Here is a 57,671-nt window from a genome sequence, read left to right as displayed (position 1 = left end):
TCAACAAGATCCTGATGATGGCTCTGCTGTCACTATCGGTTATTTGAATGAGAAAGCAGATGAAATCAAAAGTAATGACAAAATTACGCAGGCTGTCGCAGACCTATCGGATATTAACTCACAAATATCCACGTTACACCAACTTCTCGGTATTGCTGAAGATCCTGACACTGTCACTAACCCAGATTTTCTGAAAACAAGCGGAGGGACTGTATACGAAGATATCGATATGGGAGAAAAGACTGTATTGAATCTAGGAACACCCACAAACAAAGATACCAAAAGTGCTATCAATGTAGAGTTTGTACAAGCCAAAATCACCTCTCCACAAATGGCTTTTCTAAAAAACAACGATACAAACCTTTCCAATATCACCGTTTCTGAATATTTTAACTGGCTACAAGATCCTACACAAGCTCCTACCCCAGAGCCAGATCCTGATCCGGAACCTGAACCTGAACCGGATACATCAGATTCTTCAGGATCAGGCTCTGAGAATCCAGCTGATCCCGCACCAACTACTCCAGACAACAGCAACACACCGAACAATCCACCATCCCCTTCAAACGGAGCCTCCTCATTTATTAGAGAGCTAGCTGCCACTACTACTGGTTCAACTGATACCGAAATAACCCCGGCTGCCGAGGGCACTGATCTCCCAAACACTACATTCTCGGAAAAATCTCCTTTATGGGAGGAATTCTTTTCCTTTTCAGACTCTTCACGATCAGAAATAGTAATTCAAAAAACGGGTATTCTTACCTTTTCCATGCAAGGAACCTGGAACCATCCAAACAACACAACTCCAACATCTACAGATCCTATTTCTCTAGAGCTAACCGTAACCCCTCCAAAAACAGACACAACTCCTGAATCTCCACCATCCCCTCCAGAGGCTCCAGCTCCAGAAGCAACGCCATCTCCTACAAATAACAATCCAACTGCATCTATAACGAAAACTTTCTCAAGGAAGTATAACCTATCCGCAACTCCATCACCCACTCCTACTACCCCTACAGAACCTACGACTATTACTAAAACACTTTCCCTCTCTTCGGGACAATCTTGCACACTACAAATACCCGTGCAAGCAACTGGATCTGTATTAAAACTGAAATACGTTAATCCAAATAATAACAGCTCGGGAGGAAGTTCTGGATCTGGAGGAAGCTCGCAACCTGAAACCCCAGCGACTACTCCTGACAGTTCATCCTCCAGCCCAACGAGCAGAATACGGATTCAGTATGCATCAACCACAACTACAGATTCAGAACAACCCACTACTAATCCAGTAGAGGCTCAAACCGATGAAAGCACCCCACCAGAAACAACACCTACAGGTATTACTTTGACATCTTTTTCCTGGTCTTTGGTATTAACTTCAGGAGAAATTACTAAGGCAACATCCACGACTTCGACACCATCACAGCCTTAAAGATCACATCGATTCAGTATAAAATGTTAAGGGAGATTCTCTCCCTTAACTCAAATAGTTAATAACCAGCGCCCATATATGAGATAGCTACATAACTCTTAGAAGCTGTAGCTGAAGTAGGCCTCACCCCTGTATTTTCACCAGGAGTTAATGCCAAAGTTAGCGTATGTTCTGAAAGCGCTTTGTCTCCTGGGACTAAAATGTACGCACTCCCAACTACAGTTTTTCCATCCGAAGAGCCTACTACGGAAAATGCTGGAGAAGGCTCTGCAGGATTTGGATCTGCAGCATCCCCACTCGTAGGCTGAGCTGCCACATCTCCTCCAGCATATGTTGAATCAGATTTCTTTGTGAGAGTTCCTGTACAGGTAACAACTCCATTTGATGATGACGTACTCAACTCATAAGCAAAGGTGATAAGATAAAGACCTCTTCGCAAAAGCGAATAAGTCCCGTTATCCTTTTTGATATAATTGTCTGCATTACTAGACTTAAGAGGATTCTGTACACTTGGTGAACCTGAACCAGAATCCTGGGATTGATACACCAAATAAGGCACCTCTTGTCCCGTCCACTCTGGGAAGGTCGATGCAGTGGTTGTGCTTACACTTGCACCTGCTATACCCCCTGATCCTGAGTCCGTTCCCGAACCAGATCCAGATCCCACGTCTGAACCTGTATCTGAACCTGTTCCTTCCGAAGGAGCATTATTTTGTAAATCTTTCAGTATGGTTGTGAGGTCAGCAACAGAAACTATATTCTGTAACTTATCTGTCGGAGTAGCTGTTCCAATAGTTCCCAATTCTCTTGCTTTCAGATTTGTTATCGTGGGATCTGGAGTTGTTGACAAAGCTCCTTGTTTTTTCTCAAAACGCAAGGTCCCTGTCATAGCGTTCTTAGCACTTAACAATAACCACTTAGCATCTGTAGGCTTCTCTAGAGTCACAGAAGGCGTCTGTCCAGGCTGAGATTCCTTAGGGCTACCGAGATCTTCAAGAAGTTTAGTCATACTACCCTCTCCTGAACCAGAATACTTGGTAATCCTCTCAATCAAATCATCCAACCGAGCTCCATACTCTCCGACAACATCTTGTACAATCCCTACAGAAGCTGCATATTCATTCCCGAGGAACATAGCGGATCCCCAAGAAGAAGGAAGCCCTTTGATGGTATTCCCTGGGCTTGTCCCCATATTAATGTCTCCAACCATCACCCCTCCAGAAGTCGGTAGGAACAATCCCGCGATCGATCGAGATCCATTCTGTAAATATCCTTCAAGCTGAGAGAGTACAATCACATTTTGGTCTTCTTCCCCTTTAGCTACCTGACGAACTTGTTGATTCTTAGCGTCTAGCTTGACATGAGCTGTGGTGACCATCGCATCAACATCGGCAGAAGCGTCTCCTTGATTCTGAGATAGCTTGCATTCAAATAGTATTTTAGTAACAGGATTCGTGGGATCGGCAAGCTGATCAGAAGGTGTCGACGGAACAGACGAAGAAACGCGTTCTTTAATTATTTTTTTGTTCATGTTTTGTCTTTTAATTAATTAAATTCTAATTTTCTTTTAATTAGAAAAAATTAAATTAACAAACAAAACAAACTAGCGGATGCTATGAAATCAAAAAGAAGTAATAAATAGAAAAATAGCTGGAACTTTTTTCAAACGCTCACGAACCTCTTCGATATCAGAAGATTGATTCCATACGGCTATGCTTCGCGTAGAAACGTATTCTTGATCTCCCATTAAATCAATCGCGACACAAAGCTCGCCATGATCCGGAAGCTGATCTAATAACGCATCAAACGTATATGGATTACGGTACGGAGTCTCTATACAGATTTGCGTATGGAATTTCCCTGAGCAACTTCGCAAATAACGAGATCTTTCTTTAGGATTTTGGGGCAAATAACCATGAAATGTGAAATTTTGCCCTGGTAGTCCAGAGAGCATCAACGCTTGCGTAATCGAGCAAGGGCCAGATACAGCATGCACGGGAATCCCCAATGTCCAAGCTCTTCGGACTAACCTAGCCCCAGGATCAGCAATACAAGGCAACCCTGCATCAGAAATGAGGCCCCAAGACTCTTGCTTCTTGAGAATAGGCTCTAAATAAAAGTCACAAGCCTTAACAGAAGTGTCATTCTTGCTCATCACGGCAAGAGGAAACCTATGAGGCTCTTCTACTTTCCATAAACTTAAGAATAACCGCCCACCACGATCACTTTCTACTATTAATCCCTGGATTTTATTCCGAACAATCTCTCCAACCGAAGAAGGAAGGTCCTCAGATCTTTTACTACCTAAAGTATTGGGAAGAAGATACAGCGCCATAGCCACAAGTGTATTCTAAATCATTAGACTGGAGACTATTCTAAAAGATGCTTACGAAAAAATATACAGGGAAAAAATCCCATCAAATAAAAATCTAAAGTCGTGAAACTAGCATTTCTAATGAAAGCATGGGATCTTGGAAGTTATTCTTAATTAAACTTTCCGTATGGAAAAACAGGTTCAAACCATTTAAAAGAGCCGGCTCTCCTGCAGCAATAAATATTTGTGTTTTACGCTCTTTCGACTGCTCTGCCACTGCCCTCAGTCCTAAGAGGTACTGACTACGTAAAAAGCTGAGAATCGCCAGAGGCTCCTCTCCCATATCAGACACCAAAGATCTCATCAGACTGTGTGCAGCGACACGGTCTTTACGAAGAAGAGCATCTCGCAACTTCCACAGAGAGATCGCCTCTTTTTTCTCTACAAATGATTGAATATCCGAAGCTTCTATAGATTCCTTGTCTCCCATCTGACAAATTAACTTTTGAAATTCACTAAGAATTTCAAATAAACCTGTCTGAGGAAACTTACTCACAAAAATCTTTGCAACTCCTAAAGAGCAAGAAAGCTGCGACTCTTTAGAACGTTTTATCAAAACCTGAGCTATGCGAGCATCTCGCTCAGCAAAATACTCTCCAAATAAAGATAAACAAAGAGCATTAGAAAGCTTCGAAGATAAAGAAGAGAACAGCTCTGCTTTATTTGTGAAAAGGAACAACGTAAGATTCGGGTTAGGATGCCGAGTGTAATCTATAATAAACTCTTGTAGAGAAGAGCTCATTTTCTCTGCTTGATAAATGCCTATAGTCTCTTGGGAAGCGAACAAACCAAAATGATCCGTCCAAGATAAGAGCTCTTGTTGCAACAAACGCTGTCCGTCAAAAAAGCTCTTCCTTCCAGAAATATAAAGTTCCGAAAAGATATCTTTGTCCTCAAGAGATGAAGAGCCAATCACAATCACTCTAAATCGTTCACGTTCAATATACTGAACAAAATCTTTAGTAGACGTTATGTGAATACTATTCTGGCTGTTTCCCATAATCCATCGCCAAAACCCAATAATTCTGGGATTATTCTTTTTGTTCCCAGATTTTATCTTCTTAAGGCATTTCGACTCAGCCAATAAATACAAAAAACCGGGAAAAGAGAATTCTTATTCCCGGCTACTTAGAAAATCATCGAAAGCGATACGACTATCTAGCGACTAATTTCATTAATTGTTGACGCCAGCTGTGAGCTGTACGAGAACGGTTAGGATTCGTTTTTCTTTTAGCTGCAGAAGCGCAAACCTTTACACCAGAAGCAGCTACACGTCCACAAGCTGCAGTATGTTTATGTTTTTTCATACAAACTCCAGCTTTTACTGCTACGGAAGATTTTTTTGTTGAAGCTACTCTTTTTGCTACAGGCTTACGAGCTGCTACAGTTTTTTTAGCTACTGTTTTGCGAGCTACAGTCTTCTTAGCTGCAACTTTTCTTACTGGAGCTTTTTTAGCTGTTGCTTTCTTAGCTACAGGCTTACGAGCTGCTACAGTTTTTTTAGCTACTGTTTTGCGAGCTACAGTCTTCTTAGCTGCAACTTTTCTTACTGGAGCTTTTTTAGCTGCCGTCTTCTTAGCTACAGGCTTACGAGCTGCTACAGTTTTTTTAGCTACTGTTTTGCGAGCTACAGTCTTCTTAGCTGCAACTTTTCTTACTGGAGCTTTTTTAGCTGCCGTCTTCTTAGCGGCAGGCTTACGTACTACAGTCTTTCTGGCAGCAGTTTTTCTTGTGCTGCGTTTCTTTTGTACTCCCAACATGTTCATTCCCCTAATTAGACAGGTAACTACTACTTATTTGATCTATCGACAGTGAGAATGAAAAACTTTAATAAAAAATGGTTAGTTTTTAATTTTTATTAAAAACTAACCACACACATTATTTAATATCGCTAAACAATAACTATTTAGATAGGAATTTCTCCATATAATGAATTAAACAACGCACACCAAATCCTGTTGCATATTTGGGGTAAGGCAACTCTTCTTTTTCATGGTAAGCAGTACCTGCAATGTCCAAATGTGCCCATGCTACTGGATTGTCTTCGAGGAAACGTTGTAAAAATAGCGCTGCAGTAATCGATCCTGCACGATTGCTGCCGATATTTTTCATATCTGCAATATCTGAATGAAGTGCCGGGTCATATTTCTCTACCAAAGGCATTCTCCATAGAGCTTCCCCGGTCTCTGATGAAGCTTCTGCCAGATCTCTTGCCAACACGTCGTTATTTGCAAAAAATCCAGCCACAGATTCTCCTAAAGAAACAACCATAGCACCCGTCAAGGTAGCAAAATCAATGATGCGGGTAGGATTACAATATTTCAAAGCATAGGAGATGGCATCGGCTAAAATCAAACGCCCTTCCGCATCAGTGCTGCCAATTTCTACAGAAAGGCCGGTCATTCCAACATATACATCTCCCATCTTATAGGCAGCCGATCCAATCGCATTCTCTGTAGCTGGAATGATCCCGGTCACATTGATCGGAAGCTCTAAGGAAGCTAAAGCAGAAAAAATTCCTAGAACGGTAGCCGCTCCAGCCATGTCTTCCTTCATGGTAATCATTGCCTTCCCAGGTTTCAAATCTAGTCCTCCGGAATCGAATGTTACCCCTTTACCAATGAGTACGGTTCTATCTTTAGATTTAGGGTTACCTTGGTAATCCAGAACAATAAACCGAGGCTCAACAGCAGCGCCCTTGGCAACAGCAGCCAACAATCCCATTTTTTCTTTTAATATCGCCTTCCTATCTAGAATTTTTACATCCAGACTCGCGAACTCCCCTGCTAGACCTTTTGCTACCGCAGCAAGTTTTTCTGGAGTGACTTCATCTGCATTGGTATTCACTAAATCTCTAGTTAAATATACCCCTTCAAATAGGCTCTCTTCTTTTCTAAAGATCTTGTCCCCTACCTTAGAGACAATACCCACTACAGTCACTTTCTCTAGGAAAGGCAAAGACGTATCCACTTTGTGATAGGTTGGGTAATTATAGTTCAGAGATAGCACCCCTGCTGCCAAGTTCGTTAAAAACTCTTCTACGGAGAAGCGCAACTGTGAAATTGTTGGGAGTAAAATATTTACAGTCTTACACTTAGCTTTTCTTAAGACAGTAGTAGCCTGAGCGTAGGCTTCTAAAACGGTTGTTCCGGATACTTCTTCGCTCTTCCCTAGACCAAGAAGAACAATTTTTTGTTCTTTTGTGTGATCATTTCCAAAAAGAAAAGCCGTTTCCCCTTTCTTCCCTGAAAAATTGGATAATGCGTTTTGATAGACAAGCTTGTAGTCCTCATCAACAACCGCAGCTTCTTGAGCTTTAGAATTCTTCATCCAAAAAGGAAGAACAAGAGCATCCGCTTTCGATCGTTTATCCCAACTCGCTTGAGAATAGAGTAATACCACAATAACCTCTTTGTTGAATCGATTGAGTCAATAATTAAACACCAGTAGAACGCGTTTTGCTCATTTCCGTCTCAAGCTGGCGGCCTGACCCATTCTCTGCAGTAGAAAAGGCCAGAACAAGCAAAACAACATGGTTTTCATCTCTACATTATTCCGAGATGAAAAAAAGGACTATAGGAAAGAGTAGTCTTTTTAGCAAATAAGCTCTGTTACTCCATAGACAAGAAGATTCAAGAGCTTCTTAAGATATGGGATTGAATCAAATGAATAGAATAGGCCCCTGTTACCGAAAAGAAATCTCTTCTAAAGGGGCCTGAAAGGAACGGCTTGTGAGTTGCAACTAAAAAGGAACATCCTCACTAGCATACTGTTGGTCTTCTCCAAACCCTGCATAGACTTCCTTATCAAGCGCAGAGTCTGTATCTAAACTTTCTCCATCAAATCCAATAGAGACATTATCATTAGCTCTCTGACGACCTTCATCTGAACCTCTAGCATCAGGACGAGAAGATCCGGAATTAAATTTTAATGTATCTACGCTTACAGAAATAGAAGCTTGTGGAGAACCGTCTCTACCTACATAGCTTTCTAAAGAAAGCTCTCCAGCAACAATGACTGAAGAACCTTTCTTCAAATAAGGAAGCATCTTATCATAACGGTTGTTCCAGATATTGCATCTGCACCACACTGTTTCATCTTTAGATCCTACACGAGATTTTACACCCAAACGTAAAACAACAACCCGTTTACCTCCGGATGTCATTCTTTCTTCAGGATCGGCAGCTAGAAATCCTACCAAATATCCGAACAACATAAAAAACCATCCTATCTATACGAAACTTCCTGTGAATTTCTCTTTTTCAAATAAAAGACGTCCCTTCGGAACCTCTTTATCTTCAGAGAAAACTGTACACTAGGACCGATTTTTTCGTGAATACAAGTATTCTCTATAGAGTATTGCGGAAAATAACCAAAAAAAATATCCTGTGACAATGTCCCCTAGTTGGATCTACGGCTAGATTAAGTTTACCGAAACTAAAGCGTGTTTTAGAAGCGTACGTTCAACACATAATAGACCGAAGGGAATGAGCTTGCGCCTTCTTATTTTCCTACCAGCTAGACGACCTAGTTGATTAGGAAACTCCGAAGAGGGATGTCGCACCAGCCTCGATAGGAAGGCCTTGCCTAACAGCAAATCACCTGATCGCGGCTCTAATCATTTACTAACAAACCTGCTTATGCTAGGTTTAAAAAAAACAGTACGAAGGAGATTCCCTCATGTCCAGGCAGAATGCTGAGGAAAATCTAAAAAATTTTGCTAAAGAGCTTAAACTCCCCGACGTGGCCTTCGATCAGAATAATACGTGCATTTTGTTTGTTGATGGGGAGTTTTCTCTTCACCTGACCTACGAAGAACACTCTGATCGCCTTTATGTTTACGCACCTCTTCTTGACGGACTGCCAGACAATCCGCAAAGAAAGTTAGCTCTATATGAGAAGTTGTTAGAAGGCTCTATGCTCGGAGGCCAAATGGCTGGTGGAGGGGTAGGAGTCGCTACTAAGGAACAGTTGATCTTAATGCACTGCGTGTTAGACATGAAGTATGCAGAGACCAACCTACTCAAAGCTTTTGCACAGCTTTTTATTGAAACCGTTGTGAAATGGCGAACTGTTTGTTCTGATATCAGCGCTGGACGAGAACCCACTGTTGATACCATGCCACAAATGCCTCAAGGGGGTGGCGGAGGAATTCAACCTCCTCCAGCAGGAATCCGTGCATAAAAGTTTTGCTATCATACAACAAAAGGAAGAGGGTCTCTCTTCCTTTTGTGTTTAAGCCCCTCTCTTCTCTTCATTTCTTCGGTTAGATTTTTATTAAACTTACTTGTTCTAGTTTTTATGGAATCTTTGTCTGTTCGTTCCACTATCCCTTTACCTCTAGGAGCCAAAAAGCTCTCCGCTGATCGCTACCGTTTTTCTCTATTTTCTTCACAAGCCCAGCAGGTTACTCTTGTACTATTAGACCCTCTTTCTGAAATTCATGAAATTCCTCTATCTTCTACCGACCACAGGACTGGAGCCATCTGGCATATCGAAATTGCAGGCATTTCTAGTGAATGGTCGTATGCTTATAAACTACGTGGTACAGACTTGAGCTCTCAAAAGTTTGCTACAGATTCTTACATCGCAGACCCTTATTCTAAGAATATCTACTCCCCTCAACTATTTGGATCCCCTAAACAAGAAAAGGATTACGCATTTAGTTACCTGAAACATGAGGATTTTGACTGGGAAGGCGACACTCCTTTGCACCTTCCAAAAGAAAATTACTTCATTTATGAAATGCATGTTCGGTCATTCACCCGAGATCCGTCTTCCCAGGTTTCCCATCCTGGAACTTTCCTTGGTATTATCGAAAAAATAGACCACCTCAAACAACTAGGCGTTCATGCAGTTGAACTCCTTCCTATTTTCGAATTCGATGAAACCGTCCATCCATTTAAAAATCAGGACTTCCCCCACCTATGTAACTATTGGGGGTATTCTTCGGTGAATTTTTTCTGCCCCTCTCGCCGTTATACTTATGGGGCAGACCCTTGCGCTCCGGCCCGAGAGTTCAAGACTCTTGTCAAAGCGTTACACCGTGCGGGAATCGAAGTCATTCTCGATGTCGTTTTCAATCATACAGGCTTTGAAGGCACAAGCTGCCCTCTTCCCTGGATAGATCTAGAATCCTATTATATGGTCAATGATCATGGGGATCTCATGAATTTCTCCGGGTGTGGTAATACAGTCAATACCAACACCCCTACTACTCTGAAATGGATTCTTGATGCTTTGCGGTACTGGGTACAGGAAATGCACGTAGATGGATTTCGTTTTGATTTAGCCTCAGTCTTCTCTAGAGATCCACAAGGAGTCCCTCTCCCTTTAACCCCCATTTTGCAAGCTATATCCTCTGATTCCATTTTATCAGAAACTAAACTGATCGCTGAACCTTGGGACGCTGGAGGTTTGTATCAGCTTGGACACTTCCCCTCTATATCAACCCGATGGAGCGAGTGGAATGGATGCTACCGTGACCATGTAAAAGCCTTCCTGAATGGAGATGCTCATCAAGTAAGTTCCTTTGCTTCACGAATATCTGGATCTCATGACATCTATCCCAATGGGAAACCTACGAACTCGATTAACTATATCTGCTCTCATGATGGCTTCACACTCTACGATACTGTTGCCTATAACGATAAGCACAATGAAGAGAATGGTGAATACAATCGTGATGGGACTTCAGCAAACTACAGCTATAACTTTGGCTGCGAAGGAGAAACGACAGATCCCACCATTTGCGCTCTACGTGAACGCCAAATGAAAAACTTCTTTCTTGCTCTCTTTTTATCTCAAGGAATTCCCATGATACAATCCGGAGATGAATATGGGCACACAGCTTATGGAAATAATAATCACTGGTGCTTAGACACAAAGATCAATTACTTTCTTTGGGATCGATTAGCTGAAAGGAAAGAACTGTTTTCTTTCTTATGCCAAGTCATTGCTCTGCGCAAAGCTTATACCGAATTATTCAATACCTCTTTCTTATCAGAAGATACGATTGTCTGGCTAAATACAAAAGGTTCTCCCAGAGAGTGGGGAGCCGATCATTATCTAGCTTTTGAGTTGAAACACCTGAACTACAGTTTATTCGTAGCGTTTTATAGTGGGAATGAACGTATTGAGATCTCTTTACCTAAACCTAGAAAAGAACATTTGGCCTATGAAAAAATTGTAGATAGCACAACAGGATTCTTTTCTCAGATATTATCTCCCAAACTCTCTCTTGAACCTTATAGCTCTTTGGTAGCCATCAGCAGAAGAAAAACCTCCTTGGAATCTAGATAAAAAAAAGACCCAGCTCATTAGAGATGGGTCTTTTTGCTACCAAGCTTCTTGGGATATGCCTCTAAGCACCTTTACAATCATCTTCCCAAGACTCAATCACTACGAGATCTGCATCTTTATAGAATTTTTCTAAAATCTGCCGAGCATTGTAGCCTTCTATAGCTAAGCGGTCTACATTTGCTCGCAATAGATAGTCTGCATTAAACACTAGCCCTTCCGGATTATCGAGAACCAATCGAGAGGTCCAGTCTACAGCCTCCTCTACACCATAAAACTGCGACGTAACACCAAATCCTCCATAACGATCCTCTTGAGCATTGACATGCCAGAAGCTATGAGAATTTCCAGCAAGAAGACGCTCATAAAGAGCCGTTCTCTCTAAAATCACACAAGCTGACAAAGCTTCCTTATCTAATTCCTTCAAATATTTTACGGAAAGAGTGGACTTTAGATAGTCTTCTACCGCGAGCTCGTTCACTATGAACAAACAGCTGCGATCCGTTCTATGAATATAGATAGCACCCTTGTATTGAATACCATCAACAAACAGCGAGGCTGCTCCATCAAGAGGTTCGATTTTTAGACACTCAACGTTGGGATAATTCTCTCCCCAACGAATGCCTCCATACAAAGCATGCGCCGCACAACGTTGTCCTTGAGAAGAAACCCGTAAAAGCTCACCATCTCCGAATACTGAAAAAGCTCCCTTAGCCTCAATCAAAGCTGTAGTACTTTCACTGAGCAAAAGAACTCGGATTTTTGGTTCGACAAGAATAGATTGCGATAGGGCATCGGATACTTTAACATCTGCATCTCCAACACCGCTTACACCACAAAAAACTCCTAGCAGTACGAGTAGATTTAATTTTTTCACTTTATTCTTCTCCCCACCTGTCCTTAGGGTTCCTGTTAAGATGTTCATATGCCAAAGGGGTTGCAACCCGTCCTCTTGCGGTTCGCTGAACCAAACCCTTCAAAATCAAAAAGGGCTCGTACATATCTTCCAGAGTTCTGACATCCTCCCCTACCGCCATTGCGAGCGTTTTCATTCCAACGGGGCCTCCTTGATAAAAATCAATCATCACGGAGAGAAGCTTAATGTCAATCTCGTTTAACCCTAAGTTATCTATTAATAACATAGCTAAAGCTTTTTCTGCTACGGCGCTATTAATACAATTTCCCTCTCGCATTTGAGCAAAATCACGCACCCATCGAAGTAAATTATTAGCCAAACGTGGTGTCCCTCGAGCCCTTCTAGCAATCTCTAATAGAGTTTCCTGATTGGCTTCTATGGAGAGCAACTGAGAGGAACGAGAAAGAATGGAAACAAGATCTTCATCAGTATAGTAATCTACACGCCCAGTAAAAGCAAAACGCGTACGCAAAGGCTCGCTTAACATTCCAGCGCGAGTGGTCGCACCTACCAAAGTAAATGGAGCTAAATCGAGACGCACTGAGCGAGCTCCGGGACCTGAATCCAAGGTAATATCTACTTTAAAATCTTCCATGGCAGGATAGAGATACTCTTCAGCAGCTTTCCCCATGCGATGGATTTCATCAATGAAAAAAATATCTCCCTCTTGTAGACCGGTCAATAGTCCTATGAGATCGGAAGGCTTTAACAACTGCGGCCCGGAAGCAATTACCAAGCCTTTTCCTATCGTGTTAGCCATAATATGTGCTAGCGAAGTCTTACCCAAACCTGGGGGACCATAAAATAAACAATGTCCGGGGACTTCATTCCGCTGGACAGCAGCTCGAAGAAATAAATCCAATCGTTCTTTCAATTGTTTTTGCCCACAAAACTCTGTTAGTTTCTTTGGCCTTAAAGAAAAATCAAACTTTTTATCCTGATGTAAAACAGAAATTTTATGAGTCATATAAGTATTCGCAATAGTAGTTATTTATTCGCTAATCCAAATCAAGAAATCGTATTTTGACATCCTCCAGCGGCTGAAGTCAAGAGGGATTCCCCTATCTCTAATCCTTCTTTTTCTCTATATAAAAGACTATTTAAAGAAAAAAACCTCTGCACAAAGGCATTAAAAAGTTGCGTCTTTTCATACAATTGCACATGCTGTAGTGTTGAGAGTTTTATCTCTTTTTTTTCTAACTAAAGTCTTTTCCTAGAAATATAGATAACAAACAGTCGAGAGAATTTATGGGGATTAAGGAAGATAACTGGATTCGCAAAATGGCAATCGAAGAAGGTATGATAGAGCCTTTTGCAGACAGTCAAGTGAAACTGCATCCAGAGACTGGAGAAAAACTCATTAGCTACGGCTTGTCAAGTTATGGGTATGATCTACGCATATCGAGAGAATTCAAAGTCTTCACCAATGTGTACAATTCACTTGTCGATCCGAAATGTTTTACAGAAGATGCGCTGATTTCCATCGTGGATGATGTTTGTATTATTCCTCCTAACTCCTTTGCTTTAGCTCGCAGCGTGGAATATTTTCGTATCCCTCGTAATGTCCTTACTGTGTGTATTGGGAAGTCAACCTACGCACGTTGTGGATTGATTGTGAATGTCACTCCTTTTGAACCTGAGTGGGAAGGATACGTAACTATCGAGATTTCCAATACTACTCCACTTCCAGCGAAAGTCTATGCTAATGAAGGGATCGCGCAAGTGCTCTTCTTTGAAGGAGATGCTACTTGTGATGTATCTTATGCAGAACGCCAAGGGAAATATCAAAAACAACAAGGGATTACTATTCCGTTTGTTTAACCCTATGTTTCCTGGATGAGTATGGCAAGTAAGAAACAGACTTCTTGGTTCAGGTATATGGAAGAATGTGTCATTCGTTCTTGGTGGCTTATTCTTTGTCTTCTTGGAGGTGGTTTTGTCTATGACAGAGCCATCTCCCAACTATGTACACAAGAGCTGCGATTACAGCAGCGCATGTTTCATTTAAAATCCCATTTAAAAGAAGCTCTCGAGAAACAGCAAGAGTTGAGCACCCATCTAGCTTCTTGGGATGATCCGAAAGTTATTGAGCTAGCACTTATTCATAAACTAGGTTTGGTGCCTAAAGGTTATGAAAAAATCTGCTTCCAGAACTCTCAAAAAACGAAAAGAAATCATCGAAAATAAAAACCTTGTTCGCAATTGCTTGACTTTTTATTACCTTCTCATGCAGAATGTAGCTTGAACTGTTCCGGAGTAGCTCAGCGGTAGAGCAGTGGACTGTTAATCCATTGGTCGTTGGTTCGAACCCATCCTCCGGAGTCTTTTTTTTCTCTTATAGATCCCAAACATTATCCGTAGTTTCTTCTTATCATCGTTAAGGTGATGGAGTCTTTTTTTGTTTTGAAAATACCTTTTTTTCTGCTAAATGGAGTTCAAGATAGTCCCTGTCTCTCTCTCGTCCTTTTTTATTCATTTTTCCCGTTCACCCTCAATTGGTTTGCAACTCTTGGTGGTAGACCAACTGCACCGCGAAATAGCGTTCTAATTCAGCTAAAATTAAAAAAAATTCTATCGACCACTCTCGTAATACAGGAAAGCCCAAATACTAAAAAAGCTCCAAGGGAGTATACTGTCCGAGGCGACTTTTCTAAACTCCTCAATTTTGGCATCATTGAGGCCTCAGAAATACGAAAAGTCCCTATGAAAAGTGCGTTGCATTGCACTCTTAGAGAGGATTAACCATCTATGTTCCCAATAGAATGTCACACCCTACAGACTTCTTTTAAACAAGTTCTCTCTTTGGTTGCTGAAAAGATAACAACCAAAGCTTTTGTGATTTTTTCTGTGTTATTTTCCTTAATTATAGGATTCATCGCATCGTGTGGATTCCTTTTTGCTGGCCCGCCGGCTTTCATAGCCTCCGGACTTTGCTTTGCTCTGCTTGTTTCCGTGGTTAGTTTTTTTGGGTGTCAGAAGCTCATCCCTTACGGAATTCAACATCTGATGTCGTATGTAAAATCCATCCCCTCTCTCTCATCTTCTCTCATTGATTTTCTAAAAACGGAATCCAAAAGCATTTCAAGCCTATACCCCAATCCTGGCTTAAAAGAATGTTTCAAGGGTGCCTCTCCTAAATATAAAAAGTTTTTCTTTGATCACCCAGAAAAGCTTCTTTCTGCAGCTTTTACAGACTGGACACCACAAATCATCCCTTCGGATTCAGGGCAACCTCGAACCATTATCCTATCGCACTCCAGTTTGCCTTTCTCCCTCACACTATCCACTCTGGATTTTGAAACGCTACATACCCATCTCATCAAGTCCAATGCTCTCACCTGTCGAGTGGGTTATGCACACCAATTACCTTCCGGCAATCCTGTTATGCGCGAAGCCAAAGAAGGAGTTCTACAACAACATTATGATACAGGAAATGAAACCTTCTTCATTTCTATTCAGGAAAGCAAGCAGCTGCAACAAGAAGAGCTCTTTAAAAAACTCTTTAGTCATTATGCACAGATCATAGAACACAACCTATCTAATGAGATTTTATTGCTAGAACCCCTCAAAACTCCTCTGCACACACCAAAAGCACGCACTCTAGAGTTGCTAGCACTATTCTGCGCTTTAGAACAGTTGCGTTATACAAAAGTTGCGGATTGGAGAACTAAGAAACTCGCTCCCATATTCCCGTTGGATTATGAAGATTTCTTTACTCTATTCATGAAAAAGCAACACTACACGCTTCCCGGTAATGTATCGAATATGCGTATCCTATCTCCTGTACGACCTGTTAGCGAGACAGCACTAACCACCATTATTATTTCTGGATTAGAAGAGGAAGATAAATTGGGTCTACTAGGACAAGTGCAACCGTTCTTATTTGATGCTGAGGAAGCACATCCTCAAAGAGGTGAGAGCATTTTAATACAAAACGTGCTCGACGACATTACTCAATAGGCGATGGATTAAGAACTGCTTGTACTCCTCTAGACTCGAAGAATGCGCTGCAATTTGCTCTCTCGCCTGAATAACATTATCTTCTTGCAAGGAGCAAAACTCTGGGAGGTACTCTATATGAGGACCAGAAAGCACGACTAGCCCCTTATCGAGGCGTCTGGAGACAATAGCTGCAGGTTTTCCAAGAAGATTATTATAGCGCGCCTCGATGCATATTTCGGGGAAATGTTCCGCATTTTCGAAACAGCATCCCCCATTAAAAAGAGAGAAACTCTCTCCAGGAAAATCAGCGAAAACTAGTGGAGCGGCTAAAACTCCAGAGGAACTTGTATAAGAAAAGGCGCTTTCATAAACAGGACCATTAGCAGCTCCCGGGAAAAAACCTAAATCTCGCTTAGCAACAAATAAAGATCCTGTAGGCTCTAGAAATTCAAACTGCGCGCAACCAAAATAAGCTCCTGCGCAAATACCTAGGTAACAGCCTCCCTCTCTTACGTAGTTATCGATACGCGCTGTCCCCAGTCCATGCAACACATTATGATAAGGTACATCAGCACCTCCTGGAATTACAAGAAGCTGGGTTGTTTCTTCCCAAAGAGGCTCATGAATCAAGAAACGTCCATTCACGCGACATACCTCCATCTGGAATGGAGCAGCTACCTGCTTCAACCAGCGAACAGTATGGCGCAAATAGTAAGGAGAAACTCCTCTATCCGAATACACTAAGATACGCTTCATCTCTTTGCCTTACAAAAAGCTTTTTCTCATTATACCAAAAAAAACGCTTTATCAACTCTGATTCTATAAGGAACTTCAAACCATTTATGAAAATAGTTTAAAATCTTTACTCAAAACAGCAAATAGCCCTTCTTGGTACTGTTTACGAAAAATCTTTATGGGAATATAATTGCCCTGTAATGGTCCTTTCGGGCTAAAGCTCCCTCAAACGAAGAGGAGAAAAAAGAGAGGCTTTTTTTTACCAACTCTTTTTGTCTTTATCTGACTTTCGTTCTCGTAAGTCCTCTATTTTAGTAATTTCTTAGAGCGCAATTTTTAAGCTGGAGAGCCTTTTAAGCATGATGTCCTCCCCTCATCCAATGTCCTCTTCTCGTAATACACCTTTGGGAGTCTTCTATAGCCTCCTAGCCTGCTTCTACTGGGGAATGGTTTTCGTGATCCCTAGTATGCTAGGGAACTTTGCTGACCTAGATATTGTGCTGACCCGCTACTCCGTTTTCGGAATCTGTTCACTGATCACTATTCTGTATAAACGTTCTAATATCTTCAAAACAGTTCCCTTTTTCCTCTGGAAAAAAGGCATCCTGTGGGCCTTTCTTATTAACATAGCCTATTATTTCGGTATCGCACAAGCTGTACGTTATTCAGGATCTGCAGTGACTGTGATCATTGCTGGGTTAGCCCCTATTGCCATTCTCTTCTATTCCAATATTAAGAAAAAGATGCTCTCTTACTCATTTCTTTTAAGTATGAGTGGCATCATTGTAGTTGGAATCATTCTGTCGAATGTCTCCGAATTCCAATCCGAATCCAGTTCTTCTCTGCCTCTCTACCTCTTAGGATTGGGATGTGTCACAGCAGCGACTAGCATTTGGGCTGGATACATCATCTGTAACCATGACTTTCTCGAGCAACATTCTGAAATCTCCCCCGACACATGGTGCCATATGCTAGGGATCAGCTCTCTCATCATCTGTCTCCCATTAATTATCTTAGGAGATACTTTCGGTATTACCCATGTCACTCGTAATTTTCTATTTCATACCCCTCTTTCCGAAAGATGCCTATTCATCGTTCTTTGCTCTGCTATGGGGATTTTTTCCTCTTCGCGAGCTATCGCAGCTTGGAACAAAGCTTCTCTTCATCTGTCTACAGCTCTTTTAGGGGCTCTTCTTATCTTTGAGCCCATCTTTGGATGGATTCTTTCTTACCTATGTAAACGAGAAATGCCATCTTTCCAAGAAGGTTTAGGGTTCTTTCTGATGTTAGGAGCTAGTCTCTGTCTCCTTCTAGCTCAGAAAAAAGCCAGTGAACAAGAAACTCCTTCAGAAACTCTTATAACCACGGAATCCGACGCAAACTAAATTTTAATACCGATTTTCAAAATCCTCTTTAAAGCGATTCTGTTTGTATTTTAAAGGTTGCTTTTTGCCTACCAAATCGCTTTAAATCCTCTAAAAACATTCTGAGAAAGTTTCATTTTTCCATGGACTTCTTTTGTGGGTTAAATATAAAAAATACCGATCGGAGCCTTATTAGAATCTATAATGCTGTCCAACACCGACTTAAGCCTTTCTAAAAATCGAATACTTCCAAGAGAGTTAAAAAGATATGGGTTGTGAAGAGAAACTTTCCGGTATTTTGGAGCTGATCCTGCCAGAAGATCCCCTGTCCGATCAAACAGGGTACGCCTTCCTACGAGTCCCTTACAAAAATTCACTAGTAACTGTTTGTGGCCATCTCCCGCTCTCTTTGTTCAAAATCGGCTCCTCTGTAGACTTAACAGGTCATTGGAGTGTAGATGCTAGCGGAGCATTAGTGTTTCACTTTACTTCCGCTGCAACCTATAGTCCTGATTCCGGAATCATAGCTTACCTGAATGCTCAAATCAAAGGCGTAGGCCCCAAACTTGCTCAAAAAATTGTCTCAACCTTCAGGGAAGACACGTTAACAGTACTCGATTCCTGTCCTTCTAAATTGGTAGAAGTAGATGGGATTTCTCCTGCCCGCTGCGAAGATTTTTCTAAGCAACTCCAAGAGCAAAGAGACCTACGTCATGCTTTGTTATTTCTACAACGACATGGAATAGCCATTCATTATGGTTTACGGCTGTATAAAAAATACCAAAATCAAACGATCGAGAAGGTCTGTCAAGATCCCTTTCTGCTTGCAAAGGAAATGTACGGTATAGGTTTTAAAACCGCTGATCTTATTGCTACGTGCTTAGGAGTCCCTCTAAATTCCCCTAATCGTATCGTTGCTGGAATTCAATACTCTCTAGATGAACTTCAAGAAGAAGGGCATACCTGCTACCCTCTTAATGATTTTATTGTTCTCGTAGAAAAACTGTTGAATGAAGAAGCTCCAGAGGAGATCATACGGAAAGAGGAAATCCGTACCCAAATCCATTTCTTGTCACGCCAGAAGACAGTCTATGTCAAGGAACTCGAACAAGATACCTATATTTGGTCGCGCCAACTTTTTCTAGCTGAACAACAAATTGCGATTGATATTCGAAGACTCTTGTTTTCTTCTAAACGAATACGATCTATCAATACCCAGGAAGCGATTCTGGAGGTTGAAAATCTTCTGGATTTGAAATTAGAAGAAAAACAAAAAGAAGCTCTTCATGCTAGCTCTTCACAAAAGATTCATATTATATCTGGGGGACCAGGAACAGGAAAAAGTACAATTACACGTGCTATCCTTTCTATCTTTGAAAAGATCTCCTCCCCTAAGAAAATAATCCTAGCAGCACCTACAGGAAAAGCTGCGAAACGTATGACAGAAATCACAGGGAAACGTACTCAAACTATCCACTCTCTTCTCCAGTATGATTTCAAAACCTTGTCATTTCGAAAGAATCACGAAGATCCTATTGATTGTGATCTTGTTATTGTCGATGAATCCGGAATGATCGACACCATTCTCTTACAGCGCTTTCTAGCTGCACTGCCTGATCATGCTATCCTAATTCTAATTGGAGATGTGCACCAGCTTCCCAGCGTAGGCCCTGGTAATGTCCTTAAAGATCTTATTCTTTCCCATCACATCGAGGTAACCTACCTAACGAAAATCTTCCGTCAGTTGCAAAATTCGAATATCATTACAAATGCCCATAAAGTAAACCAAGGAGAATTCCCGGTTCTCAACAGCTCTTCAGGGAAAAAAGACTTTTTATTTTTTCAAAAAGAAGACCCTGAAGAAGCGATTAAACACATCATTCATCTCGTTTCGGATTTTGTTCCTAAAAAATTTGGTATCTTTACCGAAGATATTCAAGTCCTTGCTCCTATGAGAAAAGGGGTATTAGGAATACTCAATCTAAATAGAGAGTTAAAAGCAGCACTTAATCCTAATAAACTGTTTATCCAAGGGAAATTTCACTCCTTCTCTACGGGAGATCGCGTTATGCAAACGCGTAATAACTATAATAAAGAGGTATTCAACGGAGATATCGGTTATGTGACCTCTATTGACCTATCTACAAAGAGTTTGATCGTTTGCGTGGATGGCCGCTATATTAGTTATTCGCAAGCAGAACTCAATGACCTGATACCAGCTTATGCTACTTCCATACACAAATACCAAGGAAGTGAGACCTCCTGTATTATTCTTCCTATTCACACCTCTCATTACGTGATGCTGTATAGAAACTTACTCTATACAGCAATTACACGAGGGAAAAAACTAGTCATTTTAGTAGGAACAAAGAAAGCAGTTGCTATTGCTGTTCGTAATAATAAGGTTCAACACCGATGTACCGGGCTGCAACAAGCTATGCACTCCCTTCTTAACAAACCAACTCCTCTTTTCTCTCCTTACACTATTTGTAGACCGTCTCTAGGATAATCCCCTCGGTATATATTTAAGAAGCTATCTAATATTAGTTGCAGTGATGTATTCCGAGCGGATTGCTTTTTGCACAAAAAAAAAGAGGGGTTCTATAAATGAAACCCCTCTTTCTCTCCGTGAAGATTACCGTGGAGAATCACTCTACCATTGTGAACAATAATTCAGGCTCTTTCAGAGAAAATTTCTCTTCCGAGTAATCAAAAAAGGAATCTGTCCAAAGAGATTGTAATCTATCTGGATCTTGGGAACCTAGATCTAAGGAATGTGGAGCTATCATTTCCAAAATCTTCAATGCTGTTTCAGGCATAATAGGATAGGAAATGAGAGCTAGCAACTTCTGGCAGTAACAAGCACAGAATAGAATAGCGCGTACCCGATTCCAGTTACCCTCTTTAGCCAATTTCCATGGAGCTTCATCATTGAAATAGCCATTCCCTAAAGCAGCTAATTCCATAATCGTGGAACACGCCTTACGCAAACTGTATTGTGCGTAATGTTCGGCTGCATCCTTAGCAAGTTTTTGAGATTTTGAGATAAAATCCAAATCCTTTTGCTCTAATTGAGGAGAAGAAAGCTCTGTGCATCCATTCTTAACAGCAAAAGCTAGAACTCGATTCACAAAATTTCCATACTTCCCTACAAGCTCAGAATTGCATCGCGTCTTGAACTCTTGGAAAGAGAATTCGCTATCCGAAGTCTCTGGAGCAATCGCTGCCAACACATAACGCAGTTTATCCAAGGAATACGTTTCTAAAAACGCATCCATGTCTATAAAATTCCCATCCGATTTACTGAACTGGAAACCTTCTAACAATAAAAATTCTGATGTTACAAGAGCATCCACTTTCTTATAGGGAAGAGATTGTCCTATTTCCATAGCAGGGAAAATAACCGCATGGAAAGAAGTATTATCTTTACCTATAAACTGTGCGTAGGTCACAGTATCGTCCAACCAAAACTTCTTCCAAGCTTCAGGGTCTCCAATCGATGCTGCCCAATCCATAGTTCCACTTATGTAACCAATTGGAGCATCGAACCATACATAGAATACCTTATTTTCCAAATCAGGAACGGGTATTCCCCAAGACAAATCTCGAGTCACTGCTCGAGGACGTAAATGCTCGATGTAATCCGTAACGAAATTACGTATATGAGGACGTAGATAAATACCTTGCACGAAAGCAAGCAAATCTTCTTTCATGCGCTCCAAATGCAAGTAAGCATGTTCCGTATCACGTAAAGATAAAGCTGCCCCCGTTAATTTAGAACGAGGCTCTTTCAGATCTCTAGCTTCGTAATCGGCACCGCACTGCTGACACTCATCTCCTCGAGCTCGATCGAACCCACACTTGGGACAAGTACCTACAACATAACGGTCCGCTAGAAACTTCCCTTCTTCCTCAGAATACAGCTGTTCGGTCACCTGATTCTCTACCAGTCCGCGTTCCTGCAAGTTTCGATAGAAATCTTGCACAATAGCAGGATGATAAGTGTTCGTAGTTCTGGAAAAGAAATCTACAGAAATTCCCAATTTCTTGAAGGTATCTTTATGAAGCTTATGATACATGTCGACATATTCTTGATACCCCATGCCTGCCAACTCTGCATTAAGGGTAATTGCGATTCCGTATTCATCAGAACCACAAATATACAAGACCTCTTTGCCTTGTAGTCTCTGAAAACGCGCATAAACATCTGCAGGCAAATAAGCACCGGTAATATGTCCAAAATGCAAAGGACCATTTGCGTAAGGCAACGCAGAAGTAATAAGAATACGGGAAGATTCCACTATTTCACGTCGCTCCAGTTGTACAGAGAAGGATCTTTTCTTCTGGATGTTCCGAAACCTTGTTCTCTTCGTCTCTCTCCTGTAGCAGACAAATGTCTCTCTCGATCATCTCTTTCAGCGTATTCGGACTGAATGCCATAAAGATCCAGGAAGTTCAGCGCCTCAATCGCGACATTAGAAGAACGAACATCTCCTCTAGCAATTTTGTTCTTAGCTTGCTTAATTACGTAATTAACCAAACTAAAGGGGCTATCAAATAGCTTATTCAGTCTTTCATTAGTTAAACGATCTTTTCTAGCCATGACTCATCCTATGTTCTTCAGCTATAAAAATACTTCTTAAAACTTGATATGCTGTAATCAAATCATCATTAACCACAACATAATCAAATTCGCTAGCGGCAGCAATTTCGACAGCGCTATGCTCTAATCTTTCTTTCTTCTGGAAATCTTTCTCTGAATCCCGAGCATTCAAACGGCGCTCAAGTTCTTCTTGAGAGGGAGCTTGAATAAAAATAGTGACTGCCGGCATTTGCTTCTTCAGAGCCAAAGCTCCTTGTACATCAATCACGGCTATACAGTGCTTACCCTTTTGCAGAACTCTAGAAATCTCCGCCTTACTCGTTCCGTAATAAGTCCCAAATAAAAAGACCCATTCCAAAAAATCTTCCCTATCTAAAGATTGCTTAAAGTCATCTTCAGATACAAACAAATAATCCACGCCATGCACTTCGCCTGGACGAGCCGAACGTGTCGTTGACGACACCGTCTTCTCAAATGCATCAGGAAACTCTCTTTGTAGCATATGGGTGAGTGTTGTCTTCCCTGCTCCAGCAGGAGCGCTAATGATAAAAAGCTTGGGAAAGCATTGAACCCCGTCTTGAGAAAAGGGGGAAATAACCTTTACTGACATACTCCCTCTTGAATACTCTCTTTCACAGGAGAGAAACTTTTTCTATGATATACACAAGGGCCGAAATGTTTTAGAGCTTGTAAATGAGCTGCTGTCCCATACCCCTTATGCTTATCAAAACCGTACTCGGGGTACTCTACATGAAGCTTCCGCATCAACTCGTCACGATATTCCTTCGCTATGATAGAAGCTGCGGCTATCGATACGGAACGAGCATCCCCTTTTATAATCTTAAGAGAAGGAACTTTATGAGGCAAAAACAACCCGTCAACCAATAAAAAATCGGGAGTGCTTTGCAAAGAAGCTATGGCTTGAACCATAGCCTCCTTGGTAGCCTCCAAAATATTGATCTCATCTATTCGCTCAACAGAAACAACGCCGACCCCGCAGTCGACTTCAGGATCTTCAAGCAACAGTTCGTAAAGATACCGTCTTTGTTTAGGAGTTAATTTCTTGCTATCATCAATACCTAAGAAAACTTTCCCTCTAGGTAAGATACAAGCTCCAGCAACAACAGGGCCTGCAAGAGGCCCTCTCCCAGCCTCGTCTACACCGGCAACTCGTGAGTACCCTTGCTCAATAGCTTGATTCTCAAAAATGCTTTTTTCTTCGAAAAGCATCGCCTGCTCAACGGTCGATTTCATATAAAGGCAACCTCTTGACGTTGAGAACAGCAGAAAGGGTTAATGCCGCTCTCTTTTCTTTACTATTTCTTAGCAGCCCGAGAACCGATAAGCTCTTTAACTTTAGCAGCCTTACCAGTTTTTCCTCTCAAATAGAAGAGGCGTGCACGCGATACTTTTCCGCGTTTTACAACTTCAATACTTACGATCTTAGGGCTATTCAGTAGAAAGCTCTTCTCCATCCCTTCACCGTAAGCAACTCTATGAAGAGAAACTGTTTCTCCTGCACCACCGCCTTTACGGGCCATGACTGTTCCTTGGAATACCTGAACCCGCTCCTTCCCTCCTTCTGAAATGTTTGTAGCCACACGAATCGTGTCACCAACACAGAAATCAGCGAGATCAGTTCTGCACTGCTCGTCTTGCAATTCCTTGATTAAGTTCCCCATTGTATTTCACCTAAAAATTCTTTTTCTATTTCTGTACACAAGAGACAACCCAAATATGGCCATCTAAATCAAAAACCTGTCTTAAAGGAAACCCTCCCGTCCCTTGTTCACCAAGCTCCCCTCCGAGCATTTCCCATCGTTTTAAAAAACGAACAAAATCATGATCGGTCTCCAGCTCTATAAATACTGTGGTCGGGCCTCTTGTTTCTTTTGTCTGTTGCAGGTACAAACTCGTCTTCCCTAAAAGGAATAATTTATCTCCGTCCCAACACTCTTTTCCAAACATCCTGGAATAGAACTTCTTAGCTTTTCGAAGATCTTGAACTTCTAAAACTACAGAAAAGGTTTTGGGAGAAACTACCTCTATCCTAGGGAGATCCTCTTGAGTACTTAAACAAGCACTGTTACCATAAAAATACTGCAGATACAGATCTGGTCGACGTTCTCTAGTTCTCTCTAGACTAACCTGTTTTCTCCAATCCGCAATCTTCTGATGGTCTCCACAGAGCAACACTTCAGGGACCGACTCACCCTCAAAAACCCGTGGACGAGTGTACTGAGGACCTTCTAACAATCCATTTTCAAGAGAGTCGTACTCTGCACTTTCTTGGTTCCCTAAAACCCCCGGAATGAAGCGCGCAAGAGCATCTACGAGAACTAAAGCCGCCGCGCACCCATTGGTGAGAACGTAATCACCAATACTTATCTCCTCATCCACTTCGGCAGTCAACGCCCTTTCATCAATTCCCTCATAGTGTCCACATAACAATACCAAATGCGAACACGACGCCAGTTCACGACTTTTCTTTGCGGAAAGAAGTTGTCCCTGCGGAGATAAGTATATGACCTTGGACTTCTTTCTTCTTATGCTTCTAATAGCCTGTACCACAGGCTCTGCCATCAAAAGCATCCCCTCTCCATTATAGGGAGAGTCATCTACCTGCTTCCATTTCCCTAAGCCGAACTCTCGAATATCTCGGGAGCGAACAGATAAAGCTCCCTGTTTAATTGCTCGGCCCAAAATAGTCGCCTGTAAAGGACTAGCAAAATAGTCCGGGAATAAAGAGAGAATATCTATCTCCATTCCTTATGTCCTTATCTACTTAGCAGCTGCTTCAGCCTTTCTTGCAGCAAGACGCTGACGATAAGCTCGTCTTTTTTGTCTAACGACTGCTCTACGAGCAACTTTTTTAGCCATTAGTTCAGCATAAACCCCAGGAGCTCCTTGTTTCACTAAAGCCCCAGCCTTCTCTGTAAGCTCAGCTCCTTGATTCAACCAATAAAAAATCCGTTCGCTTTTCAGCTGATAATTCTGCTCGCTATGAGGATCGTACCATCCCAACAGCTCAATATATTTACCATCTCTAGGAGACTCCACATCAGCTAGTACTAATCTATATACAACATGGTTCTTACATCCTTGTTGTCTTAAACGAATTTTTAACGCCACAGATTCCCTCCAGACATTTTTTTACCCATCTGTTCCATTTTCTCTCGGGTCATTCCCTTAAAAAACTTCTTAGATTGCATCATTTGCTTACGGAACTGATTGACATCACCTAGCGTCAATCCACAGCCCGCAGCGATTCTTTTCATCCGGCTCATACTCAATTCCACTAACTCCTTTCGTTCCTCTGGAGTCATAGACAGAATAATCGCTTCATTTCTTTTCATTTGTTTCTCGGATTCTTCCAAATCCTTATCGCTAGGTTTTGCACCACCAAAACTTGGCATCATATTCATGATCTTACGCAAAGGCCCTAAACGACGAAAAGCAAGTATCTGCTTATGAAAATCCTCATAAGTGAACGTTGCTTTTGTTAACTTTTCTTCTAACTCTTTATTCTCTTCTTCAGAGATACACTCTCGCATCTTGTCCACTAGACTGATCGTATCTCCCATTCCAAGAATACGTTCTGCCATCGACTGTGCGTTAAAAGGACGTAGATCCTTTATCTTCTCTCCACACCCTTCAAATTTAATTGGCTTATTAAGCAAGGACTTCACAGACAACACCGCTCCAGCTCGAGCATCACCGTCTGCCATAGACACAACCACACCTGTTAAGCCTAAGCGCTCGTCAAAAGCTTTTGCAGTAACAACCGCATCTTGTCCCATCGCTAAGTTCATAACGAACAAGGTTTCGTACGGGCTCGTTACACGAGCAATAGCTACTAACTCATCCATCAACGCATCATCCACATGAAGCCGTCCAGCGGTATCTACAAGGACTAAATCATATCCTTGGCTTTTCGCATGCTGAACCGCCTCCGCCGCCATGTCCACAGGATCATTTCCTTCCCTTCGGAAAAAATCTGCTCCTGTTTGTTTTACTAAACCTTCTAACTGTTCTACAGCCGAAAAACGTTTCAAATCACAGGAGGCTACCAGCACTTTCTTTGCCTTCTTTTCTCGAAGAAAATAGTCAGCAAGCTTAGCACAAGTAGTCGTTTTCCCCGCTCCCTGTAACCCGCAGAGTAAAATAACAGCTGGGCATCCCCGTAACGAAACAGCGGTCTGCTCTGAAGCAAGAGAAGATGAAAGCTCTTCATGCAAACACTTGATAAACTGTTGCCCAGGAGAGACATGTTTCCAAACTTCTTCCCCAACAACTTTCTGCTTCACTTTAGCAATAAAATCCTTCACCGCCTGATAATTCACATCGGCATCTAGAAGAGCTAAGCGAACCTCTCTAATGGAGTCGGAAATACTCTCCTCTGTCACCCTCTTTGCGGTAAAAAGTGAGGAGAAAATGTTAGATAATTTTTGCGATAAAGAACTAATCATCTCTCGGAAAAGCCAGAAACCTCCCCAGAGGATACAGCATCATTAGCTTGATTTTCAAGGAAAAAAAACCTATCCAATTGCGCATAATCTTTCAACACGCGTCCTCGGATTCCCTTGGCATGAAAAATTTGCTTTACATCCTCTCCTTGTGTTGAGCCAATCTCTAGCCAGCCAACGCCTCCAGAGACTAAAATTTTATGAATATGAGTAGCTATACGATGATAAAATTCTAACCCAGAAACGCCTCCAACTAAAGCTTTCCAAGGTTCATGACACCGTACCTCAGGATCTGATTCAAAAAACTCTTTATAGGATAGGTAAGGAGGGTTACAAACAAGCACATCTGCAGGAAAAGAGAAAGGATCAAACAAATCCCCTAAAAGAAAGTCTACTGCAAGCGCATTGCTTCTAGCATTGGACTCTGCAATGGCCAAAGCTTCAGGACTGATATCTGATAGCGTAACACGTACATGCGGACAGTGCTTCCTCACTGCCAAACCAATACACCCGCTCCCACAGCAAACATCATAAAATGTTGTCTTTTCCTTGTGCATCTGCAGATAACCAATGATCTGCTCTACAAAAATTTCTGTTTCTTGCCTAGGAATTAGAACTTGAGGGGTTACTTGCAACTCAACCCCTAAGAAATGCACTTTACCGTGGATGTATGCCGTAGGACAACGATCCCCTCGCTTCCGCAGACGCTTCCAATAAAGACTTTGCTCTTCGCTCGATAACTTCGCCTGATGGAGAGCGCTTCTAGAAGAAATCTCTAACAAATCCATCAAGATATCTTCGGCTTCCCTTTGAGGAAACCGAATCCCTCGAGACAACAAATACTCTGAAGCTTCTCTAAGCAGTTTCTTCATGACCGAATAGCTGCCGATGTACGTGGGTTACAAGAGCTGTCGTAATCATATCCAACTCCCCTTCCATTACACGATCTAAGTTATATAAAGTTAAGCCAATTCGGTGATCGGTCACACGGTTTTGAGGAAAATTATAGGTTCGAATTCGCTCCGAACGATCTCCGCTTCCTACCTGAGCAGAACGCATAGCAGAGGCTTCTTGCGCGCGCTTCTGCACTTCTGCATCGCGAATACGAGCTTTTAGCACGCGCATAGCCTTAGCTTTATTTTTATGCTGACTGCGTTCATCTTGGCACGTAACGACAACGCCAGAAGGAATATGAGTAATACGCACAGCAGAATCTGTAACGTTGACGTGCTGGCCTCCGGCTCCAGAAGAACGGAAGGTATCAATACGTAAATCCTTCTCATCAATGAAAACTTCTTCGTCATCTTCTGCTGGTTCTGGAAGAACAGCTACCGTTACCGCAGACGTATGTACCCTACCCTGAGTCTCTGTTTCTGGGACCCTTTGCACACGATGTGTTCCTGCTTCATACTGCAAGAAACGTTTCACAGAAGCCCCAGAAATCCCCATAACATATTCTTTGTAGCCTCCGAGATCTGACTCCGATGTAGAGAGAACTTCGCATTGCCACCCCTTACTTGCTGCATAAAGGTGATACATGCGCACACAGTCCCCTACAAAAAGAGCCGCTTCATCTCCTCCCGTTCCTGCTCGCAACTCCATAATCACACTGAGATCATCATCTGGATCAGGTGGAATAAGCAGGTTTTCTAACTGCTTCGATAGACGTTCTACAGCCTCTTCCCCTACAAGAACTCCTTCTTCTAGCATAGCTACTATTTCTGGATCCTTCTCTGTTGATAAAGCGAGTTTATCGTCCTGAAGAATTTTCTTTGTCGCAACCAATGACTCATGAGCATTTTTAATCTCAGAAAGACGCGCATGCTCCTTGCTCAGCGAACTATATTCTTTAGGATTACTAAAGATATTCGGATCGGATATCTGCTTTTCAACTTCTTCAAGGCGCTTTAAACACTCTAAAACTTTTATTTCCATGAACGACTTCTTCTGCCTTTACTCTAGTATCTCTCTAACAAAGACCAGAGTGTACATTGGCAATCAATTTTTGGGGAACACTAGACTTTACTCTGAAAAGTCAGATTCAAAAAGAGAGACTTATTAAAACAAAAAAAGCGGGGTGTTCGCCCCGCTTTTCTCTAGATAACAGAAAGTTCTGTTCAAACTATTTTTTCTTCTTAGCAGGAGATTTCCTCTTACCCTTGGGAAGAACATCTTCCACAACGGTTTCAGGCTTAGGAGCAGACTGCTTAATGCCACTGTATCGTTTCAAGAACTTATCAACTCGACCCTCAGCATCCACAAGCTTCTTGCTTCCTGTGAAGAATGGATGCGAAGACGAGGAAACGCTGACGTAGCATACAGGGTATTCTTGTCCTTCAAAAACCTCTGTTTTATCTGTCTGATAGGTAGACCCACAAATAAACTTATACCCAGTGGAAGAATCTACAAACAGAACTTGTCTGTACTCAGGATGAGTGTTTTTTTTCATTTGACAACCCCAAAATCACTATCTTAGTATGTGAAAATCTCACATAACAGAAGGGAGAGCATACCCGAACATTTTATGAAAAAGCAAGAAAAAATGCACCCTCAAAACCTTCTTAAAGTTTTTATTTTTTTCTTGGCATTTTTCATATCCTATCCCTCGGCTGAAGCCCATTCTCCTCTCCAATCATCAATCCAAGAAAAAATTCTAACTGCCCGCCCCGGAGACTATGCCGTCTTAAGCCGAGGATCTCAAAAATTTTTCTTTTTAATTCGCCAAAGTTCTTCGGAAGCGACTTGGGTCGAAATGTCTGAATTTGCCTCCCTAACACAGCAAGAAAAAAAATTAGTAGAACAGTCTTCCTGGAAGAATGCCTTCCATCAACTCCAATCTTCAAAAAAAGTGTACTTGTTACGAATTTCCAAAAATCCTCTTATGATTTTTGTTCTCAAAAATGCGCAATGGATGCCTCTCTCAGAAAAAGATCCTTTGCCTTTCTTTGTAAAAATCCTTCGACTCCCTTTATCTCCAGCCCCCTCTCACTTAATTAAATACAAAGGGAAAGAACGCACCCCCTGGTCTCCGCGAACATCTTTGAATGGAGAACTCATAACCCTTCCTTCCAGTGCTTGGATTTCTGTTTGGCCAAAAGATTCTTCTCCTCTATCAGAAAAAAATATTCTCATATATTTTTCTAACAATGAACGTTTAGCGTTTCCTCTATGGACTAGTATTGATACTCCTACAGGGACAGTGATTATTAAGACTATTGAAATGGGGCACCAAGCCGCCTCCTCCTATCCAGCTCTTCCCAATTTCTAGCCATCTTCATACTTTCATCGAAAACGGTTTCAATGTAGTGCCGAAAAAGCTTTTTATGTAAGATGAACCTTGGCTTAAAGACCTCCATATGAATTAAGTAGATCCTGCTCTAAAAAAATCTAAATTTTTTCACAATAGAAAGTAGTGAAGAGAGGTCTCTCCTAACATAAATACTGTTAAATCTAATGACGAGCAGTTACATGAGTCGCTTATATTCCCTGAATAAGAGTCGTCGCATTCTTCATTCTTCCTTTAGATTGCTGAAAAGCACAAAAATGCTCTCTCATCCGGAAACTCAAAAAGAACTACAAGAAGTCTTGAAACAGCTTGAAGAGGCTATTTTGGATCAGAATAGGGAAGATGCTTCCCTTTTTGCTAAGCAAGCTCAAGCCATACAAAAAAGATTCCCTAAATCCAAACTCCGAGCTACTTTTGATCTTATCTATGCTTTGACGTTTGCTGCCATTCTTGCTTTTTTAATCCGCCAGTTCTGGTTTGAGCTATATGAAGTTCCTACAGGATCTATGCGGCCTACTATTCTTGAACAAGATCGTATTCTTGTTTCCAAAACAACATTTGGACTCCGGCTACCTTTTAGTAACAAAAGTATTGGCTATACACCTGAGGCTATCACTCGAGGAGAACTGGTAGTCTTCACTGTTGGAGATCTTCCTATCCCTAACGCCGACACTAAGTATTTTGGAATCATCCCTGGGAAAAAACGCTATATAAAACGGTGCATGGGTAAACCTGGAGATACCGTATATTTTTATGGAGGGAAAATTTATGGGATCGATTGCGATGGAGAGCCCATCTTCCCCCAAAATACAGAGAATCTCTACCACGTCCCCTATATTTCTTTTGACGGAACTCCAGAAATCCTTACCCATTCAGAAGAGCAAACAGATGTGATCTTTAACCAATTTCACACACCTTGTGGAAAGATTTCTCTCCCTCAACAGGCTTCTTATGGACAATTTTTCTATAAGAATGCTTGGCATAATGATACTCCCTATGCTTTAAAAGATCCTCATAATGAGCCTGTTAGCTATGCCGATCTATTCGGAATAAAAAATTTTGCAATAGTTCGCATCCTTACTAAAAAACAAGCTGCTCTTACTCATGTCCTTCCCTCTCCTCTTTCGGACACCTACCTAGAAATTGCCCACACTCCTAATGTTTCCTATCCTCACCCTCACTTACGTCCATTTGAAACACAGCTTATTCCTACTATCGAACCTATGAAAACCTTGCTTCCTTTAAGGAAGGAACATATTCATTTGATTCGTAATAACCTCACAACATCCCGTTTTACAGTTGTAGATGGATATGCTTACAAGTACCAACCTGCTCCCATGAATACCTCAGGCATGGCCAGGATGTTTGCCCTACCTATGCCAAATATTCCTGACGGATGTTATGAATTTTCTAAAGGAGACGTGTTTAAAATTAATATGGGTGGCTTTCGAACGAAACTCAAACAGCCGCATCCTTTAACGCAATTAAGCAATTCTCAGGTCATTGACTTATTTAATTGCGGCATTAGTTTCCACACGATCTATATTCCTAAAAACCCTCAATATGCTCCGTTCCCTAATCGCTATGCATTTTTCAATCAAGGGAACCTGTTCGTTATGGATTCTCCAGTTTTTATTGATAGCGATCCTGCCTTACAGAAATTCATTGTGTCTGAAGAGGAAAAAGAACTTCAATCATCTGAAGACAAACCTTACATCGCGTTTATTGACAGAGGTCCTCCTCCAGAATCTACAGAGGAATTTGTTTCCTTTATTACTAATTTCGGTCTTAAAATTCCGGAAGGCCACGTGCTTGTCTTAGGAGATAATTGTCCTATGAGCGCTGATAGCCGTGATTTTGGTTTTGTTCCCGTTGAAAATCTTTTAGGATCTCCTGTTGGGATCTTCTGGCCTATTAATCGTCTAGGATTGTTATCTTCCAATATAACGCCCTTGAGTTTACCTGGCTACCTCGTAAATGGATTGGCTCTAGGAGCTTTTCTTGACTGCATAGGATTATGGTACTATCGAAAAAACCATAGGCTATTCCCTTAAGAGCAAAAAAAAAAAGAGGTCTTTTAATAAGACCTCTTTTTTTGCTCAATGATAGTGATCTCAACGCTCAACTCGCTCCAGAACGAAGGACACTGCGTGACCGTTAATATCCCACTCTTCCCCTTCTTTATAATCGATCACAGAAACGGAAGTGGTTAATGTCTCTTCACAAATGTACTCTTTGTGTAAAGCGAACGCTTCCTGAACGATAACAGGGGCATGTAAACGTATAGCAATGCGATCAGAAACGTGTAATTTCCCATTTCTTCGCATAGTGTTGATCTTATTAACCAACTCTCTGGCTATACCTTCCATAATTAAAGGCTCTGTTAACTGACAATCCAGTACTGCTACAAAAGAAGCTGAGCTTCTCGCTACAAATCCTTCAGCCGATGCCCAAGAAACTGTAATGTCCTCTTTATCTAAAGAAATGGTCTCTTCTCCTAGAGAAACAACCATCTGCCCTTTGTGCATAAAAGCCCGAATTTGCTCTTGAGGCAATCTTGCTAGAGCTCTTTGAATTTCTGGAAGACGATTACCTACCTTCTTCCCTAAGGTTCGGAAATTAGGCTTAATCAAAGTGGTTACATACTCCGGAGTTTCTGAACAAAAATGTACATCTTTCACATTAAGCTCTTCTCCAATCAAGGATCCAACTTGAGCTAAAGCCTCCATTCTCTCCTTGCTTCCTACAATATACACGTTTTGAAGAGGTTGACGTACTTTCAGTTTATGCTCCTTACGCAAAGAATGCCCTAGAGCTACAATCTCTCGAATATCCTGCATTTTCCTTTCCAAATCAGGAAGAATCTTTTCTAGGACAACGTGAGGAAAATCACATAAGTGCACAGACTCGGGATCCGTTTCTCCTCGTAATTGCTGGTACATATCTTCTGCAATAAAAGGAATGAATGGCGCAATGACTTTAGAAAAGACTACCAACACTTCATAAAGTGTAGAGAATGCTGCCCGTCGATCTGCAGAATCCTCGGCATCCCAAAAACGTCGCCGCGACCTACGAATATACCAGTTAGTTAAATCTTCAATGAAATCCACAAAAGGATTTACAGCAGCATGTAAATCATATTGCGACATACTTTCTCGAGTTTTCCCTACCAAACTGTATAGAGAAGAAAGAATCCAGCAGTCTATTTCAGCAAGTTCTATATTGTCTGTTTCTTTAGGATCAAAACCATACAATTCCGCATAAGTCTTATAGAAAGCCAAAGCATTAGACAACGGCAATAGAACTTGCTTAAGCACAGACTCTACCCCTTTATCGGAAAAGCGAAGATCTTCAGCTTTAACGACCACGCTATTCAACAAATACAGCCGCAAAGCATCTGCTCCATACGCGTCCATAATCATTTTTGGACTAGGATAATTATTCAACCGCTTCGACATTTTATTTCCGTCTTCCGCAAGAATAATCCCATTTACAATTACATTTTTAAAAGCGGGCTGATCGAATAAAGCTGCAGCAATAACGGTTAACGTATAGAACCAACCTCGAGTCTGATCTAGTCCTTCAGCAATAAAGTCAGCTGGGAAGCAAGCCTCCGTTTCTTCTGCTCTTTCAAAAGGGTAATGATTCTGAGCATATGGCATAGCTCCAGAATCAAACCAACAATCGAAAACATAAGGGATTCTTCGGAAAGATTTCCCGTTCTGGTTAATTTCTATCTCATCAATAAAATGGCGATGCAAATCTACAATCTTCTGTCCAGATAATGCCTCCAGTTCCTGGATAGATCCTATGACCAAAAGCTCTCCATCGTCACTACGCCAAATAGGTATAGGAGTCCCCCAATAACGATTTCTACTGATAGCCCAGTCACGAGCTCCCTCTAACCACTTACCAAAGCGTCCTTGTTTGATATGCCCAGGAGTCCAATGAATGGATTCATTGGCTTTTAACATCTTACTCTTTACCTTTTCTACAGCAACGAACCAAGAATTCACTGCTTTGTAAATTAAAGGAGAGTCAGTTCTCCAACAAAACGGATAGCGGTGACGAACTGTACCTTGATAGAACAGTTTATTTTCGTTCTTCAATCGACGAGCGATGCCTTTGTCAGCAGACTTAATATATTCGCCGACAAAATCCTTCACCTCAGCGGTATAACACCCCTGATTATCAACAGGGCACACTAGAGGTACGTTATGTTCCTGGCAAGCAAAAAAGTCAGCTTCTCCAAAAGCTGGTGCCATATGAACAATACCCGTCCCCTCACTTTCCTCAATAAAATCTGCAGGAAGAATACGAAAAGCCTCTAACTCCTTTTTATCTTGGAAATAAGGGAAAAGCGGTTCGTAACTTTGTCCAACAAGACTCTTTCCAGACAATTGTCCTATCCATTCATAAGATTCTCGATCTGGGAACCAACGAGGCAAACTTTCCTGTCCCAGGATATATTCGTCTCCTGATTCTTTGTCTTTAATACGGACATAGGTGAGCTCAGGATGCACAGCTAGCGCCATATTTGAAACAAGAGTCCAAGGAGTTGTGGTCCATGCTAGAAGAAAGCCTTGATTGTCTTGCAAAGCAAATTTTATAACGACAGAAGGGTCGTCTACTTCCTTATAATTTTGGCCAGCTTCGAAATTGGATAGCGGGGTACCTAGCTTGGTAGAAAAAGGAACTACTTTGGTCCCCTCATACACAAGTCCTTGATCATAGAGAGAGCGGAATACCCACCAGACACTCTCCATGAAAGATAGGTCCATAGTCCTCCATGTTGCAGAAAAATCTACCCATCGGCCGATCCTATCCACAAAATATTTCCATTCATCCGCGTATCGGAAAACAATCTTGCGACATTCTTCGTTAAAATTCGCCACACCGAAACGCTCAATAGCTCCTGGCTCGGTAAGACCTAAAGATTTCTCTACTTCGTATTCGACTGGCACCCCATGACAATCCCAGCCAAAACGCCGGGGCACATAATGCCCATCCATCGACGCATAACGACATACAACATCTTTTATTGTACCTGCTAACAGGTGGCCATAATGCGGTAAGCCTGTAGCAAATGGAGGCCCGTCATAAAAAGAAAAAGTGGGGCAGCCCTCTCGATTGTCTAAAGTTTTTTGGAAAATATCTTGCTCTTTCCAAAAAGATAGAATCTTTTCCTCTTTGGCGGAAATACTAATCTTATCTTCGTTATCCATTCTTTGATTATTCACTTATGGGTTTTGATGCTTTCGAAAGTTTGATCGATCTGCTTACAAAGTTTGCAGTTTAACTGCTTTCCTAAACAGGTATTTCTTAACTAACGGATTATGATCGATTCGCCTTTTAAACCGTTAATTAAAATATGCTTATCGAGCGAGCGGAAGAGAGCACAATAAATGGAGGAACCACTCTTTTACTCCTAGGCCAACCCCATATAATCGCCTGAATCCCCTCTCTTTCATTTCCCTTTGCCTCGACCACAATCCGCTTTTAATGAACAAGTTACATTGATTTCTCATCAAAACATTGCGGAAAAGACTCAGAATCCTTACAATCCTCGGCTCTGGGGGTGTAAAGGTTTCGACTTAGAAATGAAGCGTTAATTGCATGCGGAGGGCGTTGGCTGGCCTCCTAAAAAGCCGACAAAACAATAAATGCCGAACCTAAGGCTGAATGCGAAATTATCAGCTTCGCTGATCTCGAAGATCTAAGAGTAGCTGCTTAATTAGCAAAGTTGTTACCTAAATACGGGTGACCCGGTGTTCGCAAGCTCCACCAGAGGTTTTCGAAACACCGCCATGTATCTGGTTAGAACTTGGGTCCTTTAATTCTCGAGGAAATGAGTTTGAAATTTAATGAGAGTCGTTAGTCTCTATAGGGGTTTCTAGCTGAGGAGACATAACGTATAGTACCTAGGAACTAAGCATGTAGAGGTTAGCGGGGAGTTTACTAAGGACGAGAGTTCGACTCTCTCCACCTCCATAGGTTTCTTCTTCTGTTTTTGCCTAGTGGGGAATCTTGGATTTTCGTGTCCTCCCAAATAACGAGTCCACCGAGTTCCCCAAGAGGCATACAGAAGGAGAGGCCGTTTTTTATCGAAATTTTTCCCCAATTCTGTTAGAATATCTCTCTGGCTTTCAGTGATCTTTCTCTTACGTCCGCATTTTTTGCCTCTGTACTTCTCCCCGCTTCAAAAGCTAGAAGCTTTACCTTTTTAAGGGAGTATTCTTCGTGTACGTTTTTTCTAGTACCTTTTTTTTCATGCAGCATGCCCACAATACGGATAGCCTCCCGGCATGGGATTGCTTACAACACAACTATCTTCGTCGTAATGCGCTGACATCTTTTTGCAGCTATGTGCCCATTCTGAGCACAGTTGTAGGGATTCGCACCTTGTATAACATGCGCAAATTACATACAGCCTTTGTACAACGAACAGGAGGATTCCTCTGTCAAAATGACCCGAACATTCCTTGCGATAAGTTCCCCTGCTCTATCATTAAAAAAGAATGGCCACAAGTGCACACAAAAGCGATGCAAGAAGTCTTTGGAATCAAAGCTTTAGTTTGCCTTGGATCCCTTATTCTAAAAATCTTCCGGGCTGTTAAAGCTTTTTTCCATAGAACTTTTTCGCCCTCTCTACTTCCAGAACAGGATGCCTCTATTCAATTGCCAGACTCTCCTCAATCAGGAATCCCGGAAGAGACATTATTAGAAACCCCGCGTAGCTCTTAGCAAAAAAGAAAAAAGAAGAAGAGTCTTGTTACCTAAGTAACAAGACTCCTATTGAACTTGCTTATGCCCCTTCTTTTACTGACAAAACAATATAGGCGGGAAAAGCAAAATGATTATTTGGTCTAGAGACACACTCTAAAACTACAGATTTTCCTAACCATTTACTCAAATCGATACTAGTAGCATAGACAAAGGCCACTACGTCTTCACCATTTTTCAAGAGATAATCGCCAGGATTATTTTTAACGATGTGAGGATACACTTCGAGTTCTCCGGTCAGCACTCGTTTCTTCTTCTGTTCATCTCTATAAAAAGATTCCATAGTGAGCTGATGCTGAATCTCTTCGGGCTGAAGACTTACCCAAACAGCAAACAAAGAACGCTCAAAACTCTCTCTTCCTTCTATAACAGGAGAGGCCTTAACGAAACCTTTTTTACGGATATAATGCGATAACAAAGAACCTTTGACAGAGCTTAAATCTTGAGCCGGCTCTGTAACAACAGCGGGAGCAGGAACAGGAACCGTTGTAACCTTTTGTTCTTCTATTTTTGTCACAACTGGGGTTTCCTCAACAGCTGGAGAAACTACAGCGATCTCTTCCAAAACTTTATGCTGGATCTCTGGGACTTTTACAGAACTCTTCTCCAAGGATTTTGCTAGGAAAGCTTCTTGAACCCTCTCTAAGGCTTTTTGTACCAACGATTGTAAACCTGGGACATCCTTAAATTCTTCAGACTGCGCAAGATTCATTTTCTTATAAATGGCGTCTAAATCAATATCCTCTATCTTTTTCTGCAACTCAGCATCTGCAAAATGCATAGCGGAACTCAATAGATCTAAAGCTAATTTTTTTTGCCCTTCTTTTTGATTGTATAGGTCCAAAGCCCCAACATTCTTCACAAAATTCTTCGCAACATAAAAAACACATTGCTTGGGAAGAGCAATTTCTATCCACTTACCCTGAGCTGCGCCCAAAGTCTTTACAACAGTTCCTTTAGACAATCTTGCTAAGATAGGAGCAGAAGTCGAAGGCTCTAACCGAACATTAACCTTCTCCCCTTCAATCACATTATCGAGAACAAAAGTTCGAAATACATAACCACGAACTCCTTCAGGAGCAGCTACTACGTAGTAGTCTTTGCTCTCTCCTAGAACAGCTAGACAGTCACCTTTAGATAACTCTTTAATGATAAAACTATCCGTATGCGGAGCCAAACGTAAACGCACACGATTTCCTTTGATCTCTCCTGTAAACGGAGAGAAAGCCGCTCTATCACCGACAGAAGCCTCAACTTTTGCTTTGGAAAGATCCGCAGCACATAAGCAGGCATCTGCCCCACAAGAAAGGGCAAAAATGAGCATAGAAATAGACAACGTTCGCACGCAAAAACTCCTGCAATTCGCTAAAATCTGAGCCTCCAATGAGGCATTCGCAGCTCTAGAAGACTTATCCTCTAGAGAGGGAATTATTATTGACTTAAAGGAAAAAGTCAACCGCGACTGTTCGATCTTTTACTCTGAAAACGCCAGTCTTCTTCGGACTATTCTTAAGTATAAAGAACAGCTTTCACGTGTTCACAGTATGGCTGCCCACATGTGCATCCAATCGGCGTTCCTAAATACACATTAAACTGCTCTTCTGGATTCAAAGGATCTGTAACAGTGTACATCTTTTCTCCACTTTGAGAGATATCCCATGAACGAAAAGTAAGATCCTCATCCGATACTCCGGCATCCTCTTCTTCCACTGTAGCTCGTCCAATTTGACAATGCAAACAGTTGCAATGAGGCTCTGGCTTAGCTAAAATAGAAGTTGGTCCTATAGATAATGAACGCATCATTTGCGCTATCCTCTCCAGTAAATCGGTAGGAAGATCAGGATGATCCTTATGTTCTGGAGAATGTTGCAACAACATATTAATCGAACCAGCTCCTCCTAGTAACATAGAAACCAAGCCCTTTTGAGAAAAAACCTGTACTTCGCATCCTTTAGCCATTTGTTGAACAGCTCCTAACAAAGAGCTAATTTTTTCCTCTTCCTTGTTTTTCTGAGGAGCTGTGGACTCTAAATATAGCAAGTGCTCTTGGAACACCTCATCAACAATCGCTTGTCCTAGATTAGGTATAGAGACTGTCTCTCCATCAATTAAATGGAGTTTCAAAGTAATACCCCCTTCCGTCCCTCCATCACAAGACTCTATGAAAGCTATCTGATTCCATCGAGCAGAAATGTATGGGGAAATACAAATGAACTGATCATTAATTTTAACTTTCATAACAACCTCCAACAGAAGGACTCACTTTCCTCGGCATTGTAGTTAAGGGGTACATTTTTGACAAACAGATTAGCACACGCGGAGGTTGATTGCTAAAAACCCTCTCTCCCGACTTCTCTCTAACAAAGACATGTTTTAATTTTTCTGGATATGATACACAATCAAAGTACTATCTCCCCCTTACACTTGAGTCATTTAGGAATTTGTAATGAAAAAAACCTCTGTTATTGATACCAGCGTTTTGATTTACGATCCTAAGGCCCTTTCCTCTTTTTCTAACACTCGCATCATTATCCCTTTTACAGTAATCGAAGAATTGGAATCCTGCGCAAAGTTTCGAGATGAATCAGGGAAAAATGCTTCCAGAGCATTGGGCAATATTCGTGTATTACTAGAGCAGTCGGAAAGACCCTCTTCTGGTCAAATTTTATTAAAAAACGGCAGCGAGTTATGTATTGAAGTCTCTCCTCTAGTCAATCTTTCAAACCACAAGAAACAGAAAAAACACCTCACGCTAGAGCTACTCCAAATCATTTCTCAACGAGAGTCTGTTGTTTTCGTAACCAAAAGTCTTGGCAGACGAGTCCATGCGGAAGCACTAGGGATCGAAGCTAAAGACTATGAAAATAAATGCGTATCTTTCCAATCCCTTTACCGTGGACATAGAAAACTAAAGGTAGCGAATAGCACAATTGAATATTTCTATAAGGATGGCTCTATCGCCTTCCCTTCAGATCTATCTCCTTTACCTTCTCCTAACGAATACTTTTTTCTTTCTGGCGACTCTGATAACTATTCCGCTGTTGGTCGCTATAGCTCTAAAGATAACAAAATCCTATCCCTCAAGCCTGCTCCAGAAAAAATTTGGGGTGTCAAGCCTTTGAACATAGAACAACGATGCGCTCTAGATCTACTACTAAGAGACGATATTAAACTTGTGACCTTGATGGGACAAGCTGGATCCGGAAAGACAATACTGGCCTTAGCGGCAGCAATGTACCAAGTGTTTGAGAAACCTAAATATAACAAACTCTTAGTTAGCAGACCCATTATTCCTATGGGGAAGGACATTGGATTTCTTCCTGGTATAAAAGAAGCGAAGCTCATGCATTGGATGCAACCGATCTATGACAACATGGAATTTTTATTCGATGTGAATAATATGGGCGACTTTTCAGAAACTTTGCATAGTTTAATGGAAACAAAAAAACTCGAAATGGAAGCGCTTACTTACATCCGAGGACGCTCTCTACCTAAAGTATTTATGATCATCGACGAGGCGCAAAACCTCACACCCCATGAAATCAAAACAATCATCTCTCGAGCCGGGAAAGGAACAAAAATTGTGTTAACCGGCGATCCTACCCAAATAGACAGTCTATATTTTGATGAAAATTCCAATGGTCTCACCTACCTAGTAGGAAAGTTTCACCATTTACCTTTGTATGGACATATGTTTATGACCCGAACGGAACGTTCCGAACTAGCTGCAGCTGCTGCAACTATTCTTTAACTTTCTCAAAGAAAAATTGTGATTTTTCGCTATCCCCATCTCTTTTGTTTGCACAAGATACAAGGCTCCTTTTCAAGAGCCTTGTACCCTACTGCAATTAGTAAATCGAAGGGAAATCTGTTTTGCCTCTGAACACCCGGTATATGTATACCGCGTAAGCAACGACAAACGGGAGCCCAATTAAAACAATAGTGACTAGGTGTTGTAAGGTTCGCGTTTCCGCGGCTGCGTTAAACACAGTCATAGTATAACGATTATCCACCGTAGATACTAATAAATTAGGGAAGAGCAATATGTTATACGCAAGTATTGGAGACAACAAGTTGATACAAGAGAGAACAAAAGCTTTCCCGTATTTACCAATAGAGACCGCTCTCTTTTCTGCATAACAGCAAGACAACGTTACTACCGATAATAAGATGATGAGTGGATACGCTGGTATACCAGGAGCGCCTTCAATACGACAGCACACTCCTAGGGTCTGAGGCATCCCTAAAATAGTCGCAATGAGCAAGGAAAGATACAAAACCAAGTAACTAGACAGAACATAAGAAAATTTATTTTTCAAACGTTCGTGCAGCCCTTCTGTAGTTTTCATTAAAGCAAAACTAATCCCATGTAGAGCAAATGCAGTAACTACAAATAACCCACATAATACTGGATAAGGGCGGAAAAATAGTTTCCAAGATAAAGAACTATACGAAGTATCTGGAGCGATCGGAAATCCAACTAATAAATTCCCAGCTAATGTCCCCAGGAAAAAGCTAATAGACATCCCTGAGATAGAAAAGAGAACATCCCAGAACAGCTTCCATCGGTTAGACTCTGCTTTACTACGAAACTCTAGAGAACAGCCTCGGAATATGTATAGCATGACCATAGTCCAAATAGGCATGTAAAAGATGGAAAGCAGGGTTCCATAAGCGGTCGGGAACCCTGCAAACAATCCAGCAAACATGATGACAAACCATACTTCATTGCCATCCCATATGGGGCCTATTGAGTTTAAGAGTAGCCTACGTTCTTTCTCATCTTTAGAAAGAAAATAGATCGTGCTCAATCCTAAATCAAATCCGTCTCCTAAAGAATAAGCAAATACAGCGATGCAAAGAATAACATACCAAACAACAGGAAGAATCGTTGCTAAAGAAAACTCCATAAAGAAGGCCCTCACAAATCTACTTCTATAAGGTCTTGCTCATCTGGTCCCTCACCTATCTTTTTCAAAAGAAGCGAGACAAAGACACTTAATAAACAAATAAAAATAATCGAAAACAGGATCAAAGACTGCCAAATTTGCCCTGCGTTCACGATAGGAGAGGTCGCATCTTTAGTTTTTAATAAGCCATAAACAACCCAAGGTTGACGCCCTACCTCTGTAGAAATCCAGCCGATTTCATTACATAACTCAGGACATAGCACAGAGAAGGAAAGTATCCATAAGATCCCCTTCTTGCAGCTCCAAGATTTTTTCTTATACACAGCAAAGGCTATCAGAGCTAAAAGTACCATTACTCCCCATAACATGACCATTAAGTGATACGTTTGAAAAACGAAAGCGACATTTGGCCATTCGTCTTTAGGGAACTGATCCAGTCCTGTAACAGGAGTTTTTGCATTTCGGTGAACAAGAAGCGATAAACCAGAAGGAATGGGGATCCCAATGACTCGCTCTTTTTTCATATCTACAATGCCGAGTAAATAAATTGGGGTGTGTCCTTGAGTCTTAAAAACACCTTCAAACGCAGCAAGCTTGGCAGGTTGGTGTTTAGCGACCCCTCTTGCAGTGACATCTGCTGACCAAAGCTGCAAAGCCAAAACAAGGAAAGCACAAAACATGCTGATTTTTAACCCCTGATTCGCAAAATCTTTATGCCGCTCTTTACGTAGATAGTGAGCACTAACAGAAAGAACAAGAAATATCCCAGATAACCAAGCGCCAAGAACAACATGTGTAAAACGCTGCAAAGCAGAAGGAGACAACACCGCTGCCCAAAAAGAAGTCATTTGGGGAACTAACATACCATTACGCATGACCATTTCATAACCGGAAGGCGTTTGCATCCAAGAGTTCGCACAAACAATCCAAAAAGCACTCATGTGAGCGCCGAGCGCAACCATACAGGCTGAAAAAAAGTGCATTTTTTTTGATACTTTATAGCGACCAAATAACAAAACTCCTAGAAATCCAGATTCTAAGAAGAAAGCAAACATTCCCTCGCTACCAAGGAACATTCCAAATACGTTTCCAGTATATTCTACGAATCGAGACCAATTTGCTCCGAAGGAAAAAATCTGCATCAATCCTGTGACAACGCCAACAACAAAAGTTAAGGTGAAAATCTTAATCCAAAACCAGGTCAACTGCTTATAAATACTTTTTTTTGTGAATAAGTAGAGCCCCTCCATAAGAACAATCATCATACTTAATCCCAAACTAATGGGGACAAACAGATAATGAAATCCGATAAACAACGCAAACTGTACTCTCGCCAATATCTCAGCACTCATATTTGGCTCTCCAAATCAAAAACTTCTAGTATTCTTTTTAGTATATATACTATGCACGTTTCCCTGTCACCAGTTGTTAAAACAGCCCTTTTCCACAAAATACTTTGCCATTAACTGTCTTCCAGCTAAACTAGGGATGAGTCCTTTCCCAAAGGCCTTCTTAAGACCTTCCTTGACTTCGGTTCATCCGTAATAAGTTTCAAGGAGTTGGTACAGCTTCTTGTTTTGCTGAAAATAATGAAAACACTTCAACTGCTAGGGTTATCTTATATAGATGTTCGTAGGTATAACGTATTACACCACACCTCTGTTGGAGATAGCTTTAATTTGGGTGGTCCTTAATTATTTGCTAAAGTTTTTCTGGGGAACAGGCGCCATGGACCTCGTCTTTGGCTTGTTGTCTTTTCTTTGCCTATTTGTTCTAGCAGAAAAACTTCATCTCCCCGTTATTCGCAATTTGATGCTTCATGTAGTGAATATTGCGGCTATCGTGGTATTTATTATCTTCCAACCAGAAATTCGCCTTGCTCTCTCTAGGATACGCTTGTGTAGAGAGAAATTTGTCATCAATATGCAAGACGAATTCATTGACCATTTGACAGCATGCATCTATCGCATGGCTGAACGACAAATCGGAGCTCTCATTGTATTAGAAAATGAGCGTCTTTTGAATGATCTGCTTAATCTCTCTGCCGTGAAAATTAATGCAGATTTTTCAGAAGAACTTCTCGAAGCTATTTTTGAGCCCTCCTCCCATCTACATGATGGAGCCGTGTTAATGAGAGGCAAGACTATCTCTTACGCTAGAGTAATTCTTCCTCTTGCTCATGATACCACACAACTGTCGCGATCCCATGGGAACGCGTCATCGTGCAGCACTCGGTGCTAGTCAGCGTACCGATGCTCTCGTGATTGTAGTATCAGAAAAGACCGGTGCAGTTTCCTTAGCTCGTGATGGAATTTTAACTCGTGGAGTAAAGATGGATAGATTTAAAGCCATTCTGCGAAGTATCCTAACGCGCAATGAACGAAAAACAAACCCTATTATCTCCTGGATGCGTAAAAAATGATCAATTTCGTCTCTTGGATTTCTCGTAATTGGCTCCAAAAACTCGTTTCTTTAGGTTTTGCCATTATTATCTGGGCGCTTGCAAATCAGTCCATTACGGTAACGAGAACTTTTCATAATATTCCTGTACGCGTTATTGATCTAGCTCCGGAACAGACTGTAATCGGATTGCAGGCAAATGGTCTGCTAAAGAAAAAAGTTGCCATGATGATTACAGGGAATAAATCTGTTGTTGAGAAGCTTCGCCCTTCCAATCTAGAGATAGTGATCAGTGCCAAAGGACGAACTGAAAGTTGGATAGAAACCATCGATCCTTACAAATTAGTATGCTTGGACACAGACATCCATTTACGTAAAAATATTAAAAGCGTCACATCGGAAGACATTTTCATTCGTCTAACCCAATTTGTTACCGAAGATGTTTCTGTCACTATCACTAAACCCATAGGCAGAGCTCCTAAAGGATATGAATACCTAGACACCTGGCCTAAGTATTTAGTACAAAAGGTAAGTGGTCCTAAAGAATACGTTTCTTCTTTAAAAGATCATGGTTTGGAATTAACTTTTAACCTTAATAAAGTTTCTTTTGAAGAACTGGACCGCAATCGTCTAGCTCAAGGGAATCTTGATGAAGTAGTATACCTTGTCCCTGAAGACTGGAAAAAAGTTTATATACCTTTCGACAATAGCTACATGGAATTGAATGATCCGCAAGCAGATTTTTTGCGACTTCTTTTCTTAAAACAAGAATTTATTCCTCTTAATATTAATCTTCCGGTCCTTCTATTTTTCCCTGTAGAAAATAGTCAACTTGTGAACCCACAAAACTGCTATCTTGAAGAGAATGCTCCTCTAGTACTCAATCATGGGATCTACCAAATGGACCTACCGCTTTATGTAAAAGATGTCAGCCATCTGTTCCTAGATGTTGTAAAAAATAATATAGCGCTCACTATTATTATGGAGCCTCCTGTAAAATCTCAGCGAGAACACTTCATTCATTGGGCTGTAGAATTTCTAGACGAGAAAACTTTAGAGAATACTTTTGTTCAGGCAGTTATGGCTCAAGAACAAAAGACGAATAAACATATGATCCTTGACGAAGCAGGTATTCGACATCGCTTTAGAGAATACTTACGAAAACTTACTCTATTTGATCAAAATGGCGAACCTTTAGCCTTAGCGGCGCGTACGTCAGGAAATAAAGTGATTATTCAAGTAACGTCATCCTCTCTAAAGAAAAAATCTTCCTGATGCTATGATGAGCGTTTTCAACTGAAACAGCGTTTTATATAAAGAAGCTTTTACGTAGAGCCTGTCTCGATCACAAAGCTTCTTTCTGTAACTACTAGCAAAGTCATACTAGCCTTACGGAACACATACTATGCTCTTTAAAAGATTACGTACGGGGGGAAAAATTCTCGTCGATCATCTCGTTTATGGTTTAGGTCTTGGAGTCCTGACCATCTTACGATTACTTCCTCGATCCTCCTTACGACTTTTTAGCAAAGGGCTCGGAACCGCTCTCTTCTATTTCATCTCTGATGTCCGAAAAACAGCTCTTACTAATTTAGCTTTAGCTTTCCCTGAAAAAAGTTTCGCCGAACGCTATCAAATTGCACGCCAATCCGTACAACAGATGATCATTACGTTTGTAGAGCTTGCAACTGTAGATAAATTCGCCAAACATATCGATGAAATGATTGCTATTGCTACTTCTGAAGATGCTCCTGAAGGTTTCTTTCCAGAAGAAGTTTCCTCACAACAAGAACTTGACCATTTCTTTTCACGTTTAGATCGACAAGAAGGAGCCATTTTATTCTGTGGTCACCAAGCTAACTGGGAGCTCCCTTTCCTTTACATTACTAAACGCTATCCGGGGCTGGCTTTTGCCAAACCTGTAAAGAATCGTCGGCTCAATCAAAAAATCATTTCACTGCGAGAATCTTTCCAAGGCAAAATTGTTCCTCCACAGAATGCAATTAACCAAGCGCTACGAGCTCTCCACAGAGGAGAGGTAGTCGGCATTGTTGGGGATCAAGTATTACTTTCTTCGGAATATTCTTATCCTCTTTTCGGCTCCCAAGCTTTTACTACCACCTCTCCTGCTTTGCTTGCCTACAAAACAAAAAAAACAGTTATTGCTGTTGCTATTTACCGAAAACCTAATGGGAACTATCTGGTCGTCCCTAGTAAAGCATTCCATGCAAATACAGAGCTATCCATACGGGAATCTACAGAACAGTTGATGGATCGGCTCATGCGATTTCTTGAAAAAGGGATTACATGCAAACCTGAACAGTGGTTGTGGCTTCATAAACGATGGAAAAGAAAGCTGCGACATAAATTCAAACGACGTTACGCCTTTAGTCACATTCTCATCATTGTAAAGGGAACTTCACTACAAGCGCTTCAAAGATTCTTAATAGAGTTTGGAGAGTTTTATGCAGACGCCTCTCTTTCCTTAGCAATTATAGGAGCTGCCGATACAGTTCTTGCAAATAGCTTTGCTCCCTACTCTTTGCAATTTTTCTCTTCAGAAGAAGAGCTGTTAGCTGCTCCAAACTTTTTCCCGGCCATTGTGGACTTATTCGGATTGTCTGGAAAGACTCGCCTGCATTACAAAAGAACCGGATCGAGGAAAATCTTTACGCGTAACGAACTAAAAGATTCTCTCCTACAGAAACAATCGTTAATACAAAGTTTTCATAAGTTACTACGAAGAGTGGATACCCGTTCTAGAAAAGGTTGAATAGATTCCCTAGCCACCAAATACAAGCTGCACCTACGACGAAGACTCCAGCCCAGCCTAGATTTAACCAACTACGGATCGCTTTCTCAGGAGAATTTCTTCCTCCCATGGATTCTAAATCAAGCAGCATGTCCATATTCTGATCAGAAAATTCCTGAAAAATTTTCAATACATAAGGATGCTCTTTCAGCAATCTATCCCCATCCATATCCAAAAAAGCTGCGTATTTTTTCATAAAACCTTGGGCATAAACAGGAGAAATTAATTTCCCGAGATGTCCTGCTTCTATAGCCTCTAATGCAGACAAACGAATAGATGTGGCAGCTTCTACATCTTTTAGAGAAAGCGCTCTTTCTTCTCTTTGCGAACGAAAAACTTCCCCTAGATGTAATAACTCTTTGTGGACATGTTCGCTCATGTAATTCCCCTGGTTTGCTCTACCCATAAAAAGGAAAGGAGGCTGTCGTTACTGAAATAAATAGGCCTCTTAGATTTCCTCTTTTTTAGTATCAAAGTTTCCTAGACTTTTTCTCAAGCGTTACACTTAAGGTTTTATTCTTCGCAGAAAATTTTTTCGATCATAAAGATTTTAGGATGATAGAATATGAAGAAGAATCTACGGTAACAGCTCTTCCTTTTCTTAAAATTAGAATCTTTTTTCTTAGGTGATCATGCCCTCCTCTTTCGTTTCGCAACTGTCTCCTTCTTTATTTTCTATACTTCGAGAACAACTAGAAAAGAAAGGGTTCACCATCTCTATCCCCCCTCACACTGTATTTCAAGGAAGATCTCCGACCGTTAGCTGCACTGTATATCAATCTGGGAAAATTGTAGTACAGGGTAAAGGAACTCAAGAATTTGTAGAATTTTTCCTTGAGCCAGAGATTCTACAAACGTTCTCCTCACAGAACGTACAACAGGATTTACGTTCTCGCATTGGTGTGGATGAATCTGGAAAAGGAGATTTTTTTGGGCCTCTGTGCACTGCTGGAGTATATGCTTCTTCCCCACAAGCTATAGAAGCTCTTTATAAAACCAGCATTTGTGATTCTAAGCTCATTCCTGATGCTAAAATCCTTTCTTTAGCCCAAAACATTCGCTCGCTTTGTGCGTGTAAAGTCATTACCTTGTTCCCAGAAAAATATAACGCACTATATGCCAATTTCCAGAATTTAAACTCCCTCCTGGCTTGGACACACGCCACTATTATCGATAATTTGGCTCCTCATCCTGCAGGAGCAGTCTTTGCTATTTCAGACCAATTCGCCTCTTCAGAGAGAGTCCTTCTACAGGCTGTTCGCAAGAAGTGCTCGGATATTGAATTAATCCAACGTCATCGTGCAGAACAAGACGTGGTGGTAGCTGCAGCTTCTATCTTAGCTCGTGAAGCTTTTCTCTCTTCCATACACGCCCTAGAATCTCAATACCAAATCCGCCTTCTAAAAGGAGCTTCTGGGAAAGTCAAGCAACGAGCCAAAGAGATTCTTCATAACAAAGGACAGGTTGTATTAGAAAAAGTCTGTAAAACACATTTCAAAACATTCAATGAGGTGCTTGGTTCGGGCAATCAATAGAACAAACTTACCTTGTTAGAAATGCAAATTTGCAGAAGCTCCAAAGAACAGCGAAGAACCGAATTTGTAGATCTTTTCGTCTTCGTTATGAGCATTTGCCAATGAAATATCATTCCCTACGGAATAGCCTCCAAACATTTTGAGGCTTTGTCCTGGCCAAAAAATCAGCTTGATATTCCCTTCTATTTCTCTTCCTGAATACTCAAAAATTCCTTCAGAGGTAGCCAAAGAATTTTTAGGGAATTTTTTACGAAGTCGTGTCAGGCGATATGCTACTCCTAAATCGCAAACAGGTGTGCACTGGTATTCTGCAGAAAAATTTACCGGGTAGATACAATTGAGTGTGAGTCTATCTTCAGGTTTATAAGAGAACCCTAATAAAGGCCAGGCTTGCTTATCATGTAGCCCTACCTCATTAATGACTCCCATAATCACAGATAACGATTCCGAAGCATGATATTTTGAAGATAAAACTACCTGATAGAGTCCTGAGCCAATCTCAATATTTTCAGGGTCTACCATACCAGAAAAAAGTACAGACCACTGCCAATTCGTAAGAGCTAGTGTGTAGGCTCCTACAGACAATGTGATATACTGATAAAAAGATTTGTCTTGGAAAGCGAAATATCCTACAGCTTGCGGATCTGTATCTTGCAGCTCTTTAGAGCTTTTCCAAGAGACTTCAGCTCCTAAATAACGAGACGATAAAAGAAATCCCGACATCTCGGTAACGGGAATCGTAGCAAACAACGAGGTATCCGCCTGTCGATATCCCAAGGATTGATCTGGGAGAGTTTTGAATTTTGCGTTCTCTATTTGCAAAAACTGGCTCTCAAAAGAAAAAGCTCTCAGAGGAGGATTCTTGTACTCATCCCGATCTTTCCCACAAGCATCTCCGACAATATAAATAGGCGTCGATAACAAATGCCCGAAAAGCGTCATCGTGTGGAAAAGAACTTTAAGCATATCACTCCATCATACAATCAGCTTATCTCCCTAGAATTGGGAGTTCTTCCTCTTATCAAACAAATATTTAGGATCTGGTAGATCATACTGCTTAATAAAATTTTTAGCAAACTTCTGGCATAGTTCTTGAGAATAGAACTGATTGTACAAATAAATCATTTAGAAGCTTTTCTTAGCTAGTAAATCCTAGTCAAAACTGATTAACTATAAATAAAATAGATACAATTTATCGATTTTTTGTCAGAATATCTCTCGCATATAAATTTTTGTGCCCGCAATGCGGGCTTACCATACATAACACCTAGTTGGAAAAATGCCCTCCACTGTTGCACCTATAAAAGGACAGGATCACTTTTTAAATTTAGTTTTTCCTGAAAGAGTTGCCGCTGCCTACATGAGCCCTCTAGCTCAAAAATACCCTAAAGCAGCATTATCCATAGCCTCTTTAGCAGGATTTCTTCTTGGTATACTCAAACTGATTACTTTCCCTGTGCTTTGTGCTGCAGGCTTATTTGTATTTCCTATCAGAGGTCTGATCTCCTGCCTATTCCATAAAAGCTTTCAGGGTTGCTCCGGATATGTTCTAGCAACCTTTCTGTCCCTTTTCTCCTTAGCGCTTACCATTGTAGGCATTGTAAGTTGTATCACTTGGGCTCCAGGATTTATTTTCCCTATGATCTCTGTCAGTATCGCTTTCGCTACTGTAGAGACATGCTTCCAAATCTACACCCACCTTTTCCCAGCTTTAGAACATAAACCAAGTTCTTCCCTTAAAATCGAAATAGCGGCTGCCAAGCTCCCCCGTTCCTCCTCTGCTCCCGATCTGAACTACCCCTCTTTGCCGACCCAGTCAGCCTCCCCTTCCCAACGCTTTTCCGCTTAATAAGAAGTGCTAGAATCTATGTAAGTTAAAATCTTTACGACCAAATAAAAATTATCTCCCTCCAATCTCTTTGGTTATTTTATACTAGATTCTAGTACTCAGCGTTTTTTGTTTTTGGGATAATTTTATGACTCCAGTAACACCAGTCCCTCCCCAATCTCCCCAACAGGTAAAAGGGCTTTTATCCAGGTTTCTGACGGCACCCGATCGTCACCCCAAACTACGCTATGTTTACGATATTGCTCTTATAGCTATTAGTATTCTCTGTATTGTGAGTATCATTCTCTGGACACAAGGGTCTGGACTCGCTTTATTTGCAATCGCTCCAGCCTTAGCTATTGGAGCCCTAGGAGTCACTCTGCTAGTCTCAGATCTTGCCGAATCCCAGAAAAGTAAAGAGATTGCTGATACCGTTGCGGCAGTCTCTCTTCCTTTTATCCTAACAGGGACAGCTGCTGGATTGATGTTTTCTGCTATTGCCGTAGGCGGAGGCGCTGTAATCTTAGCGAATCCTCTATTCCTAATGGGCTCTATGACTCTCGGCTTTGCTCTGATGTCTCTGCATAGAGTGACCTATCAATATCTCAGCAATCGCGAGCAATGGAAACAGCAGAAGAAGCTCGAACAAGTTGAGTTAGCTGCCTGGGAGAGCCATCTTCCTAAAGAAAGCAAATCCTCCGCTCTGGAAGAGGTTCGCTATTCCCCTCGTTTGATGAAAAGAGGGAAGACTTGGCGAAAACGGGCAATCAGAAGAAAAAACTATACACCTATTCCGTTGGTCGACAAAACATTGCAAACCATGCAACCGGATGCACTCTTCTCCTCTACAACCACACATTCTACAGATAGTGAGCAGATTCTAACTTCTGTCAGTCCTCAAAGCTCAGATACCGAATCCTCCTCTTCTTCTAGCTTCCACACTCCACCAAATAGCGATAAAGAACTGTCCGACTCGAATTCTTCTGACAGCAGCTCTTCTTCTGAATATATGGATGCTCTTGAAACCGTAGCTGCAGGAGATGTCTCAGGAATAACCCCTCCATCCAAACCCTCTTCTTCTCCGAAAACGACACGCCGCGTCGTAAAGCTCTCTCGCAGCGAGAGAAATGCTCAGCATCATCGTAATAAAGACCAAGAGCAAAGACAAGACAGCAGCGAATCTTCGGAAGAGGATTCCTCATCCGATTCATCTCAAAAGAAGAAACCCTCTCGTAAATAATATTGGAAAAGCGATAAAGCCTTTTAAAAAGAGAACCCTCTCCATAGTTTTATGAAGAGGGTTCTTCTCTTTTATGCCTTTTTTGAGGATGCTGCAAATTACATATCTCGCATAGCTGCTAATAGCAATTCGTTTACTCGCTTAGGAGGAGCTTTCCCTTCTGTTCGCTTCATGATCTGTCCAACCAAAAAGCCCAAAGCTTTAGCTTTCCCGTTCTTGTAATCCGCTACAGACGCGGTATTTTGAGCAACCACCTCTTTAACGATAGCGCGTAGCGCATGGTCGTCCGTCATAGGTAACAACGAAGGATGTCTACGCAAAATATCTTCTGGGCTTTCCCCAAAAGAAGAGACCATTCTATCTGCAATTTCTTTAGCGATTTTCCCTGTGATCACTCCACGATCTATGAAGTTCACCAATTGCGCTACCCATTCAGGAAGAATCCCCGTGAATGGCAGCGTCTTCCCTCTAGCTTTACAACGGCCCGCAAATTCGACTGTGATCCAATTCGAAAGAGCACGATAGTTCTTACAAGACATAGTTGCTGTTTCAAAGAAATGAGCCGTATGTCGATCACTAACAAGAATCATTGCTAAATCTTCAGCGATATCAAAGTCTGTAATGTAACGCATATATTTACTATGAGGTAGCTCTGGTAATGTTTGACGCACCTCATCAATATAAGTCTCGGTGATCTGCAAAACAGGAAGATCCGGCTCTACAAAATACATATAATCTTCGGCTCGTTCCTTGAGACGCATCAGAACCGTTTTTTTCTTTTCAGGATCCCAACGATAAGTCGCTGCAGGAACAACTTTTTTTGGATCCTCATTGGGATAGCTAAGATACTCTTCAATCTGACGACGTTTTTCAGCTTCCAAAGCTTGTGCCATAAAGGTAAATGAGTTCATGTTTTTGATCTCTACCTTATTTCTAAGCTCCCTACTTCCTCGAGGGCGAACAGAAATATTCACATCGAAACGGATAGAACCTTCTTCCATATTACAATCGGAAATACCTATGTAGCCGAGGATGGATACCAAAGCATTGGCGTATGCAACAGCATCCTCTGCACTAAACATACAAGGCTTGGAAACAATCTCAATTAACGGAACCCCTGCTCTGTTATAGTCTACACCAGCAAAATCCCCAAAATGTTTTAACATCCCCGCATCATCTTCTAGATGTGTCTGCGCTAGCTCAAAGGTTTTCTCTTCTCCTTCTACTACAGCACGAATACATCCACCTCTTACGATAGGATGCTCGTATTGGGTGATCTGAAAGTTTCTTGGGCTGTCAGGATAAAAATAGGATTTTCTATCAAAACGGCTAAATAAAGCGACATCCCCCTCTACAGCGCAGCCGAACAAAACAGCTTTACGCACAGCATCCTTATTCAAGACCGGAAGAGATCCTGGCATCCCTGTGCATACAGGAGAAATGTTCGTGTTGGGTTCATCACCAAAATGATTACGTGCGGGACTAAATAATTTGGATTCGGTATTCAATTCAACGTGAACTTCCAGACCGATCACAGACTCCCATTCAGTATGTGCTATGCCCATATTATTCTATTCCTCCGTCAAAAAGTCCATTCACTGCTTTAGGATATAATTGTTTGATTTGCGAGTGTTCCTGGAAGCTGTATCCTACTTGACAAATCTGCTGATCCGAACCTCTTTCCCCAATAAATTGAACACCTAATGGGAGACCCTCTTTAGACAGTCCGGAAGGAACGGAAATGGCAGGTAAATAGGCCAAGTTTACCGCTACGGTATAAACATCCTGTAGATATAGAGAAACCGGATCCAAAACATCCTGATCTCTGATGGCAGGCGTTGCGCATACAGGCATAGCGATCACATCACAGCGCTCAAAAGCAGCTTGAAAAGCGTCTATTAAGCGAGCACGAACTGCCATTCCTTTCTTATAAAAGATGTTTTGTCTTTCTGCTGAAAGCACATAATTCCCTAAAAGAATTCTACGAGTTACTTCTTTTCCAAAGCCTTCTTTACGAGAACGCGCATACATTTCATGCATGTTATCAGCCTGCGCACAACGATGACCATACCGAACACCATCAAAACGGGCTAAGTTTGTGGCAGCTTCTGCAGAAGCAACAATATAGTAAACAGGTACCGCATGTTTCAAAACACTGAGATCTACATCAATAATGCGACTGCCTTCACGTTCCATAACAGCAAGAGCTTCGAAAAAGTTTTCTTTACAATCTTCTTGCAGTCCGTCTAGGAATCCTCTAGGAACTCCGATTAACTTAGGAACTTCCAATGACAAGGCTTGCGAAAACGTCCCTTTAAAAAAGTCTCTCGTAGTGGAATCTTTGGGATCACGACCAGCAAAGGCATCCATTGCCAGAGCGACATCCTCTACCACCGTTGTCAATGGTCCAATCTGATCTAAAGAGGATCCAAAAGCGACTAATCCGTAGCGAGAAACTGCTCCATAGGAAGGTTTAAATCCAACAACTCCACAAAATGCTGCTGGTTGACGAATCGATCCTCCGGTATCCGATCCTAACGCGATAGGACAGAACCTCGCCGAAACTGCTGCCGCGGATCCACCTGAAGAACCCCCTGGAACTCGTTCTAAATCCCAAGGATTATTGGTAGGATGAAAAGCGGAATACCGAGTTGTGGATCCCATGGCAAACTCATCCATGTTCAACTTACCCAGTAAAATCCCGTCTTCCATCTCTATACGTCTCACCACCGTGGAATCAAAGGGAGCCACGAAGTTTTCCAACATTTTCGAAGCACAGGTTGTTTTCACTCCTGTGATATGAATATTATCTTTAACTCCGATAGGGATTCCTGCTAGTAACCCTATTGGATCTCCTTTTGCTAGTTTGTCATCTATACGTGAAGCTCTAAGCAAAGCCCGCTCTTTACAAAGAGAAAGAAAAGCTCCAATCTGTTCGTCATGACTTTCTATACGATGATAAAAATATTCTGTAATCGCTGTAACTGAAAGCTCTCTGTTCACTACAGCATCTCTTAATTCTAAAGCACTCTTACGATACATAGCGATTCCACCTATTTGATAACTGTAGGGACTTTGACTAATCCTCCCAACGACACGGGAACGTTAGATAAAAATTCTTCTTGAGTAAAATCCGAAGTCACCATGTCTTCTCTAAGATCCTCTGGACCAACGAAATGATGCACTGTAGCTTCAAGAATGATATCCGAAATATCTATCGCGATTACTTCCTGCATTAAAGCAATGACGTCATTCATAGATGTTACGAACTCTTCCACGTGGGCATCTTCCAACTCCAATGCAGCATTCTTTGCTAAAGAGATGATTTCTTCTTTGTTTACATATGACTCTGTCATCTTCCATCCTAAACATGGTCAATCATGATCTTATGCAGAATAAAATCCTTCGTACTTTTTTACACTAAAAACACTCTTACTGAAGCGTCTTTTGCGACAGCAAAACGCATCTTTAATAGAGAGAACAAAAAAAGACTTTATTAAATTGTAAAAAAGATTAAAAGTCAGAGTTAAGTATACATCTACGTTGGAGAAACGTCATGCTTTGTAAAGTTTGTAGAGGATTATCTTCTCTTATTGTTGTTCTCGGAGCTATAAACACTGGAATTTTAGGAGTAACAGGGTATAAGGTAAACCTACTTACTCACCTGCTTGGTGAAGGAACCATGTGGACACAAGCAGCTTATGTAGTAACGGGAATCGCTGGGGTTATGGTCTGCCTAAACTTCTTGAAATGCTGCTTCAAAAAACGTCATGGAGACTGCTGCTCCTCTAAGGGAGGATACCACCACCATCATATGGATAGAGAATAAAACGCCTTCCTTTCAGATTATACATCCCATCTTGGTATAATCTTGAAGAGGGCTTTCTTTTTTGAATAAAAAAAGAAGCCCACCAAAGAGAATTTCTTCTTGGTGGGCTTAGTTTTTTGCTACAAACCTATGGTAGATACCAGTTTATTCCCTATCGACTTCTCTATTCCAACGCTTCATCAGGTCTCTAAATGTCTGTGACCCGTTGGTAAGCATATCACGCAGAATCCCTTCCACCTGCTGACTATTGGGAATACGCTCTTGCGGCTGTGTCACTACATAATTGTACATTCCTGCTACAAAAGAAGCATAAACTGCCTCACGGAACCCTGCTTCTACATCCATATTCTGTAGCTGATATCTAGGAGGCAAAGGTGGAGTAGGATATGGGCTTCTAGGCAAATCATAGTCGCTAGCACGTGGGAGGTCATAATCTGAAGCTCTTGGGTCCTGATAGTGCCCTTGCTGTACCGCAAAAGATCTTCGTGTTTCTAGATCCATATTCATAACTTCATAGATAGGCATCATGATTTCATAGATCGAGTCAGATCCTTCTCCTTCAATACTAGGAACCCCTCTTCTCCAATCATCTACCAAAGGAATATCGTAGGTTCCATCAGCACCTCGCTCTATTCCCATATCATCTGCGAATCTAGCCAAAGTCTCTGCTAACGATGCACCTTCAGGAGATAGGTCATCGCGAGGAGCGTAGCGATGCGTCGATCCTTTACAACAAGAGAAGCAACGGCGAATCGCCTCTCCTGCGGCAGCTAATCCTCGTGATACTCTAGCGCAGAGAACTCGCACATGCTCTCCAAAGCTCCCAAATGAGAACTCGATGCTGTTACATTCATTTACAAAGCTCTGAAAAGCTTGTTGTGCTCTAGAAGGTCCTTGCGCCTCATCGCCTTCCATTCTTGATGCGGACTCTCGAGTCCATCCCGATTCTTCTATCTCAGTACGAGCCGCATCACAAGTTTCTTGCAAACGTCTAAAACGCTCTTCTAAATTCTCTAACATCGGCATGGATTCTTCCAAAGTAGCTCGTGCTCGAAGTCCTGTTTGAATCTCTCTGGATAATACAACGTCTGAGAGATTGCTCATGTCCAGCCAAAAACCAGTGTCGACGTTCTGGAGATTCGCTACCTGAGGACCATCGTAAAACATGGAATTCCCTACAGTATACTCACCTGGATTTTTGCTCTGATAATTAGGTGTTCGTCGGCCTAAAGGATCATTTAATAATTTTCGTGCAGCACCTTTATCTTGTAGATCTCTAACTCTTTTCTCCCATCTTTTAGCAATTTCCCGGGCGGCCGCTACCCCGTCAGGGCCAGCCAACTCCTTCGCTTCTAAATGATCCGCGCACTCACTTGTGTACGCAGCCATCAAACGAGCCTCGTTCACATCAAGATTCCCAAAAACTCCAGCCATAGGAGAGGTCTGGCGTAAAACCCGAGTTCTCCAGAAATCTGTGAACATAAGACGCAGCCCTCTAGCTGCTGAAGGAGAATACTCCCTATACCCAGAACTTGCACCACGAGCAGTACGACTACTTGATCTGGATTCTGCGGCTCTTGTTGCAGACGATCTTCTTATAGAGACTGAACTCCACGCACGCTGAACAGCTCGTCTTACTTTGTCAGCTACTCGTCCTAAACCTCTTTGGAAACGACTGAATACTCCACGCGAAGCTCTTGTCGTCTCTCCACTCGTTGGGGTGCTCTCGATCATAGAGCTGACGTCTACTACTGCATAAGGAGATTCTCTATTTTCGTTACTACGAGATGAATATAGAGAACGAACTCGATCTTCAACTTTATTCTTCGTATTTTGACTTCTGCGATTCGATCCATCCCCATTATGAGAAGGGATTCGACTATTCCCGTTGCCTCCTACTCCCCTGATGCTCAT

At 41.5% G+C, this 57,671-nt stretch carries 51 protein-coding genes, 1 tRNA gene, 1 other RNA gene and 1 pseudogene (1 of these 54 running past the window's edge); 22 read left to right on the top strand and 32 right to left on the bottom strand.

The window, feature by feature from the left end; translation table 11 throughout:
* Nucleotides 1–1,435: the 3' portion of a hypothetical protein gene (locus tag CTA_RS00265; RefSeq protein ID WP_011324538.1), read on the top strand. 314 nt of this gene lie to the left of the window's left edge; the window shows 1,435 of its 1,749 coding nt (coding positions 315–1,749); its start codon lies beyond the left edge, outside the window; the stop codon is at nucleotides 1,433–1,435.
* Nucleotides 1,436–1,493: 58 nt separating this feature from the next.
* Here CTA_RS00265 and CTA_RS00260 read toward each other — a convergent pair whose 3' ends face one another.
* The 6 genes from CTA_RS00260 to CTA_RS00235 form a co-directional block, all read right to left on the bottom strand.
* Nucleotides 1,494–2,966: a hypothetical protein gene (locus CTA_RS00260; RefSeq protein WP_011324537.1), complete on the bottom strand. Its 1,473-nt coding sequence runs from the start codon at nucleotides 2,964–2,966 to the stop codon at nucleotides 1,494–1,496.
* Between the two features lie 90 nt (nucleotides 2,967–3,056).
* Nucleotides 3,057–3,770: an SAM-dependent methyltransferase gene (locus CTA_RS00255; protein ID WP_011324536.1), complete on the bottom strand. Its 714-nt coding sequence runs from the start codon at nucleotides 3,768–3,770 to the stop codon at nucleotides 3,057–3,059.
* 94 nt (nucleotides 3,771–3,864) lie between these two features.
* A complete protein-coding gene (locus CTA_RS00250) occupies nucleotides 3,865–4,809 on the bottom strand; it encodes a DNA polymerase III subunit delta (RefSeq protein ID WP_011324535.1) in 945 nt (314 codons plus the stop codon).
* A 154-nt stretch (nucleotides 4,810–4,963) separates the two neighbouring features.
* Nucleotides 4,964–5,569, bottom strand: a complete 606-nt coding sequence (gene hctB / locus CTA_RS00245; RefSeq protein WP_043020548.1) for a histone H1-like DNA-binding protein Hc2 — start codon at nucleotides 5,567–5,569, stop codon at nucleotides 4,964–4,966.
* Nucleotides 5,570–5,711: 142 nt separating this feature from the next.
* Nucleotides 5,712–7,211, bottom strand: coding sequence for a leucyl aminopeptidase (locus CTA_RS00240; RefSeq protein WP_011324533.1), 1,500 nt, complete (start codon nucleotides 7,209–7,211; stop codon nucleotides 5,712–5,714).
* Between the two features lie 340 nt (nucleotides 7,212–7,551).
* Nucleotides 7,552–8,025 (bottom strand): single-stranded DNA-binding protein, encoded by a 474-nt coding sequence (locus tag CTA_RS00235; protein ID WP_009872341.1) that lies wholly within the window; start codon nucleotides 8,023–8,025, stop codon nucleotides 7,552–7,554.
* Nucleotides 8,026–8,489: 464 nt separating this feature from the next.
* Here CTA_RS00235 and CTA_RS00230 point away from each other — a divergent pair, with 464 nt between their 5' ends.
* Nucleotides 8,490–8,993: a type III secretion chaperone Slc1 gene (locus CTA_RS00230; RefSeq protein ID WP_009871391.1), complete on the top strand. Its 504-nt coding sequence runs from the start codon at nucleotides 8,490–8,492 to the stop codon at nucleotides 8,991–8,993.
* 117 nt (nucleotides 8,994–9,110) lie between these two features.
* The gene (locus CTA_RS00225) at nucleotides 9,111–11,111 is read left to right on the top strand and encodes a glycogen debranching protein (protein ID WP_011324532.1); all 2,001 of its coding nucleotides are present in this window, start codon (nucleotides 9,111–9,113) and stop codon (nucleotides 11,109–11,111) included.
* A gap of 61 nt (nucleotides 11,112–11,172) precedes the next feature.
* Here CTA_RS00225 and CTA_RS00220 read toward each other — a convergent pair whose 3' ends face one another.
* Genes CTA_RS00220 through CTA_RS00210 form a run of 3 tightly spaced genes read right to left on the bottom strand, consistent with a single transcriptional unit; the run spans nucleotide 11,173 to nucleotide 13,185 of the window.
* On the bottom strand, nucleotides 11,173–11,985 hold the full coding sequence (locus CTA_RS00220) for a SpoIID/LytB domain-containing protein (RefSeq protein WP_009871389.1): 813 nt from the start codon (nucleotides 11,983–11,985) through the stop codon (nucleotides 11,173–11,175).
* Between the two features lies 1 nt (nucleotide 11,986).
* Complete coding sequence (ruvB, locus tag CTA_RS00215; RefSeq protein ID WP_009872338.1) at nucleotides 11,987–12,991, bottom strand: Holliday junction branch migration DNA helicase RuvB; 1,005 nt, start codon at nucleotides 12,989–12,991, stop codon at nucleotides 11,987–11,989.
* A gap of 41 nt (nucleotides 12,992–13,032) precedes the next feature.
* Entirely contained in the window at nucleotides 13,033–13,185 is a 153-nt protein-coding gene (locus tag CTA_RS00210; RefSeq protein ID WP_009871387.1) for a hypothetical protein, read from the bottom strand.
* A gap of 87 nt (nucleotides 13,186–13,272) precedes the next feature.
* On the opposite strand from CTA_RS00210, the gene dcd reads away from it, so the two are divergent.
* The 5 genes from dcd to CTA_RS00185 all read left to right on the top strand — a co-directional run bounded on the left by dcd (nucleotide 13,273) and on the right by CTA_RS00185 (nucleotide 15,984).
* A complete protein-coding gene (gene dcd / locus CTA_RS00205) occupies nucleotides 13,273–13,845 on the top strand; it encodes a dCTP deaminase (protein ID WP_009871386.1) in 573 nt (190 codons plus the stop codon).
* A gap of 15 nt (nucleotides 13,846–13,860) precedes the next feature.
* A complete protein-coding gene (locus CTA_RS00200) occupies nucleotides 13,861–14,211 on the top strand; it encodes a hypothetical protein (RefSeq protein ID WP_010724997.1) in 351 nt (116 codons plus the stop codon).
* A 63-nt stretch (nucleotides 14,212–14,274) separates the two neighbouring features.
* Nucleotides 14,275–14,346: transfer RNA gene (locus CTA_RS00195), tRNA-Asn, on the top strand.
* A 63-nt stretch (nucleotides 14,347–14,409) separates the two neighbouring features.
* The gene (locus CTA_RS00190) at nucleotides 14,410–14,766 is read left to right on the top strand and encodes a hypothetical protein (RefSeq protein WP_010724995.1); all 357 of its coding nucleotides are present in this window, start codon (nucleotides 14,410–14,412) and stop codon (nucleotides 14,764–14,766) included.
* Nucleotides 14,767–14,772: 6 nt separating this feature from the next.
* Complete coding sequence (locus CTA_RS00185) at nucleotides 14,773–15,984, top strand: hypothetical protein (RefSeq protein ID WP_009871383.1); 1,212 nt, start codon at nucleotides 14,773–14,775, stop codon at nucleotides 15,982–15,984.
* On the opposite strand, the gene CTA_RS00180 is transcribed toward CTA_RS00185, so the two are convergent.
* Nucleotides 15,949–16,722, bottom strand: coding sequence for a BPL-N domain-containing protein (locus tag CTA_RS00180; protein WP_010724993.1), 774 nt, complete (start codon nucleotides 16,720–16,722; stop codon nucleotides 15,949–15,951). The two genes, CTA_RS00185 and CTA_RS00180, sit on opposite strands and share 36 nt — an antisense overlap.
* A 338-nt stretch (nucleotides 16,723–17,060) precedes the next feature.
* Between CTA_RS00180 and CTA_RS00175 the strand changes: the two genes are divergently transcribed.
* Nucleotides 17,061–18,086 (top strand): DMT family transporter, encoded by a 1,026-nt coding sequence (locus tag CTA_RS00175; RefSeq protein WP_010724992.1) that lies wholly within the window; start codon nucleotides 17,061–17,063, stop codon nucleotides 18,084–18,086.
* Nucleotides 18,087–18,333: 247 nt separating this feature from the next.
* Entirely contained in the window at nucleotides 18,334–20,574 is a 2,241-nt protein-coding gene (locus tag CTA_RS00170; protein ID WP_011324530.1) for an SF1B family DNA helicase RecD2, read from the top strand.
* A 139-nt stretch (nucleotides 20,575–20,713) separates the two neighbouring features.
* Here the strand turns inward: CTA_RS00170 and metG are convergent, their stop codons facing one another.
* The 11 genes from metG to CTA_RS00115 all read right to left on the bottom strand — a co-directional run bounded on the left by metG (nucleotide 20,714) and on the right by CTA_RS00115 (nucleotide 29,583).
* Nucleotides 20,714–22,366, bottom strand: coding sequence for a methionine--tRNA ligase (gene metG / locus CTA_RS00165; RefSeq protein WP_011324529.1), 1,653 nt, complete (start codon nucleotides 22,364–22,366; stop codon nucleotides 20,714–20,716).
* A complete protein-coding gene (locus CTA_RS00160; protein ID WP_009871378.1) occupies nucleotides 22,366–22,668 on the bottom strand; it encodes a hypothetical protein in 303 nt (100 codons plus the stop codon). The genes metG and CTA_RS00160 overlap by 1 nt, the downstream gene beginning before the upstream one ends.
* Complete coding sequence (gmk, locus tag CTA_RS00155; protein ID WP_009871377.1) at nucleotides 22,661–23,278, bottom strand: guanylate kinase; 618 nt, start codon at nucleotides 23,276–23,278, stop codon at nucleotides 22,661–22,663. The genes CTA_RS00160 and gmk overlap by 8 nt, the downstream gene beginning before the upstream one ends.
* A complete protein-coding gene (locus CTA_RS00150; protein WP_011324528.1) occupies nucleotides 23,269–23,922 on the bottom strand; it encodes a ribonuclease HII in 654 nt (217 codons plus the stop codon). Before CTA_RS00150 ends, gmk begins: the two co-directional genes overlap by 10 nt.
* A 62-nt stretch (nucleotides 23,923–23,984) precedes the next feature.
* Nucleotides 23,985–24,350, bottom strand: coding sequence for a 50S ribosomal protein L19 (gene rplS / locus CTA_RS00145; protein WP_009871375.1), 366 nt, complete (start codon nucleotides 24,348–24,350; stop codon nucleotides 23,985–23,987).
* Between the two features lie 25 nt (nucleotides 24,351–24,375).
* The gene (gene trmD / locus CTA_RS00140; RefSeq protein ID WP_009873014.1) at nucleotides 24,376–25,434 is read right to left on the bottom strand and encodes a tRNA (guanosine(37)-N1)-methyltransferase TrmD; all 1,059 of its coding nucleotides are present in this window, start codon (nucleotides 25,432–25,434) and stop codon (nucleotides 24,376–24,378) included.
* Between the two features lie 15 nt (nucleotides 25,435–25,449).
* Nucleotides 25,450–25,800: a 30S ribosomal protein S16 gene (locus tag CTA_RS00135; RefSeq protein ID WP_011324527.1), complete on the bottom strand. Its 351-nt coding sequence runs from the start codon at nucleotides 25,798–25,800 to the stop codon at nucleotides 25,450–25,452.
* Complete coding sequence (gene ffh, locus CTA_RS00130) at nucleotides 25,791–27,137, bottom strand: signal recognition particle protein (RefSeq protein ID WP_011324526.1); 1,347 nt, start codon at nucleotides 27,135–27,137, stop codon at nucleotides 25,791–25,793. Before ffh ends, CTA_RS00135 begins: the two co-directional genes overlap by 10 nt.
* Nucleotides 27,134–28,006, bottom strand: a complete 873-nt coding sequence (gene prmC, locus CTA_RS00125; RefSeq protein ID WP_009873502.1) for a peptide chain release factor N(5)-glutamine methyltransferase — start codon at nucleotides 28,004–28,006, stop codon at nucleotides 27,134–27,136. Before prmC ends, ffh begins: the two co-directional genes overlap by 4 nt.
* Complete coding sequence (prfA, locus tag CTA_RS00120) at nucleotides 27,990–29,069, bottom strand: peptide chain release factor 1 (protein WP_009871370.1); 1,080 nt, start codon at nucleotides 29,067–29,069, stop codon at nucleotides 27,990–27,992. The genes prmC and prfA overlap by 17 nt, the downstream gene beginning before the upstream one ends.
* 187 nt (nucleotides 29,070–29,256) lie before the next feature.
* Entirely contained in the window at nucleotides 29,257–29,583 is a 327-nt protein-coding gene (locus tag CTA_RS00115; RefSeq protein ID WP_011324525.1) for a type B 50S ribosomal protein L31, read from the bottom strand.
* 75 nt (nucleotides 29,584–29,658) lie between these two features.
* Here CTA_RS00115 and CTA_RS00110 point away from each other — a divergent pair, with 75 nt between their 5' ends.
* Nucleotides 29,659–30,402, top strand: a complete 744-nt coding sequence (locus tag CTA_RS00110) for a hypothetical protein (RefSeq protein WP_010724988.1) — start codon at nucleotides 29,659–29,661, stop codon at nucleotides 30,400–30,402.
* Between the two features lie 185 nt (nucleotides 30,403–30,587).
* Entirely contained in the window at nucleotides 30,588–32,474 is a 1,887-nt protein-coding gene (lepB, locus tag CTA_RS00105) for a signal peptidase I (protein WP_011324524.1), read from the top strand.
* A gap of 60 nt (nucleotides 32,475–32,534) precedes the next feature.
* Here lepB and ileS read toward each other — a convergent pair whose 3' ends face one another.
* Nucleotides 32,535–35,645, bottom strand: coding sequence for an isoleucine--tRNA ligase (ileS, locus tag CTA_RS00100; RefSeq protein ID WP_011324523.1), 3,111 nt, complete (start codon nucleotides 35,643–35,645; stop codon nucleotides 32,535–32,537).
* 349 nt (nucleotides 35,646–35,994) lie between these two features.
* Here ileS and ssrA point away from each other — a divergent pair.
* Nucleotides 35,995–36,414: a transfer-messenger RNA gene (gene ssrA / locus CTA_RS04840) on the top strand.
* 276 nt (nucleotides 36,415–36,690) lie between these two features.
* Nucleotides 36,691–37,164, top strand: a complete 474-nt coding sequence (locus tag CTA_RS00095) for a hypothetical protein (protein ID WP_011324522.1) — start codon at nucleotides 36,691–36,693, stop codon at nucleotides 37,162–37,164.
* A 61-nt stretch (nucleotides 37,165–37,225) separates the two neighbouring features.
* Here CTA_RS00095 and CTA_RS00090 read toward each other — a convergent pair whose 3' ends face one another.
* Both CTA_RS00090 and CTA_RS00085 read right to left on the bottom strand, forming a co-directional pair.
* Nucleotides 37,226–38,527, bottom strand: coding sequence for an SH3 domain-containing protein (locus CTA_RS00090; RefSeq protein ID WP_011324521.1), 1,302 nt, complete (start codon nucleotides 38,525–38,527; stop codon nucleotides 37,226–37,228).
* 185 nt (nucleotides 38,528–38,712) lie between these two features.
* Nucleotides 38,713–39,441, bottom strand: a complete 729-nt coding sequence (locus CTA_RS00085; protein WP_009872316.1) for a hypothetical protein — start codon at nucleotides 39,439–39,441, stop codon at nucleotides 38,713–38,715.
* Nucleotides 39,442–39,649: 208 nt separating this feature from the next.
* On the opposite strand from CTA_RS00085, the gene CTA_RS00080 reads away from it, so the two are divergent.
* Nucleotides 39,650–40,954 carry a PhoH family protein gene (locus CTA_RS00080; protein WP_010724983.1) on the top strand — a complete coding sequence of 435 codons (1,305 nt, stop codon included), beginning with the start codon at nucleotides 39,650–39,652 and terminating at the stop codon, nucleotides 40,952–40,954.
* A gap of 97 nt (nucleotides 40,955–41,051) precedes the next feature.
* On the opposite strand, the gene cydB is transcribed toward CTA_RS00080, so the two are convergent.
* Both cydB and CTA_RS00070 read right to left on the bottom strand, forming a co-directional pair.
* Nucleotides 41,052–42,113 carry a cytochrome d ubiquinol oxidase subunit II gene (gene cydB / locus CTA_RS00075; RefSeq protein ID WP_011324520.1) on the bottom strand — a complete coding sequence of 354 codons (1,062 nt, stop codon included), beginning with the start codon at nucleotides 42,111–42,113 and terminating at the stop codon, nucleotides 41,052–41,054.
* Between the two features lie 11 nt (nucleotides 42,114–42,124).
* The gene (locus CTA_RS00070) at nucleotides 42,125–43,465 is read right to left on the bottom strand and encodes a cytochrome ubiquinol oxidase subunit I (RefSeq protein WP_011324519.1); all 1,341 of its coding nucleotides are present in this window, start codon (nucleotides 43,463–43,465) and stop codon (nucleotides 42,125–42,127) included.
* Between the two features lie 274 nt (nucleotides 43,466–43,739).
* On the opposite strand from CTA_RS00070, the pseudogene cdaA reads away from it, so the two are divergent.
* The 3 genes and pseudogenes from cdaA to CTA_RS00055 all read left to right on the top strand — a co-directional run bounded on the left by cdaA (nucleotide 43,740) and on the right by CTA_RS00055 (nucleotide 47,286).
* A pseudogene (cdaA, locus tag CTA_RS00065) lies at nucleotides 43,740–44,535 on the top strand (diadenylate cyclase CdaA).
* Nucleotides 44,532–45,788, top strand: coding sequence for a hypothetical protein (locus CTA_RS00060; RefSeq protein ID WP_011324517.1), 1,257 nt, complete (start codon nucleotides 44,532–44,534; stop codon nucleotides 45,786–45,788). Before cdaA ends, CTA_RS00060 begins: the two are co-directional and overlap by 4 nt.
* Before the next feature lie 130 nt (nucleotides 45,789–45,918).
* A complete protein-coding gene (locus CTA_RS00055) occupies nucleotides 45,919–47,286 on the top strand; it encodes a lipid A biosynthesis lauroyl acyltransferase (RefSeq protein ID WP_009871356.1) in 1,368 nt (455 codons plus the stop codon).
* Here CTA_RS00055 and CTA_RS00050 read toward each other — a convergent pair.
* Nucleotides 47,273–47,704 carry a helix-turn-helix domain-containing protein gene (locus CTA_RS00050; RefSeq protein WP_009871355.1) on the bottom strand — a complete coding sequence of 144 codons (432 nt, stop codon included), beginning with the start codon at nucleotides 47,702–47,704 and terminating at the stop codon, nucleotides 47,273–47,275. The two genes, CTA_RS00055 and CTA_RS00050, sit on opposite strands and share 14 nt — an antisense overlap.
* Before the next feature lie 253 nt (nucleotides 47,705–47,957).
* Here CTA_RS00050 and rnhC point away from each other — a divergent pair, with 253 nt between their 5' ends.
* Nucleotides 47,958–48,860, top strand: coding sequence for a ribonuclease HIII (rnhC, locus tag CTA_RS00045; protein WP_009871354.1), 903 nt, complete (start codon nucleotides 47,958–47,960; stop codon nucleotides 48,858–48,860).
* A gap of 15 nt (nucleotides 48,861–48,875) precedes the next feature.
* On the opposite strand, the gene CTA_RS00040 is transcribed toward rnhC, so the two are convergent.
* Nucleotides 48,876–49,826, bottom strand: coding sequence for a hypothetical protein (locus CTA_RS00040; protein ID WP_011324516.1), 951 nt, complete (start codon nucleotides 49,824–49,826; stop codon nucleotides 48,876–48,878).
* A 313-nt stretch (nucleotides 49,827–50,139) separates the two neighbouring features.
* On the opposite strand from CTA_RS00040, the gene CTA_RS00035 reads away from it, so the two are divergent.
* Both CTA_RS00035 and CTA_RS00030 read left to right on the top strand, forming a co-directional pair.
* Complete coding sequence (locus CTA_RS00035) at nucleotides 50,140–50,709, top strand: DUF5422 family protein (protein WP_009871352.1); 570 nt, start codon at nucleotides 50,140–50,142, stop codon at nucleotides 50,707–50,709.
* Between the two features lie 127 nt (nucleotides 50,710–50,836).
* On the top strand, nucleotides 50,837–51,928 hold the full coding sequence (locus CTA_RS00030; RefSeq protein WP_009871351.1) for an IncV family inclusion membrane protein: 1,092 nt from the start codon (nucleotides 50,837–50,839) through the stop codon (nucleotides 51,926–51,928).
* 98 nt (nucleotides 51,929–52,026) lie between these two features.
* On the opposite strand, the gene gatB is transcribed toward CTA_RS00030, so the two are convergent.
* From gatB to gatC, 3 genes are read right to left on the bottom strand one after another with little or no spacing between them, the layout of a single operon-like run.
* A complete protein-coding gene (gene gatB, locus CTA_RS00025; protein ID WP_011324515.1) occupies nucleotides 52,027–53,493 on the bottom strand; it encodes an Asp-tRNA(Asn)/Glu-tRNA(Gln) amidotransferase subunit GatB in 1,467 nt (488 codons plus the stop codon).
* Between the two features lies 1 nt (nucleotide 53,494).
* Nucleotides 53,495–54,970, bottom strand: coding sequence for an Asp-tRNA(Asn)/Glu-tRNA(Gln) amidotransferase subunit GatA (gene gatA / locus CTA_RS00020; protein WP_009871349.1), 1,476 nt, complete (start codon nucleotides 54,968–54,970; stop codon nucleotides 53,495–53,497).
* Between the two features lie 11 nt (nucleotides 54,971–54,981).
* Complete coding sequence (gatC, locus tag CTA_RS00015; RefSeq protein ID WP_009871348.1) at nucleotides 54,982–55,284, bottom strand: Asp-tRNA(Asn)/Glu-tRNA(Gln) amidotransferase subunit GatC; 303 nt, start codon at nucleotides 55,282–55,284, stop codon at nucleotides 54,982–54,984.
* 200 nt (nucleotides 55,285–55,484) lie between these two features.
* On the opposite strand from gatC, the gene CTA_RS00010 reads away from it, so the two are divergent.
* Nucleotides 55,485–55,757, top strand: coding sequence for a DUF378 domain-containing protein (locus CTA_RS00010; RefSeq protein WP_009871347.1), 273 nt, complete (start codon nucleotides 55,485–55,487; stop codon nucleotides 55,755–55,757).
* A gap of 144 nt (nucleotides 55,758–55,901) precedes the next feature.
* Here the strand turns inward: CTA_RS00010 and CTA_RS00005 are convergent, their stop codons facing one another.
* Nucleotides 55,902–57,671, bottom strand: a complete 1,770-nt coding sequence (locus CTA_RS00005; protein ID WP_011324514.1) for a type III secretion system early effector TepP — start codon at nucleotides 57,669–57,671, stop codon at nucleotides 55,902–55,904.

Origin of the sequence: Chlamydia trachomatis A/HAR-13, assembly GCF_000012125.1 — a bacterium.
Taxonomy (GTDB): domain Bacteria; phylum Chlamydiota; class Chlamydiia; order Chlamydiales; family Chlamydiaceae; genus Chlamydia; species Chlamydia trachomatis.
Note: the sequence above shows the minus strand (reverse complement) of the source record. Positions and strands in the feature narration are given on the sequence as shown.

Bases quoted from the DNA above. Each gene is read 5' to 3' on its own strand.
- CTA_RS00260 (WP_011324537.1), bottom strand. From the start codon at position 2,966: ATGAACAAAAAAATAATTAAAGAACGCGTTTCTTCGTCTGTTCCGTCG.
- CTA_RS00255 (WP_011324536.1), bottom strand. From the start codon at position 3,770: ATGGCGCTGTATCTTCTTCCCAATACTTTAGGTAGTAAAAGATCTGAG.
- CTA_RS00250 (WP_011324535.1), bottom strand. From the start codon at position 4,809: ATGGGAAACAGCCAGAATAGTATTCACATAACGTCTACTAAAGATTTT.
- hctB (WP_043020548.1), bottom strand. From the start codon at position 5,569: ATGTTGGGAGTACAAAAGAAACGCAGCACAAGAAAAACTGCTGCCAGA.
- CTA_RS00235 (WP_009872341.1), bottom strand. From the start codon at position 8,025: ATGTTGTTCGGATATTTGGTAGGATTTCTAGCTGCCGATCCTGAAGAA.
- CTA_RS00230 (WP_009871391.1), top strand. From the start codon at position 8,490: ATGTCCAGGCAGAATGCTGAGGAAAATCTAAAAAATTTTGCTAAAGAG.
- CTA_RS00225 (WP_011324532.1), top strand. From the start codon at position 9,111: ATGGAATCTTTGTCTGTTCGTTCCACTATCCCTTTACCTCTAGGAGCC.
- ruvB (WP_009872338.1), bottom strand. From the start codon at position 12,991: ATGACTCATAAAATTTCTGTTTTACATCAGGATAAAAAGTTTGATTTT.
- dcd (WP_009871386.1), top strand. From the start codon at position 13,273: ATGGGGATTAAGGAAGATAACTGGATTCGCAAAATGGCAATCGAAGAA.
- CTA_RS00200 (WP_010724997.1), top strand. From the start codon at position 13,861: ATGAGTATGGCAAGTAAGAAACAGACTTCTTGGTTCAGGTATATGGAA.
- CTA_RS00190 (WP_010724995.1), top strand. From the start codon at position 14,410: ATGGAGTCTTTTTTTGTTTTGAAAATACCTTTTTTTCTGCTAAATGGA.
- CTA_RS00185 (WP_009871383.1), top strand. From the start codon at position 14,773: ATGTTCCCAATAGAATGTCACACCCTACAGACTTCTTTTAAACAAGTT.
- CTA_RS00180 (WP_010724993.1), bottom strand. From the start codon at position 16,722: ATGAAGCGTATCTTAGTGTATTCGGATAGAGGAGTTTCTCCTTACTAT.
- CTA_RS00175 (WP_010724992.1), top strand. From the start codon at position 17,061: ATGATGTCCTCCCCTCATCCAATGTCCTCTTCTCGTAATACACCTTTG.
- CTA_RS00170 (WP_011324530.1), top strand. From the start codon at position 18,334: ATGGGTTGTGAAGAGAAACTTTCCGGTATTTTGGAGCTGATCCTGCCA.
- CTA_RS00160 (WP_009871378.1), bottom strand. From the start codon at position 22,668: ATGGCTAGAAAAGATCGTTTAACTAATGAAAGACTGAATAAGCTATTT.
- gmk (WP_009871377.1), bottom strand. From the start codon at position 23,278: ATGTCAGTAAAGGTTATTTCCCCCTTTTCTCAAGACGGGGTTCAATGC.
- CTA_RS00150 (WP_011324528.1), bottom strand. From the start codon at position 23,922: ATGAAATCGACCGTTGAGCAGGCGATGCTTTTCGAAGAAAAAAGCATT.
- rplS (WP_009871375.1), bottom strand. From the start codon at position 24,350: ATGGGGAACTTAATCAAGGAATTGCAAGACGAGCAGTGCAGAACTGAT.
- trmD (WP_009873014.1), bottom strand. From the start codon at position 25,434: ATGGAGATAGATATTCTCTCTTTATTCCCGGACTATTTTGCTAGTCCT.
- ffh (WP_011324526.1), bottom strand. From the start codon at position 27,137: ATGATTAGTTCTTTATCGCAAAAATTATCTAACATTTTCTCCTCACTT.
- prmC (WP_009873502.1), bottom strand. From the start codon at position 28,006: ATGAAGAAACTGCTTAGAGAAGCTTCAGAGTATTTGTTGTCTCGAGGG.
- prfA (WP_009871370.1), bottom strand. From the start codon at position 29,069: ATGGAAATAAAAGTTTTAGAGTGTTTAAAGCGCCTTGAAGAAGTTGAA.
- CTA_RS00115 (WP_011324525.1), bottom strand. From the start codon at position 29,583: ATGAAAAAAAACACTCATCCTGAGTACAGACAAGTTCTGTTTGTAGAT.
- CTA_RS00110 (WP_010724988.1), top strand. From the start codon at position 29,659: ATGAAAAAGCAAGAAAAAATGCACCCTCAAAACCTTCTTAAAGTTTTT.
- lepB (WP_011324524.1), top strand. From the start codon at position 30,588: ATGACGAGCAGTTACATGAGTCGCTTATATTCCCTGAATAAGAGTCGT.
- ileS (WP_011324523.1), bottom strand. From the start codon at position 35,645: ATGGATAACGAAGATAAGATTAGTATTTCCGCCAAAGAGGAAAAGATT.
- CTA_RS00095 (WP_011324522.1), top strand. From the start codon at position 36,691: ATGCAGCATGCCCACAATACGGATAGCCTCCCGGCATGGGATTGCTTA.
- CTA_RS00090 (WP_011324521.1), bottom strand. From the start codon at position 38,527: ATGCTCATTTTTGCCCTTTCTTGTGGGGCAGATGCCTGCTTATGTGCT.
- CTA_RS00085 (WP_009872316.1), bottom strand. From the start codon at position 39,441: ATGAAAGTTAAAATTAATGATCAGTTCATTTGTATTTCCCCATACATT.
- CTA_RS00080 (WP_010724983.1), top strand. From the start codon at position 39,650: ATGAAAAAAACCTCTGTTATTGATACCAGCGTTTTGATTTACGATCCT.
- cydB (WP_011324520.1), bottom strand. From the start codon at position 42,113: ATGGAGTTTTCTTTAGCAACGATTCTTCCTGTTGTTTGGTATGTTATT.
- CTA_RS00070 (WP_011324519.1), bottom strand. From the start codon at position 43,465: ATGAGTGCTGAGATATTGGCGAGAGTACAGTTTGCGTTGTTTATCGGA.
- CTA_RS00060 (WP_011324517.1), top strand. From the start codon at position 44,532: ATGATCAATTTCGTCTCTTGGATTTCTCGTAATTGGCTCCAAAAACTC.
- CTA_RS00055 (WP_009871356.1), top strand. From the start codon at position 45,919: ATGCTCTTTAAAAGATTACGTACGGGGGGAAAAATTCTCGTCGATCAT.
- CTA_RS00050 (WP_009871355.1), bottom strand. From the start codon at position 47,704: ATGAGCGAACATGTCCACAAAGAGTTATTACATCTAGGGGAAGTTTTT.
- rnhC (WP_009871354.1), top strand. From the start codon at position 47,958: ATGCCCTCCTCTTTCGTTTCGCAACTGTCTCCTTCTTTATTTTCTATA.
- CTA_RS00040 (WP_011324516.1), bottom strand. From the start codon at position 49,826: ATGCTTAAAGTTCTTTTCCACACGATGACGCTTTTCGGGCATTTGTTA.
- CTA_RS00035 (WP_009871352.1), top strand. From the start codon at position 50,140: ATGCCCTCCACTGTTGCACCTATAAAAGGACAGGATCACTTTTTAAAT.
- CTA_RS00030 (WP_009871351.1), top strand. From the start codon at position 50,837: ATGACTCCAGTAACACCAGTCCCTCCCCAATCTCCCCAACAGGTAAAA.
- gatB (WP_011324515.1), bottom strand. From the start codon at position 53,493: ATGGGCATAGCACATACTGAATGGGAGTCTGTGATCGGTCTGGAAGTT.
- gatA (WP_009871349.1), bottom strand. From the start codon at position 54,970: ATGTATCGTAAGAGTGCTTTAGAATTAAGAGATGCTGTAGTGAACAGA.
- gatC (WP_009871348.1), bottom strand. From the start codon at position 55,284: ATGACAGAGTCATATGTAAACAAAGAAGAAATCATCTCTTTAGCAAAG.
- CTA_RS00010 (WP_009871347.1), top strand. From the start codon at position 55,485: ATGCTTTGTAAAGTTTGTAGAGGATTATCTTCTCTTATTGTTGTTCTC.
- CTA_RS00005 (WP_011324514.1), bottom strand. From the start codon at position 57,671: ATGAGCATCAGGGGAGTAGGAGGCAACGGGAATAGTCGAATCCCTTCT.